At 53.9% G+C, this 53861-nt stretch carries 55 protein-coding genes, 2 tRNA genes, 1 rRNA gene and 2 pseudogenes; 27 read left to right on the forward strand and 33 right to left on the reverse strand.

From position 1 onward, the window contains the following. Positions 1–208: 208 nt before the first annotated feature. Positions 209–1264 carry a DNA polymerase IV gene (gene dinB / locus CMR03_RS05435; protein ID WP_063878548.1) on the reverse strand — a complete coding sequence of 352 codons (1056 nt, stop codon included), beginning with the start codon at positions 1262–1264 and terminating at the stop codon, positions 209–211. Between the two features lie 246 nt (positions 1265–1510). On the opposite strand from dinB, the gene dpaA reads away from it, so the two are divergent. Beyond that, positions 1511–2251: a peptidoglycan meso-diaminopimelic acid protein amidase gene (gene dpaA, locus CMR03_RS05440; protein ID WP_063878547.1), complete on the forward strand. Its 741-nt coding sequence runs from the start codon at positions 1511–1513 to the stop codon at positions 2249–2251. On the opposite strand, the gene CMR03_RS05445 is transcribed toward dpaA, so the two are convergent. Together CMR03_RS05445 and lpcA are read right to left on the reverse strand one after the other, a co-directional pair. Continuing rightward, the gene (locus tag CMR03_RS05445; protein ID WP_063878546.1) at positions 2222–2989 is read right to left on the reverse strand and encodes a class II glutamine amidotransferase; all 768 of its coding nucleotides are present in this window, start codon (positions 2987–2989) and stop codon (positions 2222–2224) included. The genes dpaA and CMR03_RS05445 overlap by 30 nt on opposite strands. A 54-nt stretch (positions 2990–3043) precedes the next feature. Then, positions 3044–3622 carry a D-sedoheptulose 7-phosphate isomerase gene (lpcA, locus tag CMR03_RS05450; protein ID WP_063878545.1) on the reverse strand — a complete coding sequence of 193 codons (579 nt, stop codon included), beginning with the start codon at positions 3620–3622 and terminating at the stop codon, positions 3044–3046. A 254-nt stretch (positions 3623–3876) separates the two neighbouring features. On the opposite strand from lpcA, the gene fadE reads away from it, so the two are divergent. Continuing rightward, positions 3877–6324 (forward strand): acyl-CoA dehydrogenase FadE, encoded by a 2448-nt coding sequence (gene fadE, locus CMR03_RS05455; protein ID WP_096011021.1) that lies wholly within the window; start codon positions 3877–3879, stop codon positions 6322–6324. Positions 6325–6355: 31 nt separating this feature from the next. Here the strand turns inward: fadE and mtnK are convergent, their stop codons facing one another. After that, the gene (mtnK, locus tag CMR03_RS05460; RefSeq protein ID WP_096011022.1) at positions 6356–7555 is read right to left on the reverse strand and encodes an S-methyl-5-thioribose kinase; all 1200 of its coding nucleotides are present in this window, start codon (positions 7553–7555) and stop codon (positions 6356–6358) included. A 137-nt stretch (positions 7556–7692) separates the two neighbouring features. On the opposite strand from mtnK, the gene mtnA reads away from it, so the two are divergent. After that, the gene (gene mtnA / locus CMR03_RS05465) at positions 7693–8715 is read left to right on the forward strand and encodes an S-methyl-5-thioribose-1-phosphate isomerase (RefSeq protein WP_063878542.1); all 1023 of its coding nucleotides are present in this window, start codon (positions 7693–7695) and stop codon (positions 8713–8715) included. A 53-nt stretch (positions 8716–8768) separates the two neighbouring features. Here the strand turns inward: mtnA and CMR03_RS05470 are convergent, their stop codons facing one another. The 3 genes from CMR03_RS05470 to CMR03_RS05480 are packed head-to-tail and all read right to left on the reverse strand — an operon-like array spanning position 8769 to position 10607. Next, positions 8769–9311 carry a 1,2-dihydroxy-3-keto-5-methylthiopentene dioxygenase gene (locus tag CMR03_RS05470; RefSeq protein ID WP_014606507.1) on the reverse strand — a complete coding sequence of 181 codons (543 nt, stop codon included), beginning with the start codon at positions 9309–9311 and terminating at the stop codon, positions 8769–8771. A gap of 1 nt (position 9312) precedes the next feature. Beyond that, positions 9313–9996, reverse strand: coding sequence for an acireductone synthase (gene mtnC / locus CMR03_RS05475; protein ID WP_063878541.1), 684 nt, complete (start codon positions 9994–9996; stop codon positions 9313–9315). After that, positions 9993–10607, reverse strand: a complete 615-nt coding sequence (locus tag CMR03_RS05480; protein WP_063878540.1) for a methylthioribulose 1-phosphate dehydratase — start codon at positions 10605–10607, stop codon at positions 9993–9995. Before CMR03_RS05480 ends, mtnC begins: the two co-directional genes overlap by 4 nt. 115 nt (positions 10608–10722) lie before the next feature. Here CMR03_RS05480 and CMR03_RS05485 point away from each other — a divergent pair, with 115 nt between their 5' ends. Further along, positions 10723–11883: a pyridoxal phosphate-dependent aminotransferase gene (locus tag CMR03_RS05485; protein WP_063878539.1), complete on the forward strand. Its 1161-nt coding sequence runs from the start codon at positions 10723–10725 to the stop codon at positions 11881–11883. Next, on the forward strand, positions 11871–12644 hold the full coding sequence (locus CMR03_RS05490; protein ID WP_096011023.1) for an amidohydrolase: 774 nt from the start codon (positions 11871–11873) through the stop codon (positions 12642–12644). Before CMR03_RS05485 ends, CMR03_RS05490 begins: the two co-directional genes overlap by 13 nt. A 34-nt stretch (positions 12645–12678) precedes the next feature. Here CMR03_RS05490 and katG read toward each other — a convergent pair whose 3' ends face one another. The 10 genes from katG to hpxU all read right to left on the reverse strand — a co-directional run bounded on the left by katG (position 12679) and on the right by hpxU (position 22208). Beyond that, complete coding sequence (gene katG / locus CMR03_RS05495) at positions 12679–14877, reverse strand: catalase/peroxidase HPI (protein ID WP_096011024.1); 2199 nt, start codon at positions 14875–14877, stop codon at positions 12679–12681. A gap of 136 nt (positions 14878–15013) precedes the next feature. Continuing rightward, positions 15014–15349, reverse strand: coding sequence for a hydroxyisourate hydrolase (gene uraH / locus CMR03_RS05500; protein WP_063878536.1), 336 nt, complete (start codon positions 15347–15349; stop codon positions 15014–15016). Beyond that, complete coding sequence (uraD, locus tag CMR03_RS05505; protein WP_063878535.1) at positions 15346–15840, reverse strand: 2-oxo-4-hydroxy-4-carboxy-5-ureidoimidazoline decarboxylase; 495 nt, start codon at positions 15838–15840, stop codon at positions 15346–15348. Before uraD ends, uraH begins: the two co-directional genes overlap by 4 nt. Next, positions 15841–17094 carry an allantoate amidohydrolase gene (hpxK, locus tag CMR03_RS05510; protein WP_096011025.1) on the reverse strand — a complete coding sequence of 418 codons (1254 nt, stop codon included), beginning with the start codon at positions 17092–17094 and terminating at the stop codon, positions 15841–15843. It lies immediately after the preceding gene. Beyond that, the gene (locus CMR03_RS05515; RefSeq protein WP_063878533.1) at positions 17091–18326 is read right to left on the reverse strand and encodes a pyridoxal-phosphate-dependent aminotransferase family protein; all 1236 of its coding nucleotides are present in this window, start codon (positions 18324–18326) and stop codon (positions 17091–17093) included. Before CMR03_RS05515 ends, hpxK begins: the two co-directional genes overlap by 4 nt. Before the next feature lie 21 nt (positions 18327–18347). Continuing rightward, complete coding sequence (locus CMR03_RS05520) at positions 18348–19079, reverse strand: amino acid ABC transporter ATP-binding protein (RefSeq protein WP_014592994.1); 732 nt, start codon at positions 19077–19079, stop codon at positions 18348–18350. Then, a complete protein-coding gene (locus CMR03_RS05525) occupies positions 19060–19716 on the reverse strand; it encodes an amino acid ABC transporter permease (protein ID WP_063881111.1) in 657 nt (218 codons plus the stop codon). Before CMR03_RS05525 ends, CMR03_RS05520 begins: the two co-directional genes overlap by 20 nt. Then, a complete protein-coding gene (locus tag CMR03_RS05530; protein ID WP_063878532.1) occupies positions 19716–20381 on the reverse strand; it encodes an amino acid ABC transporter permease in 666 nt (221 codons plus the stop codon). Before CMR03_RS05530 ends, CMR03_RS05525 begins: the two co-directional genes overlap by 1 nt. Before the next feature lie 10 nt (positions 20382–20391). Beyond that, positions 20392–21177 carry a transporter substrate-binding domain-containing protein gene (locus CMR03_RS05535; RefSeq protein ID WP_063878531.1) on the reverse strand — a complete coding sequence of 262 codons (786 nt, stop codon included), beginning with the start codon at positions 21175–21177 and terminating at the stop codon, positions 20392–20394. A 191-nt stretch (positions 21178–21368) separates the two neighbouring features. Continuing rightward, entirely contained in the window at positions 21369–22208 is an 840-nt protein-coding gene (gene hpxU / locus CMR03_RS05540) for a MurR/RpiR family transcriptional regulator HpxU (protein WP_096011027.1), read from the reverse strand. A gap of 156 nt (positions 22209–22364) precedes the next feature. On the opposite strand from hpxU, the gene CMR03_RS05545 reads away from it, so the two are divergent. Genes CMR03_RS05545 through hpxZ form a run of 4 tightly spaced genes read left to right on the forward strand, consistent with a single transcriptional unit; the run spans position 22365 to position 25923 of the window. Further along, on the forward strand, positions 22365–23951 hold the full coding sequence (locus tag CMR03_RS05545) for a gamma-glutamyltransferase family protein (RefSeq protein ID WP_096011028.1): 1587 nt from the start codon (positions 22365–22367) through the stop codon (positions 23949–23951). A 12-nt stretch (positions 23952–23963) separates the two neighbouring features. Beyond that, positions 23964–24146, forward strand: coding sequence for an oxalurate catabolism protein HpxX (gene hpxX / locus CMR03_RS05550; RefSeq protein ID WP_096011029.1), 183 nt, complete (start codon positions 23964–23966; stop codon positions 24144–24146). Next, positions 24143–25543 carry an AtzE family amidohydrolase gene (locus CMR03_RS05555; RefSeq protein WP_096011030.1) on the forward strand — a complete coding sequence of 467 codons (1401 nt, stop codon included), beginning with the start codon at positions 24143–24145 and terminating at the stop codon, positions 25541–25543. The genes hpxX and CMR03_RS05555 overlap by 4 nt, the downstream gene beginning before the upstream one ends. Next, the gene (gene hpxZ, locus CMR03_RS05560) at positions 25540–25923 is read left to right on the forward strand and encodes an oxalurate catabolism protein HpxZ (RefSeq protein ID WP_096011031.1); all 384 of its coding nucleotides are present in this window, start codon (positions 25540–25542) and stop codon (positions 25921–25923) included. The genes CMR03_RS05555 and hpxZ overlap by 4 nt, the downstream gene beginning before the upstream one ends. Before the next feature lie 124 nt (positions 25924–26047). Here the strand turns inward: hpxZ and CMR03_RS05565 are convergent, their stop codons facing one another. After that, entirely contained in the window at positions 26048–26953 is a 906-nt protein-coding gene (locus tag CMR03_RS05565; protein ID WP_096011032.1) for a LysR substrate-binding domain-containing protein, read from the reverse strand. Between the two features lie 98 nt (positions 26954–27051). Here CMR03_RS05565 and CMR03_RS05570 point away from each other — a divergent pair, with 98 nt between their 5' ends. After that, positions 27052–27825 carry a 2OG-Fe(II) oxygenase family protein gene (locus CMR03_RS05570; protein ID WP_096011033.1) on the forward strand — a complete coding sequence of 258 codons (774 nt, stop codon included), beginning with the start codon at positions 27052–27054 and terminating at the stop codon, positions 27823–27825. Positions 27826–27877: 52 nt separating this feature from the next. Here CMR03_RS05570 and CMR03_RS25845 read toward each other — a convergent pair. The 6 genes and pseudogenes from CMR03_RS25845 to CMR03_RS05600 all read right to left on the reverse strand — a co-directional run. Beyond that, positions 27878–28042 (reverse strand): annotated as a pseudogene (locus CMR03_RS25845) (acetylornithine deacetylase); the annotation flags it as partial. Positions 28043–28044: 2 nt separating this feature from the next. Then, positions 28045–28218, reverse strand: a pseudogene (locus tag CMR03_RS25850) (acetylornithine deacetylase); the annotation flags it as partial. Continuing rightward, positions 28196–28870 (reverse strand): DUF1028 domain-containing protein, encoded by a 675-nt coding sequence (locus tag CMR03_RS05585; protein WP_063878522.1) that lies wholly within the window; start codon positions 28868–28870, stop codon positions 28196–28198. The gene CMR03_RS05585 and the pseudogene CMR03_RS25850, both read right to left, overlap by 23 nt. Continuing rightward, entirely contained in the window at positions 28867–29301 is a 435-nt protein-coding gene (locus tag CMR03_RS05590) for a RidA family protein (protein ID WP_096011034.1), read from the reverse strand. The genes CMR03_RS05585 and CMR03_RS05590 overlap by 4 nt, the downstream gene beginning before the upstream one ends. A 17-nt stretch (positions 29302–29318) precedes the next feature. After that, entirely contained in the window at positions 29319–30584 is a 1266-nt protein-coding gene (locus CMR03_RS05595) for a flavin-containing monooxygenase (RefSeq protein WP_096011035.1), read from the reverse strand. A gap of 246 nt (positions 30585–30830) precedes the next feature. Beyond that, positions 30831–31742, reverse strand: coding sequence for a LysR substrate-binding domain-containing protein (locus CMR03_RS05600; protein ID WP_096011036.1), 912 nt, complete (start codon positions 31740–31742; stop codon positions 30831–30833). Between the two features lie 423 nt (positions 31743–32165). Between CMR03_RS05600 and CMR03_RS05610 the strand changes: the two genes are divergently transcribed. From CMR03_RS05610 to CMR03_RS05625, 4 genes are read left to right on the forward strand one after another with little or no spacing between them, the layout of a single operon-like run. Further along, complete coding sequence (locus CMR03_RS05610) at positions 32166–33689, forward strand: amino acid ABC transporter permease/ATP-binding protein (protein WP_096011049.1); 1524 nt, start codon at positions 32166–32168, stop codon at positions 33687–33689. A gap of 27 nt (positions 33690–33716) precedes the next feature. Beyond that, on the forward strand, positions 33717–34589 hold the full coding sequence (locus CMR03_RS05615) for a phytanoyl-CoA dioxygenase family protein (protein WP_096011038.1): 873 nt from the start codon (positions 33717–33719) through the stop codon (positions 34587–34589). Between the two features lie 28 nt (positions 34590–34617). Further along, complete coding sequence (locus tag CMR03_RS05620) at positions 34618–35430, forward strand: ABC transporter substrate-binding protein (protein WP_063878517.1); 813 nt, start codon at positions 34618–34620, stop codon at positions 35428–35430. A 43-nt stretch (positions 35431–35473) separates the two neighbouring features. Continuing rightward, entirely contained in the window at positions 35474–36205 is a 732-nt protein-coding gene (locus tag CMR03_RS05625; protein ID WP_096011039.1) for a class II aldolase and adducin N-terminal domain-containing protein, read from the forward strand. A 100-nt stretch (positions 36206–36305) separates the two neighbouring features. Here CMR03_RS05625 and puuE read toward each other — a convergent pair whose 3' ends face one another. The 3 genes from puuE to CMR03_RS05640 are packed head-to-tail and all read right to left on the reverse strand — an operon-like array spanning position 36306 to position 38750. Further along, positions 36306–37265, reverse strand: coding sequence for an allantoinase PuuE (gene puuE / locus CMR03_RS05630; RefSeq protein ID WP_063878515.1), 960 nt, complete (start codon positions 37263–37265; stop codon positions 36306–36308). A 34-nt stretch (positions 37266–37299) separates the two neighbouring features. Further along, complete coding sequence (gene hpxA / locus CMR03_RS05635; protein WP_096011040.1) at positions 37300–38031, reverse strand: allantoin racemase; 732 nt, start codon at positions 38029–38031, stop codon at positions 37300–37302. Continuing rightward, entirely contained in the window at positions 38028–38750 is a 723-nt protein-coding gene (locus tag CMR03_RS05640) for a GntR family transcriptional regulator (protein ID WP_096011041.1), read from the reverse strand. The genes hpxA and CMR03_RS05640 overlap by 4 nt, the downstream gene beginning before the upstream one ends. A 141-nt stretch (positions 38751–38891) precedes the next feature. Between CMR03_RS05640 and CMR03_RS05645 the strand changes: the two genes are divergently transcribed. From CMR03_RS05645 to CMR03_RS05685, 9 genes are all read left to right on the forward strand, one after another. Next, entirely contained in the window at positions 38892–40391 is a 1500-nt protein-coding gene (locus CMR03_RS05645) for an NCS1 family nucleobase:cation symporter-1 (protein WP_063878512.1), read from the forward strand. 507 nt (positions 40392–40898) lie between these two features. After that, a complete protein-coding gene (srlA, locus tag CMR03_RS05650) occupies positions 40899–41447 on the forward strand; it encodes a PTS glucitol/sorbitol transporter subunit IIC (RefSeq protein ID WP_013024730.1) in 549 nt (182 codons plus the stop codon). A 17-nt stretch (positions 41448–41464) separates the two neighbouring features. Then, entirely contained in the window at positions 41465–42481 is a 1017-nt protein-coding gene (gene srlE / locus CMR03_RS05655) for a PTS glucitol/sorbitol transporter subunit IIB (protein ID WP_063878511.1), read from the forward strand. A gap of 24 nt (positions 42482–42505) precedes the next feature. Further along, complete coding sequence (locus CMR03_RS05660; RefSeq protein WP_063878510.1) at positions 42506–42865, forward strand: PTS glucitol/sorbitol transporter subunit IIA; 360 nt, start codon at positions 42506–42508, stop codon at positions 42863–42865. A gap of 9 nt (positions 42866–42874) precedes the next feature. Further along, positions 42875–43654, forward strand: a complete 780-nt coding sequence (gene srlD / locus CMR03_RS05665) for a sorbitol-6-phosphate dehydrogenase (protein WP_096011042.1) — start codon at positions 42875–42877, stop codon at positions 43652–43654. Positions 43655–43696: 42 nt separating this feature from the next. Beyond that, positions 43697–44062, forward strand: a complete 366-nt coding sequence (locus CMR03_RS05670) for a transcriptional regulator GutM (protein WP_063878508.1) — start codon at positions 43697–43699, stop codon at positions 44060–44062. A gap of 81 nt (positions 44063–44143) precedes the next feature. Then, positions 44144–44917: a glucitol operon DNA-binding transcriptional repressor SrlR gene (gene srlR / locus CMR03_RS05675; RefSeq protein ID WP_063878507.1), complete on the forward strand. Its 774-nt coding sequence runs from the start codon at positions 44144–44146 to the stop codon at positions 44915–44917. Further along, positions 44910–45869 (forward strand): KpsF/GutQ family sugar-phosphate isomerase, encoded by a 960-nt coding sequence (locus CMR03_RS05680; RefSeq protein WP_096011043.1) that lies wholly within the window; start codon positions 44910–44912, stop codon positions 45867–45869. Before srlR ends, CMR03_RS05680 begins: the two co-directional genes overlap by 8 nt. Positions 45870–45915: 46 nt before the next feature. After that, the gene (locus CMR03_RS05685) at positions 45916–46584 is read left to right on the forward strand and encodes a transaldolase family protein (protein ID WP_096011044.1); all 669 of its coding nucleotides are present in this window, start codon (positions 45916–45918) and stop codon (positions 46582–46584) included. Positions 46585–46758: 174 nt separating this feature from the next. On the opposite strand, the gene CMR03_RS05690 is transcribed toward CMR03_RS05685, so the two are convergent. Then, positions 46759–46835, reverse strand: a tRNA-Asp gene (locus CMR03_RS05690). A 134-nt stretch (positions 46836–46969) separates the two neighbouring features. Then, complete coding sequence (dnaQ, locus tag CMR03_RS05695) at positions 46970–47701, reverse strand: DNA polymerase III subunit epsilon (RefSeq protein WP_096011045.1); 732 nt, start codon at positions 47699–47701, stop codon at positions 46970–46972. A gap of 53 nt (positions 47702–47754) precedes the next feature. On the opposite strand from dnaQ, the gene rnhA reads away from it, so the two are divergent. Next, positions 47755–48222, forward strand: coding sequence for a ribonuclease HI (rnhA, locus tag CMR03_RS05700; RefSeq protein WP_096011046.1), 468 nt, complete (start codon positions 47755–47757; stop codon positions 48220–48222). Here rnhA and CMR03_RS05705 read toward each other — a convergent pair. After that, positions 48207–48941 carry a class I SAM-dependent methyltransferase gene (locus CMR03_RS05705; protein WP_063878502.1) on the reverse strand — a complete coding sequence of 245 codons (735 nt, stop codon included), beginning with the start codon at positions 48939–48941 and terminating at the stop codon, positions 48207–48209. The two genes, rnhA and CMR03_RS05705, sit on opposite strands and share 16 nt — an antisense overlap. Positions 48942–48982: 41 nt before the next feature. Here CMR03_RS05705 and gloB point away from each other — a divergent pair, with 41 nt between their 5' ends. Then, positions 48983–49738 (forward strand): hydroxyacylglutathione hydrolase, encoded by a 756-nt coding sequence (gene gloB / locus CMR03_RS05710; protein WP_096011047.1) that lies wholly within the window; start codon positions 48983–48985, stop codon positions 49736–49738. A 75-nt stretch (positions 49739–49813) separates the two neighbouring features. After that, positions 49814–51190 carry a murein transglycosylase D gene (gene mltD / locus CMR03_RS05715; RefSeq protein WP_096011048.1) on the forward strand — a complete coding sequence of 459 codons (1377 nt, stop codon included), beginning with the start codon at positions 49814–49816 and terminating at the stop codon, positions 51188–51190. Positions 51191–51304: 114 nt separating this feature from the next. Here mltD and CMR03_RS05720 read toward each other — a convergent pair whose 3' ends face one another. Continuing rightward, positions 51305–52096 (reverse strand): endonuclease/exonuclease/phosphatase family protein, encoded by a 792-nt coding sequence (locus CMR03_RS05720; protein ID WP_063878499.1) that lies wholly within the window; start codon positions 52094–52096, stop codon positions 51305–51307. Between the two features lie 295 nt (positions 52097–52391). Here CMR03_RS05720 and yafC point away from each other — a divergent pair, with 295 nt between their 5' ends. Next, positions 52392–53330 (forward strand): DNA-binding transcriptional regulator YafC, encoded by a 939-nt coding sequence (gene yafC / locus CMR03_RS05725; RefSeq protein ID WP_063878498.1) that lies wholly within the window; start codon positions 52392–52394, stop codon positions 53328–53330. Between the two features lie 131 nt (positions 53331–53461). Here the strand turns inward: yafC and CMR03_RS05730 are convergent. Further along, positions 53462–53538: transfer RNA gene (locus tag CMR03_RS05730), tRNA-Asp, on the reverse strand. A 235-nt stretch (positions 53539–53773) separates the two neighbouring features. Beyond that, positions 53774–53861, reverse strand: a 5S ribosomal RNA gene (gene rrf, locus CMR03_RS05735); the annotation flags it as partial.

A 53861-nucleotide genomic window follows, 5' to 3' on the forward strand; every position in this document is an offset into this window, starting at 1 on the left:
CGGACGCCGGGATTGTTAAGGGGCTGGCGCGAGCCCCTTAACCCGACCGCCTGCCCGGACAGGCTGAAACTCCCCGACGCCTGGCGGGCGGAACATGCTCAGAACAAAACCGTAACGCCCGGCCGGGCAGAATATGCTCAGAGCAAAACCGCATCGCCCAGCCGGGCAGAACCAAAGCAAACCCCATCCCCGCCAACGGCGGCCCCCCCTATAATCCCAGCAGCAGTTGCCGCTCCAGTTGCGGGTCCACCAGCGTCACATGCAATCCCACCAGCCGCACACCGCGTCCAGCCCGGCGCTCATCCCAGGTTTTACGCGCCACGGCAATCATGTCGTCTTTATTCAGCACCGGCCAGACATGCTCCTGGGTCGTCTGCTGAAAGTCACTGAACTTCAGTTTCACGCCCTGACGCGCAATATGCTTATCGGGCCGTATCTGAGTTAAGCGCCGATCAAGCTCGGCATAGAGGTAATCAATAATCTCCAGGCAGCGTTCCCAACTGTCGATATCGTCAGCCAGGGTGCGCTCAACGCCCAGCGATTTACGTTCGCGTTCAACCACCACACCGCGTTCATCAATACCGTGACTGCGCTCCCATAAGATCCGACCAAATTTACCGAAGCGCTTAAGCAGTAACGCCAAATCGGCTTTTTGCACATCGCCGCAGGTATGTAATCCCAGCTCTTCCAGCTTTTTTGCCGACACTTTTCCCACACCGGGAATTTTCGCCAACGGCAACGCCAGTAAAAAATCAGACATCTGTGCAGGGGTAATGACAAACTGGCCATCAGGCTTGTTTAAGTCAGAAGCGATTTTGGCGAGAAATTTAATCGGTGCGATGCCCGCAGAGGCCGTGAGTTGGGTTTCCCGATAGATAGTGGCGCGGATTTCCTGGGCGATCAGCGTAGCTGATCCCTGACAGTGCGTGCTGTCGGTGACATCCAGATAGGCTTCATCCAGCGACAGTGGCTCGATGAGGGAGGTAAAACGTGAAAAGATGGCGCGAATCTGGCTGGATGCCTCTTTGTAAACTTCGTAGCGCCCGGGTAATAAACGCAGATGAGGACATAGCTTCAGCGCCATGCCCGTGGGCATCGCACTGCGCACGCCATATTTGCGTGCCGGATAGTTAGCGGTACTGATCACCCCGCGCCGATCGCGGCTGCCGCCAATCGCCATGGGAATATCGCGCAATGAAGGGTCATCACGCATTTCCACTGCGGCAAAAAAGCAGTCCATATCGACATGAATGATCTTACGCATCGCCCCTCCAGCACTGGATAAGTATACAGTCCAAAGAGGCTTGTGCAATATTTCTTGCAGTTGCTAACAAACTTTACAAATTTTCGGCGCTATTCCGTCAAAGAAATGGACATTTTGCTCTGCGCTGTATTGCTAAAAAAACACACAATGTTTAATGTTGCGCTGCGGTAGCGGAAAGTTCCGATAATGCAAACAGAGGCGCACTTATCGCGCCGTTGTTCTTCTTCACTTCAAGGTGTACACAGCATGGGCAAAATCGCACTTCTGTTTGCGATGATTTTACTGCCAGCCCTCAGCATGGCAATGACTCCTGAGCCGGTTCAGCCACTGGCACCGGTGAGCAAAGAATTAAAGAAACAGTTAATCGGTACGCCGGTTTATATTCAGATCTTCAAGGAAGAGCGTACCCTTGAGCTGTACGGCAAGATTGGCAACGAATATCGCTTGCTGGATACCTATCGCATCTGCAACTTTTCTGGCGGCCTGGGGCCAAAACGTCGTGAAGGCGATTTTAAAAGCCCGGAAGGTTTTTACAGCGTAAAAATGAATCAGCTAAAGCCGGACAGCCGTTTCTATCGCGCGATTAATATTGGCTTCCCCAATCAATACGATCGCGACCAGGGCTACAGCGGTAACTATTTAATGATTCATGGCGACTGTAAGTCTATCGGCTGCTATGCCATGACCAATGCCTATATGGATGAGATTTTCACCTATGTGAATGCGGCATTACGTAATGGTCAGCAGGAAGTGAATATTGCCATTTATCCGTTTCGCATGACCGACAGCAATATGCAGCGTCATCGCTATTCCACCTATGCGGATTTCTGGAAGCAACTTCAGCCCGGCTACACCTACTTTGCGCAGTATCATCAGCCGCCGACCGTGAATGTGACCAGCGGCAGATATGTGATGAACAGCAGCCCGGTGATCACCCAACCTGAAGCGGCATCCCAGTCATTCCTGGCGCTCTCCAAGGTAAAATAATGCCCATTCGCCTGGCACAATTCGGTGCCAGGTTTCATTTCCCGTCAGCGGTTGTGTGGCAATGACGGTCACTATATCGTTCGCGCTGGTGTGTTTCTGGAAATCAATCTCCACGTCCTGATCAAGCAGTTGCGCCCGCCCAAAAGGTGCACGGCGGGTAATCCAAAACAGATTGGTTGAGCAGAATGCCATTAAGTAGCGACCATCCGACAGCAGCATATTAAATACGCCTTTCTGCCGCAGCTCACCCGCCAGCTCCCCAATGTAGCGAAAGACTGCAGGCCAGTTCCCCGGCGTGCGTGGATAGCGCGTGGCCAGCTTATGCAGAATCCAGCAAAATGCCTTCTCGCTGTCGGTTTCCCCTACCGGACGAAACGTCCCGGTCTCCAGTTGCCTGTAGCCTTTAAGCTGCCCGTTGTGTGCATAAGTCCAGTGACGGCCCCATAATTCCCGGGTAAACGGATGCGTATTCTCCAGGGAGACCGGTCCACGATTCGCCTGGCGAATATGTGCCACGACCGAATGAGATTTAATTGGATATTCCTGCACCAGACGCGCAATGGGGGAATTAAAACTCGGTAAGGGATCTTTAAAGGTGCGGCAGCCTTTATCTTCATAAAACGTAATGCCCCAGCCGTCTTTATGCGGCCCTGTTCCGCCGCCACGCTGCACCAATCCGGTAAAACTGAAACAAATATCGGTGGGAACATTGGCGCTCATCCCGAGCAATTCGCACATAGCAACCGCCTTATGTCAAAACGCCTCCTGTCGACCAGGAGGCCAGTCGTGCTGTTACCTGACCATCTCTTTTTCAATCAGCAGCATCAGGATATGGATCACTTTGATATGGATCTCCTGAATGCGATCAGCATAACCAAAATGCGGTACACGAATTTCAATGTCCGCGCTGCCCGCCATCTTACCGCCATCTTTGCCGGTCAGGGTGATCACTTTCATGCCCTGCGCGCGCGCGGCTTCAACAGCCTTGATGATATTGGCAGAGTTACCCGAGGTAGAGATCCCCAGCAGCACATCGCCTGCGCGCCCTACCGCTTCAACATAACGGGAAAAAACGTGGTCATAGCCAAAATCGTTACTCACGCAGGAAAGATGGCTGACGTCTGAAATGGCAATAGCCGGGTATCCAGGACGATTTTCACGGTAGCGGCCGGTGAGTTCTTCCGCAAAATGCATCGCATCACAGTGAGAGCCACCGTTGCCGCAGGAAAGCACTTTGCCGCCCGCTTTAAAGCTGTCAGCCAACATCACCGCAGCCCGCTGGATGGTGTGAATGTTCGCGTCGTCACTCAAAAAGTTATTCAACGTCTCTGCAGCTTCGTTCAGCTCTGAACGAATAATGTCCTGATACATAGACTTGTCCTTTGTAGGGGAGGTTAATCGCAGCAAGTTTAACGGAATGGCTGACGCGCGCAAAGCACCACACAGCCAGATACCGCATGCCCAGCGTTTTTTCGCGCCCGCTGTTTTCATTCAACGCGCTGTTTGGCTGATTTTGTGAGTCAGGTTGTAATTGCGATGTAAAAAAATTGATAAATGCCAGCATCTGATTTACACCTCTACTCATAACAGGTCAGACCTCTTACTACTTAACGGAGCACTTCATTATGATGGTTGTCTCGATTCTTGCGACAGTGGTGCTAATTGGCGCGCTGTTTTATCACCGCCTCTCTCTGCCCCTCAGCAGCGCAATTCTCCTGCTGTGGACTGCAGCGATGGCGGCGGCCCACCTTTGGACGCCCTGGCTGCTGTTACCGCTGGCGATTATCCTGCTGCCGCTGAACCTGACCAGTATGCGCCGCAAACTGTTTTCCCAACCGATGCTGCAACGCTTTCAGAAAGTGATGCCGCCAATGTCACGCACAGAGAAAGAGGCGATTGACGCGGGCACCACCTGGTGGGAAGGCGATCTGTTCCAGGGCAAACCCGACTGGCAGAAACTGCATAACTATCCACAACCGCGCCTGACACCGGAAGAGCAGGCCTTTATCGATGGCCCAGTGGAAGAAGCCTGCCGCATGGCAAATGATTTCCAGATCACCCATGAGCTGGCTGATATGCCGCCAGAACTGTGGGCATATCTGAAAGAGCACCGCTTCTTCGCCATGATCATCAAAAAAGAGTACGGCGGGCTGGAATTCTCTGCCTATGCACAGGCGCGCGTGTTGCAAAAACTGTCGGGCGTATCGGGTATTCTGGCGATTACCGTGGGCGTACCTAACTCACTCGGCCCGGGCGAACTGCTGCAACATTACGGTACGGAAAAACAGAAAGACCACTATTTACCGCGTCTGGCCCGGGGAGATGAAATTCCCTGTTTCGCGCTGACCAGCCCGGAAGCCGGTTCAGATGCCGGTGCGATTCCCGATACGGGTGTGGTCTGCATGGGCGAGTGGCAGGGCCAGCAGGTGCTGGGCATGCGCCTGACCTGGAACAAGCGCTATATCACGTTAGCCCCTATCGCTACCGTGCTGGGTCTGGCTTTTAAACTCTCCGATCCAGAGCATTTGCTGGGCGAGAAAGAGGAACTGGGCATTACCTGTGCCCTGATCCCGACCAGCACGCCGGGTGTGGAAATCGGTCATCGCCACTTCCCCCTCAACGTGCCGTTCCAGAATGGCCCAACCCGTGGCAAAGACATTTTTGTTCCTATTGATTTCATCATTGGTGGCCCGGAAATGGCCGGTCAGGGCTGGCGGATGCTAGTGGAATGTCTGTCGGTCGGTCGTGGCATCACGCTGCCGTCAAACTCAACGGGCAGCCTGAAAAGTGTGGCGCTGGCGACCGGTGCCTATGCTCACATCCGTCGTCAGTTCAAGCTGTCTATCGGCAAAATGGAAGGCATCGAAGAGCCGCTGGCACGAATCGCAGGTAATGCCTATGTGATGGACGCAGCCGCAACGCTGATTACCACCGGGATTATGCAGGGTGAGAAACCCGCCGTGCTGTCAGCCATTGTGAAATACCATTGTACCCACCGCGCCCAGCAGTCGATCATTGATGCTATGGATATCGCGGGCGGTAAAGGCATCATGCTGGGAGACAGCAACTTCCTGGCGCGTGCCTATCAGGGCGCACCTATCGCTATCACGGTGGAAGGCGCGAATATCCTGACCCGCAGCATGATTATCTTTGGTCAGGGCGCGATTCGTTGCCATCCTTATGTCCTGCAGGAAATGGCTGCCGCTGCCAGCAACGATGTTGCGGCCTTTGATAAAGCGCTGTTCAGCCATATTGGTCACGTAGGCAGCAATGCGATGCGCAGCCTGTGGCTGGGCCTGCTTGGCGGGCGCACCAGCGCTGCGCCTACCCGCGATGCTACGCGTCGCTATTATCAGCACATGAACCGCATCAGTGCCAACCTGGCGTTGCTGTCAGATGTCTCTATGGCGGTGTTAGGCGGCAGTCTGAAGCGTCGCGAACGCATGTCCGCCCGTCTGGGTGATGTGCTGAGCCAGCTCTATCTGGCGTCTGCCACCCTGAAACGTTATGACGATGAAGGGCGTCACGAGGCGGATTTACCGCTGGTGCAGTGGGGCGTGCAGGATGCGCTGAATAAGGCAGAAAAAGCCATGGACGATCTGCTGAGCAACTTCCCGAATCGTCTGGTGGCTGGGGTGATCCGACTGGTGGTGTTCGCCGGTGGTCAGCACTGCCCTGCTCCATCCGATCGCCTGGACCATAAACTGGCAAAAATGCTGCAGGTGCCTTCCGCAACGCGCTCACGCCTGGGTCGCGGTCAGTATCTGGAACCGAGCCAGCATAACCCAGCAGGTCAGTTAGAGCAGGCACTGCAGGATGTGATGGCGGCAGAAGTGATTCACGACCGCCTGTGCAAACAGCATAAAAAACACTTCTCGTTCACCCGACTTGATGCACTGGCAAAACAGGCGCTGGAGAAGGGCTGGATTGACGACAAAGAAGCAGAGGTGTTGAAACGCGCCGAGCAGAGCCGTCTGCGTTCTATTAACGTGGATGAGTTTGAGGCTGATGCGCTGGCCGTGCCGGCAAAGCAGGATGCCTCTAAACCCGCCCGCCCCAGTGAGGCGGCATAAATAATCAGGCCGACATGATGTCGGCCTTTTTTTATCCTGCCTGACGAATGCGGGCAATCAATGCTTCGACATCCTCAACGTGCCCGGCGGCCAGAATCAGGGTGCGGCCCAACGTAATCGCATTACGAATGCAATCGGTGCGCATCTCATCATCCCGGATAAGCTTCATGTCCGCCACGTGCGACATGCCCACCGTCCGACGGATCAACTCAGTGCCACAGTAGCCAATGCTATCCGCCCAGACTTTACGCAGAAACGCCTGGGCATAGCCCGGATAAGCCATGGCCACATCCTGCGTCTTGCTTTCTGCCAGCGCCAGGAAACGTGCTGCGAACGTATTCCAGACATCACGCACATCGCTAAGGCGCTGCTCGCGGGCATCAACGGCTTCGCGCGGTGCCAGCAGGCCGGGCAAACCGCAGTAATTAATCAGCAGATTACCCAGCGCGGTGCCAACATCGAAGCCGATCGGCCCAAAATAGCCAAACTCAGCGTCGATCGCTTTAAGGCTCCCGTCAGCCACAAAGATGGAGCCGCTGTGGATATCCCCATGCAGTAAGGCTTCGGCATGGCTAAAGAAACGGTGTTTAAGCCCGGCAACGGCAATACGCAACGCGTCGTCTGTGCGCAGTGAGGCGACCAGCGGCTCCAGCGCTTCAGGATAGCTGTTGCGCTCATGGTCAGTGTAGGGATCGTTGAAGAACAGGTCCTCGGTGATTTCGCACAGTTCCGGGTTGATAAAGCGCGCCACTTCGGCTTTTTTATGGTGCGGGTGCAGAATAAAGTCCGAGGTATGGAACAGCGTCTGGGCCAGGTATTCACCCAGCTGACGAGGTGCTTCAGGATAGTACGCGCCTTTGACCAGCTCACTGCGCCAGATTTGGTGGCTGGAGAGATCTTCCATCACCATCACCGCCAGTTCCGCATCGTAATGCGTCACGTTGACCGTGTGCTGAGGGCAATATTTGTAGTGCTCAACCAGGGTTTGCGCCTCAATGCGGGCGCGATCGAGCGTTAACGGCCACGACTCACCGACACAACGCACGTAGGGTAGCGCCTGCTTGACCACGACGCGGCTTTTTCCCTGATTGTCGTAAATCTTGAAGACCAGATTCAGGTTACCATCGCCGATCTCTTCCGCGCTGCATAAAACAGAAGGATCATCCATGCCGCCAAACGTTTTGGCATATTCCACAGCGTCAGCTGCAGTGAATGTACGGTATTGCGACATTGACCTTTCCTCATCAACAAACGCCGGTGCAAGCCGGACCTGATTAATCTTTCGTAATAAGCCGTTCAGACGTCTATACATCCGTTAAGCATGTTGGCACAATATCCGCCATTAACGCAACATGGAATTCACCAAGAATGCAGACATTCCAAACCACCAGCTTACAGGTTCGCAACAACCAGCTCTGGATACTGGATCAGCAGGCCCTGCCACAGCAACAAAACTGGCTGCCTGCCCATTCGGTCGCGCAGTTGGTTGAACACATTCATGCGCTGCGGGTACGCGGCGCCCCTTTAATTGGCTTGTCTGCCTCGCTGCTGCTGGCGCTACTGGCGGAACAAGGTGAAACGCGCGAGCAGCTGGCGCAGTCACTGGCGATCCTGCGCGCCGCCCGCCCGACCGCGGTCAACCTGATGAATAACCTGGACAGGATGAAGCAGGCGCTGGAAAAACCTGAAAGGGTGGCGAGCCTGGTGGACGAAGCGCTGCGTCTGGTTAATGAAGACAAACAGCTCTGTGAGCGCATCGCTGAAGCCGGAAGCGTGCTGGTCAAACCCGGAAGCCAGCTGTTAACCCACTGCAATACCGGTGGCCTGGCTACCGCGGGCGTCGGCACAGCACTGGGTGTTATCGCGCGCGCGCATCAGCAGGGCAAGGTTCGTAACGTTTGGGTCGATGAAACGCGCCCTTTGTTGCAAGGCGGACGCTTAACGGCGTGGGAACTCGGCGAGCTCGGCGTGCCCTATCATCTGATTACCGACGCGATGGCCGCCAGCCTGATGGCGGCGGGCAACGTCGATGCCATCTGGGTCGGTGCCGATCGCATTGCTGCCAATGGCGACGTTGCCAATAAGATTGGCACCTACAGCCTGGCGGTGCTGGCGCACTATCACGGTATTCCCTTTTACGTTGCCGCCCCGCATACCACGCTGGATCGCCTGTGTCCGACGGGGTCAGCCATTCCTATCGAACAGCGTGCCGCCAGCGAAGTCACCGGCGTTGCTGGTAGCTTCGGTAGCGTGCAGTGGGCACCTGCCGATGCCCGGGTATACAATCCGGCCTTCGACGTCACGCCAGCGGCGCTTATCAGCGGTTGGGTACTGGATACGGGCGTGGTCACCCCACAGCAGGTTCAGGACGGCCTCTTTCAGCCACAGTGATGAGCGATGCTGCTTCCCCACAGGAAGCAGCGCGCTTAACGATACCGGCTTACTTACGCCAGTCGTGGATAGGCATCTGCAATCTTGTCGCCGGTGAAATTGGCAATCCAGCCTTCCTGGTTATCAAAAATGCGGATCGCAGTAAAATGCGGGGACGATCCCATATCAAACCAGTGCGGTGTGCCAGCAGGCACCGAGATCAGGTCGTTCTTTTCGCACAGGATCTGCAAAATTTCACCGTCGAGGTGCAGACAGAACAGCCCTGCGCCCTCGACAAAGAAGCGAACTTCATCTTCGCCGTGCGTGTGTTCCGACAGGAATTTCTGGCGCAGAACGTCCTTCTGCGGGTTATCGGCGCGCATGCTGATCACGTCCCAGCTCTGATAACCTTTCTCGGCCACCAGGCGATCAATGGCATGTTGATAAGCATTGATAACCGTTTCCGCATCCGGGTTTTCCCCCAGATCGCGGTCGGCCTGCCAGCGTTCAAAACGGACGTCTTTGGCATTCAGCCGCGCGCGAATCGCTTCGGCATCGGTGCTGTGCCATATCGGCTGGCTGGGATCGCTATCGCTAAAAATGGTCAGTGCACTCATCTCAAATCGACTCCGGGTTAATCTGGGAAAAATTAGTGACCTGACGATGATGGCTGTCATCATCTGCCGCGTCACGAATCAGCTGCAGCGTGTGCCAGCCGGCCTGCTCTGCTGCGTCCAGCTCCTGATGAATATCAGAAAGAAACAGCAGTTGATCAGCCGGCAAGCCTGTTTGCGCGGCGATGTTCTGATACGACGTCATCTCGCGCTTGGCACCTACGTGAGTATCAAAGTAGCCGCTGAACAAACCAGTAATATCACCTTCATCGCTGTAGCCAAATAACAATTTCTGCGCGGCAACCGAGCCAGAGGAATATATATATAATTTAATACCTTGCGCGTGCCAGGCCGTGAGCGCAGGCAGCACGTCAGGATAAAGATGTCCGGTGAAACTGCCGTTCAGGTAGCCTTCTCGCCAAATCATCCCCTGCAGCGCCTTTAAACCGGTCGATTTGCGATCCGCATCCATGTAAGAAAACAGAATATCAATAACGCCGTTTATATCGGCATCGGGTTGCCCCGCTTCGGCACGCACCGCGTTCAGCGCCTGTTGCACGTCAGTCTGCGCCTGATGCTGGCGAACATAGTCCGCCAGATGCGCACGGGCATAGGGAAACAGAACGTTGTGTACAAAGCGGATATCGCTGGTGGTGCCTTCAATATCGGTAACAATGGCCTTTATCATGCTTTCTCCAGCAGGCGACGTTGGCGCTCGCATTCAAATAAAAATTCCAGACCTTCCAGATGGCGACGGGCTTCAGCGACGTCTTTGCCCCAGCAGGTCAGGCCGTGTCCACGCAGCAGAAAGCCATAGCGCAACGGAAAGCGGGCAGCATAATCCTCGATCTCTGACGCCAGCGCCGCCACATCCTGGCTGTTGTCGAATACTGGAATCGCCACGGTAGTATCATGCGTCGTCTGGCCGCTCAGCGACTTTTGCATCTCATAACCGTACAACAACAAGGCCGCGCCCTGCTCAACCCGGGACAACACCGTGGCGTTTACCGTGTGCGTGTGCAACACCGCGCCCGCCTCCGGAAACAACCGGTAAATCAGCGTATGCAGCGCGGTCTCCGCCGAAGGTTTGCGACCCGAAGGCGCCTGACAGGTGGCAATCTCGACCTGGATAAAATCGTCGCGCGTCAGGCTGCCTTTATCTTTGCCCGACTCACTCAGCAGGCAAAAATGAGCATCCTGACGCACCGACATATTGCCGCCGGTGGCCGGTGCCCAGCCCTTCGCGCCTATCCAGTGACAGGCTTCCACCAGGTTTTCTACTGCAGATGAATCGGACATCACCGTTCCTTTTAGCCGTCTAAGCGTCTTGATTGCCAAATACTAGCATCCTGTTTATAGTGGCATCAACTAAGGGTTTCTCCGCTACCGTTTTTGCGCGTAAGGCTACCTAATCATGACGCAGTCCAACCTGACGCCCGAGAGCAAACTGCCTGCACTCGGCACAACGATATTCACGCAAATGAGCGCGCTGGCACAGCAGCATAATGCCATTAATCTTTCCCAGGGGTTTCCGGATTTTGACGGTCCGTCTTACCTGCAGGAGAGGCTGGCTTACCATGTCAGCCAGGGCGCGAATCAGTATGCTCCCATGACCGGCGCGCAACCGCTTCGCGAAGCTATTGCGGATAAAACCGCCGCGCTCTACGGCTATCGCCCCTGCGTTAATGACGATATCACCGTGACGGCAGGCGCGACAGAAGCGCTTTATGCCGCCATCACCGCCCTGGTGCGGCCCGGTGACGAAGTGATCTGTTTCGATCCCAGTTACGACAGCTATGCGCCTGCGGTGGAGCTGGCAGGCGGCATGCTGAAACGCATCACGTTGCAGCCGCCGTTGTTCGCGGTGGACTGGTCGGCGTTCTCCGCGCTGTTAAGTGACAAAACCCGCCTGGTCATTTTAAACACGCCACATAATCCTTCAGCCAGCGTCTGGCACCAGGCGGACTATGCCGCGTTGTGGCAGGCTATCTCTGACCGGGAAATCTATGTGCTGAGCGATGAAGTCTATGAGCACATCTGCTTTGCCGAGGCAGGCCATGCCAGCGTGCTGGCCCATCCCGCGTTGCGCCAGCGTGCAATTGCGGTGTCATCCTTTGGCAAAACCTTTCACATGACCGGCTGGAAAGTGGGCTATTGCGTTGCGCCTGCCGCTATTAGCGCCGAGATCCGCAAGATCCACCAATACCTGACGTTTTCCGTGAACACGCCGGCTCAACTGGCGATTGCCGATATGCTGCGCCAGCATCCAGAGCACTACCGCGAACTTCCCGATTTTTATCGCGCGCGCCGTGATCGGTTGATGCAGGCGCTGAGCAGCAGTCGGTTCCGCCTGTTGCCGTGCGAAGGCACCTATTTTCTGCTGATGGACTACAGCGCGATTTCCGATCTGAACGACGTGGAGTTTTGCCAGTGGCTGACGCGTGAAGTGGGCGTCGCGGCGATTCCCCTGTCGGTGTTTTGTGCCGGACCTTTCCCCCACAAACTCATCCGGCTGTGCTTTGCGAAACAGGAAGCCACACTCGATGCAGCAGCGGAGCGGTTATGTCGACTTTAGCGATAACGCTGCTACAGGAGCCCCTGACGTGGATGGATGGCGAGGCCAACCTGCGCCATTTCGATCGGATCTTAGCCAACCTCACGCAACGGGATGTGATTATTCTGCCGGAAATGTTTACCACCGGCTTTGCGATGGAAGCCGCCCAGTCGGCGCTACCGCAGGCGCAGGTGGTCGAGTGGTTGGGACAACATGCGCGACGCTGTGATGCGCTGGTGGGCGGCAGCGCCGCCATTCATACCGCGGAGGGCGCCGTAAACCGTTTTCTGCTGGTTGAGCCGGATGGCACGTTGCATCAGTATGATAAACGTCACCTGTTCCGCATGGCCGACGAGCAGCATCACTATATTGCCGGTAAGGCACGCACGGTGATTCAGTGGCGCGGCTGGCGTATTTTGCCGCAAATCTGTTATGACCTGCGTTTTCCGGTGTTCTCGCGTAACCGGGATGATTACGATCTGGCGCTGTATGTCGCTAACTGGCCGGCACCGCGCACCCTGCACTGGCAGGCGTTGCTGTTGGCACGGGCGATTGAGAATCAGGCATTTGTTGCAGGCTGCAATCGCGTGGGCAGCGATGGCAATCAGCACGAGTACAGTGGGGACAGTCGGATTATTTCGCCACAGGGCGAGATTCTGGCGGCAGGTAAATCCTGCCAAGCAGGCTGCGTTGATGCCGCGTTATCGCTGTCAGACCTGCGGGCATACCGCGAACGGTTCCCGGCCTGGCGCGATGCTGATAGCTTTACGCTAACGGAATGACGTCACCCCCGGACAGGCCGGGGGTGATTCAGGATTACTGCAGGTCGAAACGATCCAGATTCATCACTTTCGTCCAGGCCGCCACGAAGTCAGTAACAAACTTCTGTTTTGCGTCGCTGCTGGCATAAACTTCTGCCAGAGCACGCAGAATGGCGTTGGAACCGAACACCAGATCGGCACGCGTCGCGCTGAATTTCACCGCTCCGTTCTGACGATCGCGGCCTTCGAAGATCTCTTCACTGCCGTCAGTCGCACGCCATGCGGTGCGCATATCCAGCAAATTCACAAAGAAATCGTTACTCAGGACGCCCACTCGGTCGGTAAACACGCCGTGATGGCTGCCGTCAAAGTTGGTGCCCAGTACACGTAAGCCACCCACCAGCGCGGTCAGCTCTGGAGCACTCAGCGTCAGCTGCTGCGCTTTGTCCAGCAACAGGGTTTCTGTCGATGAACCACCCTGTACGCGACGGTAGTTACGGAAACCATCGGCCAGCGGTTGCAGCACGTTAAAGGATTCCACATCGGTTTGATCCTGACGCGCATCCACACGGCCTGGGATAAACGGCACCTGTGCAGCAACGCCTGCTGCGGCTGCGGCCATTTCAATACCGACGCTGCCCGCCAGTACGATCACGTCAGCCAGCGAAGCCTTACCGGATTCCTGCTGAATCTGCTGCAGTTTAGGTAATACGTCGTTAACCACGCTGGCGTTTACCGCCCAGCTATTCTGTGGTGCCAGCGCCAGGCGGGCACCGTTAGCGCCACCACGTTTGTCACCGCCCCGGAAGGTCGATGCAGACGCCCAGGCAACAGACACCAGCTGGCTGACCGTCAGGCCCGACGCAGCGATTTTCGCTTTCAGTTCGCTGATATCGCCTGGCGTCGGCTGATGCGTAGGCTGCGGTAACGGGTCCTGCCACAGTAAATCTTCCTTTGGCACTTCAGGACCGATGTAGCGCGCTTTTGGCCCCATATCACGGTGGGTCAATTTGAACCAGGCGCGGGCAAAGGCTTCGTTAAAGGACTGCGGATCGTTCAGGAAACGGCGAGAAATCTTCTCGAACTCTGGGTCGAAACGTAACGTCAGATCCGTCACCAGCATGGTCGGCTTGCGCTTTTTCGCCGGATCGAACGGGTCCGGAATAATGTCGTCGGCATTGACTGCTTCATACTGAATAGCACCGGCCGGGCTGTGCGTTTTTACCCATTCGTATTTGAACAGGTTCTCGAAGAAGTAGTTGCTCCACTGCGTTGGTGTCTGCGTCCAGACCACTTCAAGGCCCGAGGTAATCGCATCTGCACCCACGCCGCTACCATGGTTATTGCTCCAGCCAAAGCCCTGCGCTTCGATAGGTGAGGCTTCAGGATCGACGCCCACGTGGCTCGCAGCGGCGGCACCGTGGGTTTTACCCAGGGTGTGACCACCCGCAATCAGCGCGACGATCTCTTCATCGTTCATGCCCATGTTGCCGAAGGTGGCGCGAATAGCAGGCGCGGCAGAGGCCGGATCGCCACTGGCGTTGGGGCCTTCCGGGTTGACATAAATCAGGCCCATTTCTGTGGCGCCCAGTGGCGCATTCGCCAGGCTTTCTGGATGGCGATGTGCCAGCCACTCGGTTTCATGACCCCAGTCCACGTCCATATCCGGTTCCCAGACGTCTTCGCGACCGGCACCAAAACCGAAGGTACGGAAACCTGAGTTTTCCAGCGAGACGTTGCCGGCGAGGATATAGAGGTCGGCCCAGGAGATTTTCTGGCCGTATTTCTGTTTCACCGGCCACAACAGGCGACGGGCTTTATCAAGGCTGACGTTATCTGGCCAGGAATTCAGCGGGGCAAAGCGCTGTTGACCACGACCTGAACCCCCACGACCGTCGATGGTGCGGTAAGTACCGGCACTGTGCCAGGCCATACGGATAAACAAGCCAATGTAGGTGCCCCAGTCGGCAGGCCACCAGGATTGGGAGTCAGTGAGCAAAGCCCGGATGTCGGCTTTCAGCGCAGCATAGTCCAGCTTGCTGAATTCTTCGCGATAGTTAAAGTCTTCGCCGAGGGGATTTGAACGATTGGAATGCTGGTTCAGCAGGTCCACGCGCAGCATATTTGGCCACCAGTCGCGATTGCTGGTGCCACTACCGGCTCCGCGAGCCAGAACGCTTTCTTCTTCCGATTTACCGTGATGAAAGGGACATTTTCCTGAAGCGGCTACATCATTATCTTTTGGCGTGCTCATTATCGGCTCCGTTGCCTTCACATTGTCATCCTTAAGATAACCCTGGTGTTAGCAAGAATATATTCGGATGGGCCGAAGGTTTTGATAGCCGGTAGCTCTCAAGCGCAGCGGAAAAGTGCCGCGCCTGATAACCCCGTCAGCTGCCGCGATAGGTAGACCAGCTCCACGGCGAGATTAAAAATGGCAGATGGTAATGGCTGCCGCTTGCAGCAATCACGAAATCGATTTGCGCACTGACGTACAGCGCATCCCGTCCGGTCACGCGAAAGTAGTCGCCAATCGCCGCCGTCAGGCGGTAATGGCCTGGTGCGATCGGCTCTGGCGTCAAATCCTTGAGGCGACCATCGCCGTCGGTGACGCCGCTGGCATAAGTTGACCAGCCTTGTGCCGTGCTCTGTTCCAGCAAGATTGCCACGTCAGCCGCGGGTTTCCCCAACGCGGTATCCAGAATATGGGTGCTGATTGTGCTCATGAAAAACTCTCCTTAAGCCGTAGCAGGGTGATCTCACGCAGCTGTTCCAGCGCTTCTTGCTGCTCGGTTTCGTGGTCGTTGTCCAGCCGTCGTGTGAGTTCGTCCAGCAGGTTTTGCGCGCTGCGCCCTTTTGCCCGGATCAGAAATACCCGATTAAAACGCGCCTCATAAGCCTGATTTCCCCGCAGCATTGCCTGCTGCAGCCCGTCGTCCGCCTGGTGCATGGCGGCTTGTTCACTGCGCGATAAACATTTCTCTATACCGTTGCCCTGCACCTTGTCACCGATTCGCGGATGCGCCGACAGGGCAAAATTGAGGTCTTCTGTCTGCCAGTCAGCTGTCAGCCGTTGTGCTTCGGCAATCAATGCCTCAAGGCTGTGAAAGGGGCGAGCCGCCACCATCGCCTGCTGCCAGCGTGGGATCGCGACGCAGTGCGACAGCGCAAGCTGAGCGGCGGCGTCGGGTAACTGATTAAAGGTGACGAGATCCATTTAGTGCTGCTCCGCAAGGTGGCAAACGGCCTGCAAATAAGCCTGAACGGCTGGGCCGACATCTGCTTCCTTAACCGATTCCGCCGGATGATGGCTAATGCCGCGATGGTTGCGCACAAACAGCATCCCTACCGGCCAGCGTTCCGCAATCGCGATAGCATCATGGCCTGCGCCGCTGGGCAGTGCCAGACTGCGCCCCTGTACGGTTTCAATCGCGTGGCTCAGCGCCTGCTGTAACCTCGCATCGCAGGCCGTCGCCGCAATGCGGTAATATTCATGAGACGTAAAGGTCAAACCCCGACGCAGCGCAATGGCTTCCGCCTGGGTCAGTAACGTGGACAGCAGCGACTCAAGCGGCGCGTCCTCCGGCCCACGCACATCGAGCGACAGGTTCACCTCGCCCGGAATAACGTTGACCGCGCCCGGTGCACAGCTAAGCGTGCCTACCGTTGCCACTAACTGCCCCGGTTGTTCGCGCGTCGTGTGTTCAATAAATACCATCCATTCTGCCGCCGCCGCCAGGGCATCTTTACGGTGGTTCATCGGCACCGTACCGGCATGTCCGGCTTCGCCCGTAAAGCTGCAGTTCAGGCGGCGGGCACCGTTGATCGCCGTGACAACGCCCAGCGCGAGATCGTCCTGCTCCAGGCAAGGTCCCTGCTCGATGTGTAACTCCAGATAGGCCACGATATCGCTGACGGCACGCGCAGCACGCGGGATCTGGGTAGCATCCAGCCCCACATCGCGCATCGCCTGAGAAACGGTAATGCCGTTGCCATCCGGATGCGTTGGCCAGCTGTCGGGCCAGGTGCCGGTGATACCACGACTGCCGAGTAAGGTAATGCCAAAACGCGTGCCCTCTTCATCACCAAAGCCGATGACTTCAATCGCCAGCGGCAGGCGACGCTGATGGTCGCTCAGCCACTGCACGGTTTCGATGGCGCTCAGTACGCCCAGCATCCCGTCGTAGCGGCCCGCATTGCGGACCGTGTCCAGGTGCGAACCCAATAACAGCGCCGGGGCACCGGGCTGGGCGGCCTCATAACGACCGCAAATATTGCCGACGGCATCCTGCCAGACCGCCATGCCGGCGGCCTGCATCCATTCGCCGACGCGCGCATTGGCTCGCAGGTGCTCTGGTGACAGGTAAACCCGTGTCAGCCCCTGATCGCTTTCGCTGATCTCAGCCAGCGCGTCACAGCGCGCCATGATACGCCGGGCGGCAATCTGAGCCTCGCTGGCATTCATCATCATGCATGGCTCCCGTAGTGATCCCAGGCGGCCTGCGAACCGGCACCCTGTGGCGCACGGTAGCCCACGTGCGCCAGCACCATTTCCAGCGCCGCCAGGGTTTGCATTACGCAGTCTTTACGGGCGTTGTAACCCATGGTGCCAATGCGCCAGACTTTGCCGTGCAGTGGGCCAAAAGAGGTACCGATTTCAATGCCGAAATCTTCCAGCATCAGTTTACGGACCTGATCGCCATTGACGCCCTGTGGAATCACCACGCCTAAAACGTTACTCATCTTGTTACTGAGATCGCCAAAGGTTTCCAGCCCCATTCCCTGAATGCCTTTCAGCATGGCGTCGCCGTGCAGTTTGTGGCGCGCAATACCGTTATCCAGGCCTTCCTGCAGGATCAGACGCGCACATTCGCGCGCGCCAAACAGCGCGCTGGTGGCTTCAGTATGGTGATTGAGTCGTTCCGGGCCCCAGTAATCCATGATCATGCCGAGATCGAAATAGTTGGAGTAGATCATCTCGTCGTCGCCATCCTGATGCGCGTCGGTGCGAATCCCCTGCTCCACGCATTTACGCTTGCGGATCACCGCCGCCATTTCATCGCTCAGGGTGACGGGCGAGGTACCCGACGGACCGCCCAGGCACTTCTGCATACCTGCGGACACGGCATCCAGTCCCCATGCATCGGTTTCCAGCGCATTTCCCGCCAGCGACGCGGTGGCATCGGTGTAAAACAGCACGCCATATTTTTTGCAGATTGCGCCCAGCTCAGCCAGCGGCTGCAGCATGGTGGTGGAGGTGTCGCCCTGCACGGTCAGCAACAGGCGCGGTTTGACTTTTTTGATGGCGTCTTCGACCTGATCTGGCGTGAAGACCTCGCCCCATGGAACGTCAATCGTGTGCACCTCGGCACGGCAGCGGCGGGCAATTTCGCACAGCAGATGGCCGAAACGCCCAAACACCGGCACCAGCACTTTATCGCCGGGGCGAATTGTCGACAGCAGAATCGCCTCAATACCGGCGCGGGAAGTGCCGTCGATCAGCAGCGTCCAGCGGTTTTCCGTGCGAAACACGCCGCGATACAGCGCCATCACTTCATTCATATAGTGCGTCATCGCCGGATCGTATTGTCCGAGCAGTTGGCTCGACATCGCACGCAGCACGCGCGGATCGGCATTGATGGGGCCAGGCCCCATTAACAGACGCTGAGGGGGATTAATTTGTGGAAATTGAGAGATATCCATAGTGAATTCCTTGTTAAGCACTCAAAGACGCACAGAGGAAATAAACTGCTTTAGCTCCGCCGTCTGCGGAGAGGCGAACAACGTTTTACTGTCGCCCTGCTCCCAGACGCGCCCCTGATGCATAAAGACCACACGATCGCCCACGTCGCGGGCGAAGTTCATTTCATGGGTGACGAGAATCAAGGTCATGCCTTCTGCGGCAAGCTGCTCCAGCACTTTCAGCACTTCGCCGACCAGTTCAGGGTCCAGCGCAGAAGTAATCTCATCACACAGTAATACGCGGGGTTCCATGGCCAGCGCGCGGGCAATGGCAACGCGCTGCTGCTGACCGCCAGACAAACTGGAAGGGTAATAATCCAGTCGCTCGCCCAGCCCCACTTTTTCCAGCATACGGGCCGCCAGTTCCCGGCACTCCGCCTGGCTTTTTTTCAGTACCCGACGCGGTGCCAGCATGACGTTTTCCAGCGCCGTCATATGCGGGAACAGGTTGAAGTTCTGAAACACCATGCCCACTGAACGGCTGATTTCCCGCGCCTGAGAATCACGGTCGGTAATCGTCATGCCGCCCAGTTTAATGCTGCCATCCTGATAGCCTTCCAGCCCGTTCATGCAGCGCAACAACGTACTTTTACCTGAACCGCTGCGGCCGATAATGGAGATCACTTCTCCCATATCGATATCCAGATCCACGCCTTTAAGAACATGGTTGGTGCCGTAATACTTCTGGACCTGATTAATGGTGATGAGCGGCATTAAATTTTTTCTCCAGATACTGGCTGTAACGCGACAGCGGATAACACAGCAGGAAGTAGCCCAGTGCGACCAGCCCAAAGACTTTAAAAGGCTGATAGGTCACGTTATTCAGAATGGTGCCGGCCTTGGTCAGTTCGACAAACCCGATGATCGACGCCAGGGCCGTGCCTTTAATCACCTGCACCGCAAATCCCACCGTCGGGGCGATAGCAATGCGAATCGCCTGCGGCGCGATCACCCGCGTCAGCGTCTGGCCAAAACCAAGCCCGAGGCAGCGTGATGCTTCCCACTGTCCTTTGGGCAGGGCCTGAATACTGCCGTGCCAGATATCCAGCAGAAATGCGCTGGTATAGAAGGTCAGCGCCAGTGATGCGGCGGTCCAGGGTGCCACGTCAATGCCGAACAGCCCCACGCCAAAAAAAGCCAAAAACAGCTGCATCAGCAGCGGCGTGCCCTGAAACAGTTCGGTATAGGCACGAATCACCCGCGTCAGCCATTTACGCTTTAACAGGCGTAAAAACAGCAGAGGTAACGTGACGAGCGTGCCGCCTAAAAAGGCCACCAGCGACAGGGCGATCGTCCAGCGTGCGGCCAGCAGCAGATTGCGCAGGATGTCCCAGTCAGTAAAGGTTGTCATCATGCCTGCACTCCCAGCCATTTGCGGCCAATCGCCAGCAACAGCTGACGCATCACAATCGACAACGCCAGGTAGATCAACGTAGTCACCGAATAGACTTCAAAACTCAAAAAGGTGCGCGACTGAATCAGGTTGGCGGCGAACGTCAGCTCCTCGTAAGAGACCTGCGAGACGACCGACGATCCCAGCATCACAATGATGCACTGGCTCACCAGCGCCGGATAAATTCGCTGCAGCGACGGTGGCAACACCACGCGCAGAAACGTCTGGCTGCGCGTCAGGCCCAGCACCCGTCCGGCTTCCCACTGCCCTTTTGGCGTGACCTGAATACCGGCACGGATGATTTCTGTACTGTAGGCACCAAGGTTGACCAACATGGCCAGCAAGGCCGCTTCACCGGCTGTCAGCTTCAGCCCCAGATTGGGCAAGCCGAACACAATAAAAAACAGCTGCACCACAAACGGCGTGTTGCGTATCAGTTCAACATAAAGGCCCCACAGGCGACTTGGCCAACTGGGTTTACCACTGCGAAGCGCCGCGCCGATGATACCGATGCTGACGCCGCCGACCGTGGCCAGCACGGTTAACTGGATCGTCACCCACAGGCCGGAGAGCAACTCCGGCCAGTACGGCCACAATGCAGGGAAATTAAGTTGCCCGGTCATTGCTCCGTCCTTATGCGCCCAGGTTGGCTGGCAGCGGCGCTTTCAGCCACTCTTGGGATAATTTATTCAGCGTGCCGTCTTTGATCGCCTGGTCAATCAGCGTATTCACTTTGTCTTTCAGCGCGGGTTCGTCTTTCTTCAGCCCGATATAGCACGGTGAGTCTTTCAGCATGAACTGCGCAACAGGGGCTTTAGCCGGGTTCTGACGCGTAATGGCGGCGACCACCAGGTTACCCGTTGCCACATACTGCACCTGACCAGAGAGATAGGCAGATAAGGTGGTGTTGTTATCTTCGTAACGCTTCACCTGCGCATCCTTAGGGGCCACCTCGCTCAGTACCATATCTTCTACTGCGCCACGGGTGACGCCGACAGATTTACCGCTCAGCGCCGCCGCATCTTTCAGATGTTCGCCTTTGGGACCAAAAACGCCCAGGAAGAACGGCGCATAAGCCCGGCTAAAATCAATCACTTTTTCGCGTTCGGGATTTTTCCCCATGCTGGAGATGACTAAATCGACTTTATCTGTTTGCAGGTAAGGCACGCGGTTCGCGCTGCTGACCGGCACCAGCTGCAACTTAAGTTTCATCTGTTTGGCCAGATACTTTGCCATGTCGATGTCATAGCCCTGAGGTTGCAGATCGGTCCCTACTGAGCCAAACGGTGGGAAATCCTGGGGAATCGCCACCCGCAGTACGCCGCGTTTCTGGATATCCTGCAGTTGATCGGCCAGCACGTTGCCCGCCTGCACCATCAGTACTGCCGCTGCTGCGACCGCCATCAAAACTTTTTTCATTATGCACCCCGGTGAGATTATGTGAAACAAAAGATTCTTATAGCTGGCATTCTGCAACTAATGTGCCAACGCGGTTGCACGATTAAAAAAGCGGATGAAGGGCGAAGAGAAGGCATTAGTGGTGATGGGGCAGATCCCGAGCGGCCTCGGGAGACGGTCCAAAAAGGGGCAAAGCACCAAAATGGTGCCTGTTAACGGTGCTCCAGCTCGTCAAGCTGGTGATAAAGATCGGCGATATGATGGATGCGCTGGCGTCCGTCTGACAGCAATTCATGCAGCAAGGCATTGGCAAGCAGGTTCACCAGGCTCATGGCCGATGCGTAGCTGTCAAAGGCTGAAACGCTGTCCAGCGGGGCGCAAAACTGCCAGCGCGCCAGGGAAATCACGCTCTGCGCCTGGGGCTCACACAGCGCCAGCACAGGGATTCCCGCGCTTTGCAGCTGCTGCATCAGCGGTTGGATAATGCGGGTGCGCCGTCGAAAAGCGATGACCACCACCATATCCTCGGGCGTAATATCCACCAGATCTTCGGCCAGCGTCTGTCCCGGCTGGGGCAGAATATGCACCTGCGAACGCGTCTGTATCAGCTGCTGGCGCAGGTGCAACGCCACCGGATAGGCGTTACGCATACCAACGATATAGATACGTTTAGCCTGTGCCAGCTGGGCAATGACTTCAGTAAACTGCTGGGCATCGATGCTGTTCACCCACTGTGTAAGATTGGCCATCTCTTGCTTGTAATGGCGCGACAGTAAGGTATTGCCCTGCACCGCATCCCGGTTATCCGTCAGCGGCATACCGCTCTGGCGCAGGGTGCGCAACTCATCACGCATATCTTTGTATTTGTCATAACCGAGCCGCCTGAACAGCCGACTGACCGTGGCTTTTGACACGCCGCTCAGGCGCGCCAGCTCGGCACTGTTATAGCTAATCAGATCGTCGAAATGGTCAAAGATAAAATCGGCAATGCGCTGCTCTTGCGGCGAAAGCTGGGGATAATGCGTTTTGAGCCTTTCATCAAGCTGTTTCATTCAGGTCCTGTAACTTTTGTTTCAACCGCGGGGTTTGACAGAAGCTAGCATAATTTGGGCCAGGTAAACCTGTCCAGAGACGTTGCGGTGATAAAAACTGGAACGGCTCTTGCTTAGTTATTTGCTCTGTACCCTGAATAACACAATGAGAAGAGCATGATTCAGAGCAATATGGCCCCGCTGGGCATGGCGGTAACGCCTCATCATCTGGCCAGTGAAACTGCGCTGGCAGTGCTACGCGACGGCGGCAATGCGATTGAGGCAATGGTTGCCGCCGCCGCCACGATCGCTGTCGTGTATCCGCACATGAACGGCTTGGGTGGCGATGGCTTCTGGCTTATTATGCCGGGCAAAGGCGACCCGATCGCTATCGACGCCAGCGGCAGAGCCGGTTCTCTCGCAACCATCGACTTCTATCAGGGTGAAACACAGATTCCACACCGCGGGCCCAAAGCGGCATTGACCGTGGCAGGCACGGTGAGCGGCTGGCACGAGGCGTTAACGCTGTCAGCCGAGCTCGGCGGCACATCCCTGTCTCTGCCACGATTACTGCGTGACGCCGTGCGTTATGCGGCAGATGGCATTCCGGTTACGGCCTCACAGGCGGCGGCGACTCGCAGCAAGCGTGAAGAGTTACAGCATCAACCCGGCTTTTCCGCCCTGTTTTTGCCCGATGGCAATGTCCCGGCGGAAGGCAGTCGTTTTACCCAACCCGATCTGGCCCGCACGCTGAGTCTGCTGAGTGAAGAAGGGCTGGAAAGCTTTTATCGCGGCACGCTGGCGCATCATCTGGCAGGCGAAATGGTTAACCTGGGCATTCCTGTCACCCTGGCCGATTTACAGGAGCAACGTGCCCGCCGGGTCACGCCGCTGCATGTCAGCCATAGCGAAGGGGATATCTGGAATATCACGCCGCCGACACAGGGGCTGGTTTCTCTGGCGATCCTGGGCATTACCGATCATCTGGATATGGCCAATGCCGATGAAGCGCAAACCATTCATCGCATCGTTGAAGCTACAAAAAAAGCCTTTGCTCTGCGCGATCGGCACATCACCGATCCCCGTCATGTGGTTGAAGATCTGCAGGCCCTGCTCGACAGCGATCAGCTCGCCACGATTGCCAGCCAGATTGACGATCACCGCGCTGCGCCGTGGGGAACCGGTCGTGGGCCTGGTGATACCGTCTGGATGGGCGTGATGGACAGTAGCGGGCTTTCTGTCTCCTTTATCCAAAGTATTTATCATGAATTTGGCAGTGGCGTGGTTCTGCCCGGCACCGGGATCGTCTGGCAAAACCGTGGGGCGGCTTTCAGTCTCGATCCCGATCATCTGCTGGCGCTGGCACCCGGCAAACAACCTTTCCACACGCTCAATCCTGCCGCTGCGCGCCTGAAAGACGGTCGCACAATGGTCTATGGCTCGATGGGCGGCGACGGACAGCCTCAAACCCAGGCAGCGATTTTTACCCGGCATGTGATACAGGGAATGCCGCTTCAGCAGGCAGTGAGTGCACCCCGTTGGCTGCTGGGCCGTACGTGGGGACAGACCTCTGACTCCCTGAAGCTGGAGAGCCGTTTTGCGCCTGAGACGCTGGAGCAGTTACGCCAGCTAGGCCATGAGGTGGAGTCGCTTCCGGCATTCAGTGAGGCCGTCGGCCATGCGGGGGCCATTGTTCGTCACAACAACGGTATGTTCGAAGGCGCAAGCGATCCACGCAGCAACGGCAGCGCCGCCGGTTTCTGACAGGAGTAAATGATGAATGATATGGAGTGGGCGGCTTATATCGCCCAGATGGAGCAGATCCTGAATCTGGAGCTGGATGAGGCACGCCGTGCAGCACTGCTGATCCAGATGACGCGTATTGCCGCTATGGCGGCACCGCTAATGGCTTATCCGCTGGACGATCGGCTGGAAGTGGCGGGAGTGTACCACGCATGAAACTGGACGAGGTTTCCATTCAGGCACTTCAACAGGCGATTCAGCGCGGGGATATCAGCGCCCGTGAAGTGGCAGAGCAGACGCTGACAGCAATAGAGAAACAGAATCCGCAGCTTAATGCCTGGACGGATATCACTGCAACGCGGATGAGGCAGGAAGCGGACGCGGTCGACCAACAGCGACTGCGCGGTGAGAAATTACCGCCGCTGGCGGGCATTCCCTATGCGGTAAAAAACCTGTTTGATGTGCAGGGCTATTCGACGCTGGCAGGGGCCGCATTATTCAGCCAGCGCCCCGCCGCGCAGCAGGATGCCTTTGCCGTGACGCGACTTCAGCAGGCGGGCGCACTGCTTTCCGGCATGGTCAATATGGATGCCTATGCTTACGGCTTTACGACAGAAAACAGCCACTATGGCGCGACGCGCAATCCGCACGATCTGGCGCGCATCGCCGGTGGCTCATCCGGCGGTTCGGCGGCAGCCGTGGCGGCCGGGCTGGTGCATTTTTCGCTGGGCACGGATACCAATGGCTCGATCCGCGTGCCGGCTTCGCTGTGCGGGATCGTTGGGCTGAAGCCGACCTTTGGTCGTCTGTCCCGCAGCGGCAGCCATCCGTTTGTCGCCAGTCTGGATCATATCGGCCCCTTTGCGCGTCGGGTGGACGATCTGGCGCTGATCTACGATCTGTTGCAGGGTAAGGACAGTGCGGATGCCTTCCAGGCAGATCAGCCGCAGGCTGCATCCTTGCCTTTGCTGAAACAGGGGGCGCAGGATTTACGCTGTGCCGTGCTGGGTGGTTTCTTTTCAACGTGGTGTAATGATGATGCGCGCACCGCCCAGATGCAGACCGCCAAAGCGTTACAGGCTGACGAAGAGGTGATCATGGCGGAAGCGGAACTGGCTCGCTCAGCCGCCTTTATCATGACCGCTTCGGAAGGCGGCAACCACTATCTGCCCGCGCTACGTCAGCACCCCGAACAGTTTGAACCGCATTCCCGTGAACGCCTGCTGGCGGGCGCGATGTTGCCCGGTGCCTGGTATGTGCAGGCACAACGCTTCCGCCGTCATGTCCAACAGCAAATACTGCCGTTGTTTGATCGGTTTGATGTGCTGATTGCCCCTGCCACACCCTGCAGTGCCCCGCTGATTGGTCAGGAGACGATTGCCATTAACGGACAAAACTTGCCGACCAAGGCCAGCATGGGCATGTTAACCCAGCCGATCTCTTTTCTCGGCCTGCCCGTCTGTACTGTTCCGCTGGCAACGGCAAGCGGCTTGCCGATTGGCATACAGTTAATCGGCGCGCCGTTTAACGAACAGGCGGTCTTGCGGGCGGCTTTTGCCCTTGAACAGCAAGGTCTGACATTTTCTCCCACCAACGTGGCTGGAGCCTCATGAACACCGAAGAGATTAATCGCACTGACGTGCTGGACGCCGTAACCGCCGCATTCTACCGCTATGAACAGGCGCTAACGGGCAACGATATTGCCGTTCTGGATGAGCTGTTCTGGCACGATGCACGGACGGTGCGTCTGGGTGCCGGAGAGAATTTATACGGCATTGATGAGATTCGCGCTTTCCGCGCCGCCAGGCCTTCGACGGGACTGGATCGCACATTGCAGAATACCGTGATCACGACCTTTGGCGATGCTTTTGCGGTATGCAGTACCGAATTCACCCGCGCAGGCACTGAAAAAATTGGTCGTCAGCAACAAACCTGGGTGAAATTCCCCGCAGGCTGGCGCATCGTCGCGGCCCAGGTCAGCCTGATGAGTTAACCAAGTCGCGTTAAACTCCCCGTAGCGCCAGAGGCAAGGATGCCTCACTTTATCTAAGATCGCCCAGGCTGTGACTGCCCGCGCACAGCGCTGCAACCTCTGCTCACCGCCAGCCGAATGCGCTTTATTCCCCTGCAGCGCGTTCGCGCAACCAGGCGATCATCTCCTCGCTTCCTTCCTGGTTGCCAGTGCGATTAGGCCAGGCAAGGTAATAGGGCTTACTGAGCGGTAAACATAACTCATCAATGACCACCAGCGCGCCCCGCGCCAGTTCCTGGGCAATCATCTGGCGTTGTCCCAACAGCAGTCCCGCTCCGGCGACCGCCGCATCAATCGCCAGTGAGGTCAGGTTAAACGTCAAACCCGGCTGAGCCCTGGGTTCGGCCATGCCTTTTGCCTCAAACCAGGCTGGCCAGTCAGGCAAAAAACGCCCTTCTTTTCCCCAGTCGAGATGAATCAGTGGCGCTTCGTTGAGGATATGTGCTGCAGAAAACGTGTTGACCAGCGCGGGGCTGGCGACCGGGAATACCTCATCGTGAAACAGATACTGTTTGTTCAGTTTGGGACAGGCGTCTTCACCAAAACAGATGACAAAATCCGCCGGGGTTTTACTGAAGTCCACTTCGGCGTGCGTGCCATGTAGAGAGAGACCGACATGTGGGCAGCGCTCGCGCCAGTGGTGAAGATGCGGTAATAACCATTTTGACGCCAGCGCGGGAAGCGCATACAGCGTAAGCTGAGCGGCGGTGTCCTTGCGCCCGATGTTTCGTTGCCCCAGTTGCAGAATATCGAAAGCCTCTGACACATAGCGAAGATATTGCTTGCCGATATCCGTCAGCATCACGCCGTGCTGGGTGCGTAAAAACAGCGCACATCCAAGATGCTCTTCAAGCTGACGAATTTGCTGACTGACTGCGGCTGGCGTTAACGCCAACTGCGCTGCCGCCTTCGTCAGGCTGCCGGTTTCCGCAGCCACCTTAAATGACTGAATAACGTTGATTTTAGGCAGGCGCGACGACGGCGTGGGCATTAAGGCTTCCTTATCAGGGTCTTAAATATTTATTGGTATTCAGTATGATCGGACCCCGTTAAAGTGATATCTCACTCTTGAAACGCGGGAAGCAAACGATGCCTGAAGCTCTGGTACGTACTGACTTACATCCTCTGTCCAGTCATGACTGGCGTCAACACTGTCGGACGCAACTTAACCAGCAAGGTGCACTGGTGCTGCCTGATTTTTTGCAGCCCGCCGCCCTACAAGCCATCGTCGCAGAAGGTGATGCGCAACGCCATCGTGCTTACCATACCCAAAGTAAGCATAACGTCTATCTGATGAAAGCGGACCCAGACTTCAGCGATATGCATCCTCGCAACCGCGAAGTCAGTAGCACCAAAGGGTGCATCACTGACGATGTGATCGCGCCGGATTCTCCTTTGCGTCAGCTTTACGACGATGCACTTTTTCAGTCTTTTTTGTGTGAAGTGCTTGAAGAAGAAGCGTTGTATCCGTACGCCGATCCCTTGTCTTCCATTAACCTTCACTACGCGCCGCACGGCAAAGAACTGGGTTGGCATTTTGATAACTCTTCGTTTGCCATCACGTTGCTGGTGCAGAAACCTGTGGGTGGTGGACGGTTTCAGTATGTGAAAGACCTGCGGAATGCCGATGCGGGCGAGATGAATTATGCGGGCGTAGCCGCGGTGCTGGATGAACAGCAGCCGGTCGATGAGCTGGCGATTGAAGCCGGGGATTTAGTGCTGTTTCGCGGGCGTAATTCCCTGCATCGCGTCACGCCCACCGAAGGCGACGTGACACGTATGCTGGCGGTGCTGGCCTATAACACCGCGCCCGGCATTGCGTTATCAGAGACCGCGCGCATGACTTTTTATGGCCGGCTGTAAAAACGGGTTGAGCCGATAATCTGGCTATGCGGTGCGATCCGCCCCGCATGGCTTACCCGGTTGAGTTCGTGGGCGTTAACGCCATCCACTGACGCAGGTTGTTCAACATCGTCATACAACGTTCCAGCCGTTCGATACTGACAAACTCATCCGCTTTATGTCCCTGATCCATGCTTCCCGGCCCACAAACCAGGGTCGCCTCGCCAATGTCGTCAAATGATTGGCTTTTTTACCGCTGTCGTCATGCAGCCACTGCGTCTTAACGCCTCTGACCGTCAGGTAGTCGTCAATAAACTGAATCAGTGCCAGGTTTGACGCCCGGCTGGTTGTGTCAAAGGCCAGCAGTGAGGCCAGAAGCACACGTAAACCCTCATTCATCGCCGGGAACGCCATAGGCTGGCGCTTCACGCGGGTCCAGTGCGCGCGTGACATAGGCTTCCATCTGCGGTTCATAGGCAAGCCACAGTTGCGTCAGTTGCCCGACAGGATCATGCTCAGTCCAGTCAATGCGCAGATCCACCAGCGGCCAGGTATAGTCGTCCACCAGTTTGAGCGCGGCAGAATGTAACGGCCCGGCCTCCCCGCCCGCCGCCACGCCGGCCTGAAGGGCGGCAAGAAGCCGACTGGCCAGTTCACCGGAGGCCGCGTCATAAGCCGCACACATTGCAGCCGTCACGCCTTTATCCGCCAGCATATTGCCTGCGGCGATACAGTTTTTGCCTTCAGTCACGCTCCCGATGCCCAGCGTCTTGCTGCCACTGAAAAACGCCGTATTGCCCTGAATATCGATCGCGGCGACCTGACGGTAATCACTGAATCTGTCGTCAGCCAGCGCCAGCTTGAGCGCCACGTTCAGATCCCTGCCCTGATCCAGATGCACCAGAATCTGCTGCCCCAGAGAAGGCAGCGTAATGTTCTGGCTCGCTACCGCGCCCACGCCCGCCTGCAGCCAGGGACAGCGCGCCCCCACGGCTATGCTGGATGAACTGATGGCAATACCGAGTTGACCGGTTTCTTCACAACGTGCCGTTACCGATAAGGTCATTGCATCGCTCCCTGTTTCCAGTCATCCGGAATCACCGCAATGACATCAATTTCCACCAGCCACTGCGGCTGTGCGAGCGCCGAAATCACCAGGCCCGTAGAGACAGGGAAGACGCCTTTAAGCCACTTTCCCACTTCCCGGTAAACCGGCTCGCGATAACGCGGATCGGTAATATAGGTGGTGGTTTTGACGATATGCGACAGATCGCTTCCTGCCTCTTCCAGCAGTTGCTGCACATTTTTCATCGCCTGCGCCGCCTGGGCAGCCGGATCGCCCAGGCCCACCAGATTACCGTCGAAGTCGGTGCCAACCTGACCGCGCAGATACACGGTGTTACCTGCACGTACGGCCTGGCAGAGATCGTTGTCCAGCGTTTGATTGGGATAGGTTTCTTTGGTGTTAAACATCCGAATACGAGTATGAGTCGGCATAACGACAATCTCCTGGTTCAATTTTCTGAAGCGGCACGGTAATCCTGATACTGACGTTGGATAGCGATGTGGTCGGCGACATATTTTGCGTCATGCCACACGCCCCAGATAAACGAGGAGCCCCGACGTGACTGCCAGGGTAGCCCGAGAAAATAGAGCCCGGACTCGGTGGAGACGCCGCGTTGATGGACCGGTCTGTTCTTCTCGTCAAAGGCATTAACCTTCAGCCAGGCGTAGTCGGTGGCGTAGCCCGTCGCCCAGATGAGGGTGGTGATCCCTGCGCGGACGAGATTGAGTGACTGCACAGGGTGCGAGACACTTTCCGGATCGGGCAGAAACACGCGCGCGCCAGGATCTTCGGGCAAATCCAGCCCATGGCGCTCAACCCAGGCATCTGCCGCGTCAAGCAGGGATAAATAGTTTTCATCACCTGAGGCAATGTTTTGCGCCAGATCGGGCTTGAAAGTCACCTCATCGCCTGAAAAGCGTTCCGTCAACCCGACCAGGTTGATGCCCTGTTGCGCCAGCCTGCGAAAGTCGACTGTATGACCGCCGCGCGCGCCGCTGACGGCAATGGTGACGTGTTCTTTACCGGGTTGACCGGCTGCCGCATCCCACAGACCTAGCACACCTAACCACCAGCAAAAGTCCCGGTTGCGATAGCGTCGAGGTGGCCGATCGTGCGGCCCAACCGAGAGCCAGACGTCTTTTCCTGCACGCTGAAGCTCATCGGCAATCTGCACTCCTGATGAGCCCGCGCCGATAACCAGCACGCCGCCTTCAGGCAGTTGTTGTGGATTACGATAGTCCGCTGAATGCAACTGGGTGAATCGCGCATCAGTGGGCGCAATGGCGGGAATGATGGGCTTCTGGAAGGGACCGGTGGCAACGACCACGCGCTGTGCAACAATCGGGCCTTCAGAGGTAGAGACGTCGAAACCGCTGCGCCCGACACGAGGCACTACGCTGAGGACCTCGACGCCCGTTTTGACAGGCGCGTCAATGTGCCGTGCATACGCGTCAAAATAGTCAGCAATCTGTTCTTTAGAGACAAAGCTGTCCGGGTTCTGGCCCGGAAACGTCATGCCGGGAAACCGGTCGTGCCAGGCGGGACCGTTGGCGACCAGAGAATCCCAGCGGCGCGTCCGCCACGCCTCAGCAATACGATGTTTTTCCAGGACACAATGCGGAATGCCGAGCCGCCCCAGATGCTCGCTCATGGCGATGCCAGCCTGTCCTGCCCCAATCACCAGGGTGTCTGTTTCTTGCTCTGTTATTGTCATTCCATCATCCTCAAGCCCGCCGTTTCAATGACGTGTTCCTGACACGCGCTAGCGCCAAGACTATTTGAGGCAGATGAATGGGTAAAATATTATAAAGCTAATATCTGAATAAGAAATTAATAAGCAGAGGATGCACACCTGATTATTAAAGCCACTCAACGAATAAACCGTAAAATTTATCGACGACTTCCGCCATAAATACATTTCATTTTCTTACCGAATAGCAGGCGATATGCGCGGCCTTTTTCAGGTCGTTGGTCCCAGGGCACTATTCTGGCAATAGTCCATAAAAAGTTTTGTCGGACGCGTGGGTTCATTATGACTTAACCAGGCCATGATTAACGTAGAGGCTTCCATATCATCCTCAATATCAATCTGCGCAAGTTTTTTACCGTCATACGTCATATCCGTGTAAGGTCGGGTGACCAGTACTGAAAAGCCTAACCCCTGCCCCACCATGCAACGTACCATTTCAATTGAGGGCGAACTGTAGGCAACCTGCGGATGATAACCTTTGCTTTTGAAAATATTGATGAAGTAATTCCTGCTGGGGACAGCATCCAGCAAAATCATCGGTTCCTGACTCAGCTCACGCAACGTGACGAGGGATCGTTGTGCCAGCGGATGGTTTACCGGTAAGAGCGCATAGGGTTTATGCGGGGCGTTCAGCGCCGCTTTTTGTATCGTGTTGTCCAGTTCAAGATCGTACAGGAAAGCCAGGTCAAAACGTCCACGATGGAGTCCGTGCATCAGTTCATGCTGCTCGCCATCGTAAAGTTCAATGGTGATATCCGGATACTGTTTTTTAAATCCGGCAATCAGTTTTGGCATGTACAGAGGCGCGGCAGATTCAAAGCAACCCACCGTAATCGTTCCCGAAATCAGTGTGTTATCTGCCCGTGAATTTTGCTCAAACTCGTGAGTCAGGCGTAACAGTTCTTGGGCTTTTTCATAAAAACGACGGCCTCCGGGCGTCAGGGAAACCCCCTGGGCATGATGGCGAATCAACAGTTGCTGATCGAAGGCGTCCTCCAGATTTTTAATCGAGACAGAGATGGAGGGCTGGGCGATATGCAACTGACGCGAGGCTTCAGCAATGCTTTCCGTCTCTACCACGGCGACGAAATATCGGAGCTGTTTAAGTGTAAAGCGACTCATGGCGTTACCTCTTTTTTTTATGGTCAGCGAGAAGCACTGCTTCGTTTTGGACTAAGCACTGGTGCAAATGCTGTGCCACAACATGCTCAGTCGACCTGAGCGCCTTTTTTTCAAAAATATCGACAGCCTGTTTTTTTATCTTCGACAGATCGCGAACGTCAAAAAAAGAAATTGCACCAATAACTCTCACGTTGCGTCCTAATGATCAGCGCGCTGCCCTAAATAAGCGCAAAAATGAAAGCAATACGCTAATTATTACTCTGTGACATTCAAAATACGCCGTTTAAAAGTGAGAGTAGAGTTGGATAGTTTTTTTAAAATCAGAACCAAAGAAATTACTAATTGCTATCGTTCCCATCATGCCGCCATAGTGAATTACAGAATGAAATGATTAACCCTTTTCTGTTTAATGCGAGCAAGCCCATGACATTTAACTGGAACTATATGTTCAGTCTGTTTAGCGACGCTAATTTCTGGCTGGCGACATGGACCGTCATCAAACTGAGCCTGCTGACCTGGGGAATGAGCATTATCGCGGGATTTATCCTGGCGCTGGCCAAGCAGTCGCGTCATCCCTTATTGACGCTACCCGCCCGCTTTTATATCTGGCTCTTTCGCAGCCTGCCGTTACTGGTGCTGCTGATCTTTGTTTATAACCTTCCTCAGGCACTGCCCGCCACGTCGACGGTATTGAGCGATCCCTTCTGGGCCGGGTTTATTGCGCTGACCATTTGTGAGAGTGCCTACATCGCGGAGATCCACCGTGGTGGGCTGCTGTCGATTCCTAAGGGCCAGAGCGAGGCCGCCCGGGCATTGGGATTGCGCTATGCCGGTATTCAGTGGCGCATTATTATCCCGCAGGCCTTGCGTGTGGCGTTACCGGCGCTGGCAAATGAATACATCGCAATCGTGAAGCTGACGTCGCTGGTCTCTGTTATCTCACTCACCGAAATTTTGATGGTCGGCCAACGGCTTTATTCGCAAAACTTTCTGGTCATGGAAACCATGGCTGCCGTGGCCTTCTATTACGTGCTGATCGTGACCGTCTTTGACTTCCTGTTAAAACAGCTGGAACGCTATCTGGACGTGACGCAGCGTCAACCGTCCGGCAAACCCGATGCGCACCTGTTTGAACTTGCACAATGCGCTGCGGTGAATCCTGTACGCCAGGCGCTGCACACCGGCGGGCCAGCGTTGCAGGCAATGCGTCTTCATAAGGCTTACAACAATGTTGAAGTGCTGGGTGCCGTTAACCTGCAGATTCATCCTGGTGAGGTGGTTTCCGTGATCGGGCCTTCAGGCTCAGGAAAAACGACGCTGATTCGCCTGCTTAATGGTCTGGAGCAGATCGATAACGGCGAAATCCGTATTAACGGAAAACCCTTTATTCATCTCAGTCAGCAAGGAGAACAACGAAAGCCACGCTTCATTGAGCATAAGGAACACCGCCTCAATATTGGGATGGTCTTTCAGAGCTTTAATTTGTTCAGCCACCTCAACGTCATGGATAACCTGCTGCTGGCACCACGCTATCACAAGCTTGCGCCCACACAGACCTTAAAGCAGCAGGCGGCTGCACTGCTTTTCAAGGTCGGGATGCTGGAACATGCGTGGAAATACCCTCATCAGCTCTCCGGGGGGCAGCAGCAACGCGTCGCTATTGCACGCGCCTTGATGATGCGCCCCCAAATCATGTTGTTCGACGAACCGACGTCAGCGCTCGACCCTGAAAAAGTGAATGAAGTGCTTCAGGTCATTGAAGCCCTGGCAAGCGAAGGCATCACCATGGTGATCGTGACCCATGAGATGAACTTCGCCTTCAAAGTCTCTGATCGAATTGTCTTTATGGAAAAAGGACGCGTCGTGTGTGACGACGCGCCACAAGCGCTACGCGATGGCCAGCATCCGCGCGTGGAAGCTTTTCTGAAGGATGTCTCGCTGGCGTAACGATGTATTAATCACGAGGGCACGACCATGATTGAACAATGGCAGATAGATCAGTATCACCAGCAAGGATTTCTGGTAGTTGAACATGTCCTGACAAGCGATGAAATCGCAGCGCTGCAACACGATTTTGATCAGTGGGTTGAGGAAAGCCGCAGCCAGAGTACGCCCTGGGGCGATACGCAGGACGGCCGTCCGCGTTTCGACATTGAGAGCGATCACAGTGCCGATCACCCTTCATTACGCCGTGTGAGCTCACCGAACGACATCTCTGCCGCCTACCGCCATGCGGCCCTGCAGTCACGTATGGCGCATATTGCCGGGCAATTAATTGGTGGCAGCGGCACACGCTATCATCACAGTAAGATCAACTCGAAGCTGCCCCATACCGCAACCAAAGTGGAGTGGCACCAGGATTTTCTGTTCACCCCGCACAGTAACGACGATATTGTGACCGCGCTGCTGATGGTCAGTGAGGTCACGCCGGAAAATGGCCCGTTAAACGTGGTGCCGGGCAGCCATCAGGGGCCACTTTATTCACACTGGCAGGACGGACGCTTTACCGGTGCTGTCGATTCTGCGGTGGTGAAAGAAGAATGTCAGCAGCCTACTGCCTGCTTTGGGCCTTCCGGTTCCGTGTGTTTTATGCATACACGGCTGCTGCACGCCTCCAGCCCCAATGAAACCGCCTGGCCGCGCACACTGTTTATCGCCGTGTACGCGGCGGAAGATGCGCTGCCATTCGGTGAAAACCCGTTACCCAGTCCGGATGCCGGAACGCTGGTCTATGGTCACGAGAGCGGCCTGGTCCGCAGCACCGCAAATGAACTTCGCCTGCCGCAGAAACCGCGTGGCGCCTCGTTCTTTGTTCAGCAGGCCGGTCAAGATCTTGCCAACGTCTGATAGCGCCTAACATAGAGAGATAATAACGATGAAAACATGTGTATTAAGTCTGCTTGCTGCAGGCGCTGTACTGGCGTCATTTAACGCCTCAGCTTTTTTACAACCAGGTAAAATCATCGCCGGATCGGATATGACCTTCTTTCCATATGAATATATGAAGGATAACAAGCCCGCCGGCTTCGACATTGAGTTTCTTGATGGCCTGGCAAAAGTGATGGGCCGTCAGGCCGTGAATATTGATACCCGCTTTCCTAACCTGATTACCGGCTTGCAGAGTAACCGGTTCGATATCACTAACTCGTCAATGTATATCACCGCCGACCGCATGAAGGTGATCGATATGATTCCCTATCTGAAGAGCGGTGAAGCTATTCTGTCGCTGAAGGGCAGTGATTATCAGCCCAAAACGCCCGAAGCATTCTGCGGTCATAAAATTGGCTCGATGGGCGCCACCTCCTGGTTACAGCAGTTACATAAACTGTCTGACGATTACTGTGTGAAAAACGGTAAGCCGCCTATCGCGATCAGCGAATATGCTACCGATCCGCAGACGACGCAGGCGATGCTCTCCCATGCAGTCGAAGCGCAGATCACCGATGCCGCGGTCGCGCGTGGCGTCGTTCAAAAGCTGGGCAACCGCATTCAGATTTCCTCCACAACGCTCATCTACCCGGTGTTAAACGGGTTCGGCGTGAAGAAGGACAATACAGAAGTGAAACAGGCCCTGGTCGCCGCGCTGGAAACCTACCGTAAAACGCCAGAGTATGCCGCGCTGCTGAAAAAATACCATTTTGAAGCGCCGACAGCAGACGATCTCAAAACCTTGATGCCACAGCCTTAATCTCAAACGCGTGCCGGGCACGCGTTCATTTTCAGGAGGTAATATGGCACTTTCTTTCGAAGAACAAACGCGTATCGATTTGGCTGCGGCCTTCCGCATTATTGCCCATCTCGGCATGCATGAGGCGGTAGCGAATCATTTCAGTGCCGCTGTCTCGCCGGATGGTAAGCAGTTTCTGATGAACCCAAAGTGGAAACACTTTTCACGCCTTCGTGCCAGCGATCTGCTGCTGCTCAATGCAGAGGACCCATCCTGTGCAGACCAGGAGGATGTTGATGCCACCGCCTGGTCTATCCATGGGCAAATTCATCAGCGACTGCCAGAAACGCGCGTCGTGATGCATCTGCATCCGGTTTACACCACCAGCGTCGCCTGTCTGGCACAGCCACACATTCCGCCGGTTGATCAAAACAGTGCACGCTACTTTAACCGTCTCGCGGTGGATACGTTATACGGCGGCATGGCTGATACCAAAGAGGAAGGCGCACGACTGGCCAGCCTGTTGACCGATAAACGCCGTCTGTTAATGGGGAATCACGGTGTCATGGTGACCGCCCAGACGATTGGCGAGGCCTTTGATGACATCTGGACGCTGGAGCGCGCCTGCCAGATTTTGGTCACCGCCTGGTCTACCGGGCAACCTTTAAAAGTGTTGAGTGATGAAGTCGCGGAAAAAACCGCCCGCGACTGGGAAAGCATTCCCGACTTCTCTCTCCGTCATTTCGAAGAGATGAAGCAACTGATGATTGAGGCCGATCCCGCCCTGTGTGACTGAGTGGTTGCGTGCGCAGTTGTCTCGCGGGCAACAACGCCAGAAACAGCGGCAGCGCGTGCCGGCGCTCTTTTGCCGTCACGCGCTTACCGCCCGGAGGAGGTTACGCCTCTGGCGCGGGGTGCGTTTTCTTCCAGTGATCGGCAATCTGCTGCCGGGTACAGATCCACACCTCTTTATGCTGTTGGATATGATCAAGAAAATTTTGCAACGCGCGAAATTTGCCCGGACGGCCCAACAGGCGACAGTGCATCCCAACCGACATCATTTTGGGTGAGGTTTCGCCCTCTTCATACAGCACGTCAAACGTGTCACGCAAATAGGTAAAGAACTGCTCCGCGGTGTTGAATCCCTGTGGCGAGGCAAATCGCATATCGTTGCATTCCAGAGTGTAAGGAATGATCAGATGCGGTTTCACCGTGCCGTCCTGGCAGGTCACCTGGGTCCAGAACGGCAGATCGTCACCGTAGTAGTCACTGTCGTAGCTAAATCCACCCTGCTCAACCACTAAACGGCGCGTATTGGGGCTGTCACGGCCGGTGTACCAGCCCGTCGGTGCTTTGCCAAACAGATCGGACAAGACATCTACCGCCTGCTGCATATGCTGGCGTTCGGTTTTGGCATCCATGCCCTGGTAATGAATCCAGCGCCAGCCATGACTGACCACGTCGTAATTGGCCTGTTTTATCGCGTCAACGATTTCCGGATGACGCGCCAGCGCCATCGCCACACCAAAAACGGTGAGGGGCAAACCCCGTTTCTGAAATTCGTTATGAATGCGCCAAAAACCGGCACGGGAACCGTACTCGTACAGCGATTCCATCGACATATGCCGATCGGGATAGCTGGCGGCACCGATAATGTCAGACAGGAACTGCTCTGAACCTGTGTCGCCATGTAATACGCTGTTCTCGGCCCCTTCCTCGTAGTTAAGTACAAACTGCACCGCGACACGGGCCTTCTTCGGCCAGGCCGCATGAGGAGGATTAGCGCCATAACCGATCAAATCGCGCGGGTAATTTTTATTGAAGCTGTAGGTTTTCTTATCCTGGCTTTCAGTCATAACGTGCATCCTGTCGGTGAACGGGAACATCTGCTTAGTTTAGGTGCTGAAAGGCACCAGAGAGTGGTTTATGTAAAGGATAAGCCAAATCGCCCTGTTTGCTGGTGCCAAACCCTAGCGCCACCAGCGATTCCACCATTTTTACTGCTGCACTGACGCCATCGATCACCGGCATCCCCAACTCCTGGGTGAGCGACGCCGCCAGCGTTGCCATACCGCCGCAGCCTAAAACAATCGCACCACTGCCGTCTTCCTGCTTCGCCTGGAGGCAACGCTGACGCACTTTCTCCTGTGCCAGCCCGCTTCCATCTTCTAATGCCAGCACCGGCAAATCGATGGCATGTAAGCCTGCACAATGATGAGTAAAGCCATACTGCTGGAGCAAATGACGGGCGATCACCAACGTTCGGGGCAAAGTGGTGACAATGGAGAAGCGCGTCGCCAGTAAGGTTGCGGTGTGCATGGCCGCTTCCGCAATACCAATCACCGGCCCGCTGGCCAGTTCGCGTGCCGCAAGCAACCCCGGATCGCCGAAGCAGGCAATGACGTGGCCACTGACGCCCTGCGCTTTGCCGAGCTTAATCTGTTCCAGCACGCCAATCGCCGCGATCGCTTCGTCGAAATGCCCTTCAATGGAAGGCACGCCCTGTGTAGGACAGACGGCCAGAATTTCCGTGCCGGGCGCTGCCACCGCGCGCGCCGCCTGACCGATGGTTTCCGTCATCGCCTGGCTGGTATTGGGATTAATTACCTGAATCAGGCTCATGATAAAGCTCCTTTATGACCCGAAAATAACCGGGTGAAATCCGGCAACGTTTCGCCTCCGCGTTCAAAGTGCAGGCTGGAAACAATATGTTCAAAGTGGTGCTGCATCGAGGTGGTTAGCGGCACTAACGCCTTATCTCGTAAACGTTTTAACAGTTGCTCATGATCATCACAGCGGCAACCGCGCTGCCAGGGAGCGCCCCAGGCGGCAATGACCAGGGAAGATCGTTGGGTCAGTCGCGTAACGAGATCGGTTAACACCTGATTGCCGGAAATAGCCTGCAGCTGGATATGAAACGCCGCCGACAGACGAATTGCCGCAGGGCCATCATGCTGTTCGATGGCCGCCTTTTCCTGCTCAACCAGCGCAGCCAACGCGGCAAGGTGAGGTGCCTGCATATGTTCCAGTACGGCAGGAAGGTTGGCGCATTCGAGTAGACTGCGGGTTCGGAAAATGTCACGCGCTTCCTCCACTCCGGGCGTCGCGACATGTGCACCACGTTTGGGCGTAAGCGTCACCATTTGCACCGCAGCAAGGCGCTGCAACACTTTCCGAATGCCTGTGCGGCTGACACCGAATACGTCTGAAAGCGCCTCTTCCGGTAATTTACTTCCGGGTGGCAACTGATGTTCGACAATGGCGTTCATCAACGCCTGATAGATAGGCTCATCTTTATCATGCAGATCGGCCGCCGTTCTCTGGCCTGTTTCACTCTTCATTACCCGCTCCGGTAAACATCTTTGCGTAACTTATCGTATACGTTAAAAATAAATATTGTATACAAAAATCAAATTTGGCCTGGATCCTGCAACGTTTACACATAGGGTCATTTATTCATGTCTTTGAGAGGAGCAGGTTTCATGCCAAATCATTCAACGGTGGGTAACACATCGGCCTCTGAAGCCGAAGCAGCGTACAGTCCAAGGCTATGTAATGCAGACCTGGCGCCCACCCGCAATCAAAACTGGTCGTGGTACAACATCTTTTCGTTTTGGATGTCGGACGTACACAGCATGGGTGGATATGTGGTAGCGGCAAGCTTCTTTACGCTCGGGCTGGCCAGTTGGCAGGTGCTGCTGTGCCTGCTGGCAGGGATCTGTATCGTGCAGCTTTGCGCCAACCTGGTGGCTAAGCCGAGTCAAATGGCGGGCGTGCCTTATGCGGTTATTTGCCGTCAGGCATTTGGTGTCTTTGGTGCCAATATTCCGGCGGTGATTCGCGGATTGATTGCTTTCGCCTGGTACGGCATTCAGACCTGGCTGGCGGCCAATGCGCTGATGCTGGTGCTGTTAAAGTTTTATCCTGCGCTCGAAAGTCTGACACACAGCCACTGGCTTGGCCTGTCTCAGTTAGGATGGTGCTGCTTTGGGGTGATGTGGATTCTCCAGGCCATGGTGTTCTGGCACGGCATGAGCGCGATCAAACGCTTTATTGATGTTGCCGGTCCTGCAGTTTACGTGGTGATGCTGGCGTTGGCCGGCTGGATTGTATACAAAACAGGTTTCGACGGTATTTCGTTTACGCTTGCCAGCAAACAACTGACGGCAGGTGAACAGACCTGGCAAATGATTACCGCCACGGCGCTGGTTGTCTCTTACTTCTCAGGTCCGCTGCTGAATTTTGGCGATTTCTCGCGTTACAGCAAAAGCATGGGCGACATTCGTCGGGGTAATCGCTGGGGGCTGCCGTTCAACTTTCTGCTGTTCTCCATCGTTACCGTGGTGATTGTCTCCGGCACACAGTCGCTGTTTGGTAAAATGATCACCGATCCAATCGAAACCGTCAGCATGGTGGGGAGTGATTTAGCCGTGGCAATTGGCCTGTTGACGATGATTACCGCCACGATTGGTATCAACATTGTTGCGAACTTTGTGTCACCCGCTTTCGATTTTTCAAACTGCTCACCGCAGAAAATTAGCTTCCGTACAGGTGGGATGATTGCGGCAGTAGGTTCGGTGCTGTTAACGCCCTGGAATCTTTTCCAGTCGCCGGAACTGATTCACTACACGCTGGATGTATTGGGCTCTTTTATCGGCCCACTGTTTGGCATTTTATTAGCGGATTTTTATCTGATTAAAGGCGGCCGCGTTTATGTTGATGACCTGTTCGATGACACGCCAAAAGGACGCTACTGGTATCGCGGTGGATTTAATCCAAAAGCCATTGGTGCATTATTGCCTGCGGTCGCAATCTGCCTGGTGATCAGTTTTATCCCTGCCCTGCATCAGGTGGCCAACTTTAGCTGGTTTATTGGTGTGGCGCTGGCTGCCGGTGGCTACTGGATGGTGGCACGCGAAAAGCAGACCGTTGAGAAAGATCGCTCAATGGCTTCTGGTGCAGCGGTGATGCAGAAGGAATAGCGGCCTGTCCACAAGCCCTGTGGCTGTACAGTAACCCCATAAAACGACTCTACGTAGAGTCGTTTTTCGTTGGGCCGCAGACCACCGGACTGCATTGATGAGGAATGATTTTGACTGGTTTTTCTATTCAGCATTGAGTGCCCTGCCCTGCATCCGCGTATCAACACGCTATCTTGATGCATATCAGCCCTCCCTCTTTCGTAGAAACGCTCCGCGTTCGCATTGATCCTGTCTTTGCCAGCTGAAACTCAGTAGGTATAAAAAACTTAAAAATCATAAGCATAAACCTTTACAGAGTCAGCTAACCCTGTCGCAACGGCAAACAAAGAATGCGATGCCCCCACCAGACAAAAAATTCATTTCAAAACAAAAAATAGTTCAAATTGAAAGTTAAATAATTTATTTGTGATCTATATAAAATATTTATCCATTCAAAACGATTATATTTTTTTGCGAGTTAAGGCGTAGCAAGCGCGAAAATCCAGGCAACCTTAAAGGAGTGGCAACATGATTGATGCAATCACCTTTGGTGCGGAATGGTTTATTGGACTGTTCCAGAAAGGAGGTGAAGTTTTTGTCGGCATGGTGACAGGAATTTTACCTTTGTTAATTAGTTTATTAGTCGTAATGAACGCGTTGATCAGATTCGTAGGGCAGCATCGAATTGAGCGACTGGCACAAAAATGTGCGGGCAACCCTGTTTCACGCTATCTGCTTTTACCGCTTATCGGCACCTTCGTTTTTTGTAACCCTATGACACTCAGCCTGGGGCGATTTATGCCCGAAAAATACAAGCCAGGATACTACGCGGCCTCTTCGTACAGTTGCCATTCCATGAATGGATTATTTCCTCATGTTAATCCAGGCGAACTTTTTGTTTATTTAGGCGTTGCCAGTGGCCTGACAACCTTAGGTTTGCCCTTAGGCCCCCTTGCTGTTAGCTATTTTCTGGTTGGACTTTTTACTAATTTTTTTCGGGGCTGGATTACCGATCTCACCACCAGCCTGTTTGAAAAAAAGATGGGCATTAAGCTCGACAAAAACGTTCAGCTTTAATAAAGGCGGAAAATAAAATGACGACACAAATCCGTATCGAGAAAGGAAGCAGTGGCTGGGGCGGCCCTTTACAACTTGATATAACACCTGGGAAAAAAATTGTTTACATCACAGCAGGCACCCGACCGTCAATTGTGGACAGGCTCAGCGAAATCACCGGTTGGGAAGCCGTAGATGGTTTTAAACAAGGTGAACCACCCGCTGATGAGATTGGCCTGGCAATCATCGATTGTGGTGGCACGCTACGTTGTGGTCTTTATCCCAAACGCGGTATTCCCACTGTGAATATCCATGCCACGGGGAAATCCGGACCGCTGGCGCAATATATTCTGGAGAACATTTATGTCTCTGGTGTTAAGCCTGAGAATATAAGCATCGTCAATGAAGAGCAGCATGACAGTAAAGAGCGGGTAAACGAGCATGACGCAAAGCTTGCTGCCCTGGCACCGTGTGATTCAACTACGGGTAAAGATTACGATCCGAGTAAAAAAATCACCGAGCAAAGCGACGGTTTACTGGCAAAAATCGGCACGGGAATGGGGACCATCGTCGCCGAATTTTTCCAGGCCGGCCGCGATACAATCGATACCGTACTCAAGACTATTCTCCCTTTTATGGCATTCGTTGCTGCCATCATTGGAATCATCATGGCCTCAGGTTTGGGGGATATGATTGCCCACGGGCTGACCCCACTAGCCACCAATCCGCTTGGATTAATCACGTTGGCGTTAATTTGTTCGTTCCCGCTACTGTCGCCGTTCTTAGGACCGGGGGCGGTGATTGCCCAGGTTATCGGTGTACTTATTGGCGTTCAGATCGGACTGGGTAATATTCCGCCCCATCTTGCCCTGCCTGCCCTGTTTGCCATCAATGCACAAGCTGCTGCGGATTTTATTCCTGTCGGTTTATCGCTGGCGGAGGCGAAACAGGACACCGTGCGCGTGGGGGTTCCTTCTGTACTGGTAGGCCGTTTTCTGACCGGTGCACCGACTGTGCTGATTGCCTGGGCAGTCTCTGCTTTTATTTATCACTGAACGTTAACCTTCTGGAGAAAAGTCATGACGCACTTTGAAACTGAAATAATCAAAGTTGGCATAAATGCCCACGATGCGCTGCTTGAAAACATGATGATTTTATTTCGGGAAGGCGCACCAGCCGATATTCAGGATTATTGCTTTATTCATCAGCATGGCATGCTGATGGGACATCCTGTAACGGGTTCAACCCTACAGCTGGGAGAAAGGTGTTATCCAGTGACCGCTATCGGTGAGGTCGCGATTGAGAACCTACGCGAGCTGGGACATATCACCGTCGTTTTCGATGGGCAGTCAATAGCGCAATTACCCGGATCAATCCATGTCAGTGGAAAAGCGCCCGAAAGGATCACCCCTGAAACATCCGTCAAACTCTTTGCTTAGGAGCCTGTTATGTCTGAAGTTGCTGTTGTAATCGGTGGAGGGCAAACGCTGGGTGCGTTTCTGGCGAAAGGATTGGCCGAAGCGGGCTACCGCGTTGCCGTAGCAGATTTGAAGGGTGAAAACGCCAGAAAAGTTGCCTCAGAAATTAACGCCGAATATGGCGCTGATCTGGCCGTGGGGTTTGAGGTTGATGCAACAGATGAGAAAAGTGTTATTGAGCTTGCTGGCAATATCGATACGATCTTTAAACAGGTCAATGTGATGATTTATAGTGCCGGCATGGCAAAAGCCTCCTTCGTCACTGATTTTGCGTTAAAAGATTTTGAAGTATCTTTGCAGGTCAATCTCGTAGGTTATTTTCTTTGCGCGCGTGAATTTGCCAGGCTGATGATTCGCGATAATATTCCAGGCCGCATTATTCAGATTAATTCAAAGTCGGGTAAAACAGGCAGTAAACATAATTCGGGCTATAGTGCTGCTAAATTTGGCGGGGTAGGATTAACACAGTCCCTGGCACTTGATTTAGCGGATTATGGCATCACGGTACATTCACTGATGCTGGGTAATTTGCTCAAGTCGCCGATGTTTCAATCTCTGCTCCCCCAGTATGCAAAAAAATTGGGCATCTCGCCCGACGAAGTTGAAGCCAGTTATATTGCGAAAGTGCCACTCAAACGCGGATGCGAGTATCAGGATGTCCTGAATGTCTTGTTGTTTTATGCCAGTGATAAATCCTCGTATTGCACTGGACAGTCTATCAACATCACGGGCGGTCAGGTGATGTTCTGATCGACCCGATCATGATTAGCAGGCATCGCTCAGGAGAAGACGATGAGTAGCGGGATAATTGCTGTAGCACTTTTAGCATGGCTGGCACATACGCTGTTTGGCTGGTATCAGCTACGAAGCTTTAACCGCATGTTAGATGGCTTATTTCAGCAAGGCAGAGTCGGAATTGGGCGTTCAGCATCTACCCGCTTCAATGTTGAACCACGCGTTATTATCGCACTCGCTGTAGATACAAAAGGACGAATCATATCGGCTGTCATTATGAAAGGTTTCACCGTTTTTGCCCGTCCACGCGCGCTACCTTTGTTAAATGGCTGTTATCTTAATGATATAGATGCGAAAAAAATTTTTCCTGAGCGTGAAACGTGTCAAAAAGCCTTACTTTCCGCCATATCAATGAAAGAGTAATGTGTTAAATTGAAAGCAGGATGAAAATTACAGCACTGCTTTAATTTTGATAAAAAACACCTTTCAGATAAGGCTTTACCAATGAAACCGCGACAAAGACAGGAAGCCATCCTTGCCTATCTACAAAAAAATGGCAAAACCACAATTAGCGATCTGATCGAACATTTTAAAGCAACAGGCACCACTATTCGTAAAGATTTGACCGAGATGGAGAAGCGCAGTGAGGTTATTCGTATTCACGGTGGCGTCATTCTGAGCCATGAAGAAGGCGATCAACCTATCGACCATAAAACACATATTAACAGTGACAGGAAAAGGCGCATTGCTGAATCGGCCGTACAACTGGTTAACGATGGTGATTCGCTGATCCTTGATACCGGCAGCACAGTGCTCCAAATGGTCAGGCATCTGAAGCCGTTCAATAACATTACTGTTATGACAAACAGCCTACACATTGTGAATGCGCTGATGGAATTAGATGGCGATCAGACCATTTTAATGCCTGGCGGAACGTTAAGAAAAAAGTCAGCTTCATTTCATGGAGGGCTTGCCGAGTCAGCATTCCGCTCTTTTAACTTTGATAAGTTATTTATTGGCGCCGATGGCATTGATTTGGATATGGGGATCACCACCTTTAATGAAGTTCATGCCGTCAGCACATCGATGTGCGCGGCTGCTGACAAGATTATTGTGTTAGCTGACTCATCCAAGTTTGGTCGCAAAAGTCCGAATGTTGTTTGCAGCCTGGATAAGGTTGATACCATTATCACGGATGCCGGTATTACTGCTCATTACCTTCAACAATTAGCGGATAAAAAAATCAACGTCATTGTCGCAGGAGGTGATGATGAATAATCCAGAAGTGCTGCTGGACTATGCCAGAGAGGCGCTTTCGCTTGAAATTACCGAAGCTCAGAATCTGTTTAATAGTTTAAATGGTGAGTTTATACAAGCCTGCAAGCTGATTTTACAGTGTCAGGGGAAAACCATTGTTTCAGGAATCGGTAAATCCGGTCATATTGGTAAAAAAATAGCCGCCTCGCTGGCCAGCACAGGTACACCGGCTTTTTTTGTGCATCCCGCCGAGGCCTTGCATGGCGACCTTGGTATGATTACGTCTCATGACGTATTTATCTTTATCTCTAATTCGGGCAGGGCCGCTGAACTGCAGATAATTATTCCTGCACTGCGGGCACTCCAGGTACCCATTATTGCGATAACCAACGTTACCAGTTCCTTTCTGGCACAACAGGCCGACTGCGTTTTACACCTTGCTGTCAATCGTGAAGCCTGCCCGATGGGGCTTGCTCCCACGTCAAGCGCCGTGAATACACTGTTAATCGGCGATGCCCTGGCGATGGCACTGATGCGTTCACGCGATTTCAACGAAGAGCAATTTGCCCGTTCCCACCCCGGCGGCAGCTTAGGTGCAGGCTTACTTAATTCGGTTACGCAGCTCATGCGAAAAGGTAGCCGCATTCCTCGCGTCAATAAAAACGCCTCCGTTTTAGATGCGATGGAAGAACTTACCCGCACCGGTATGGGAATTGTTATTGCCTGCGATGATAACAATGATATTGAGGGTATTTTTACTGATGGCGACCTGCGTCGTGCCTTATTGGCAGGTAAAAAGCTGGACGATCAACTTGAGCCACTCCTGACACGTCCCGGTTATAAACTGGCCGAGCACCTCAGCGTTGCGGCGGCTACGCAGAAATTATATGACCGACGCATTAGCGCGGCACCGGTGGTTAACCAACAAGGTAAGTTAGTCGGGGCCATCAATATCTATGATTTGCATAAATGACATTCATGAGCGAGTGACTGAAACACCAGAATACCTGAGAGGGAATATGGAATTATATATCGATAGTGCAGATACGTTTGCTATTCGCGAGATGGTAAAAATTTTACCCGTCAATGGCGTTACCACCAACCCTTCGCTGGTTGCTAAATCTGGCGTCGAACTGACGCACTTAATCAGTGACATCCGGACTATTTTGGGTGAGGAGAAACTTATCTTTGCTCAGGTTTTAGCAAGCGATACACCAAATATTATTCGCGAAGCGCAGTATCTGCATGAAATGTGCGCCAATATGGTCGTAAAAATACCCGTCAATCGTGCAGGGCTGGCCGCAATGACTCAGTTGAAACAGCGTAACATTCCAACGTTAGGTACTGCGGTTTATTCCACGTCACAGGCGATGTTAGCGGCCTTCGCAGGCGCTGATTATATTGCGCCCTATTTTAATCGCATGGAAAATAACAATATTAATGCAAAGCAGGCCATTTCAGATATTCAGCAGTTTATTCAACTGCACAAGATGGATTGCAAAATACTCGCTGCCAGCTTTAAAAACACCACTCAGGTGGCAGACTGTCTGCTGGCGGGAGCGGCGGCTGTTACATTGCCTGTCGATGTTATGTGTGAAATGTTTAACTCCCCTCTGGCAAAGCACGCCATTGATGATTTCAGCCATGACTGGAATCAGGCATTTAACCGTCAGCAGTTGATTATTTAGTTCTGCGAACGCGTTAATAGTGCATAAGCGAGAGCAAGGTTTTGCTGCGGGCACAGCATCTTCTGTTTGGCAGCATTAACGCTTTGGACGAGTGAGTAAAGGGGGGAATGCTTCGTGCTTTCAGTCGCTAAAAAGCAAAAACGCCATGCTGATAACCAGCATGGCGTCAAAATTTGGCGGAACGGACGGGGCTCGAACCCGCGACCCCCTGCGTGACAGGCAGGTATTCTAACCAACTGAACTACCGCTCCGCGCTTTGTTCCCCGTCGGGAACGAGGCGCATATTAATCACAACGTCTTTACGCGTCAACGCTTTTCCCCGCGTAACATTCCGTTTGCTGCTATTTTCGCCCCAATGTTGATTTTACACACAAAACGTTGGCTTTCAGACGCGCCACAGGCAGTTGCCGCCCTTCTTCATAATCAAATCTAAGCGTGACTCGTGTTCGTTAACTTCATCCGCGCTGGCGGTGACGACACGCAAGCCTGAACTGGGACGAACGATACGCTGAATGCCCTCGCTCTGCTGCTGGCGCGCTCGCTCCTCTTCCGACGAGAACGACAACGACGTCTGCCCACCGGTCATCGTTAAGAAGACTTCAGCCAGAATCTCGGCATCAAGCAGTGCGCCGTGCAGCGTACGCTTGCTGTTATCTATTTCATAGCGCGAACACAGCGCATCAAGGCTGTTACGCTTGCCAGGAAACATGCGGCGCGCCATCGCCAGGCTGTCGGTTATCTTGCAGAAGGTTTCGGTTTTTTCAATGCCGCGCTGAAGCTTGCCAAACTCGTAATCCATAAAGCCGATATCAAACGACGCGTTATGAATAACGAGTTCCGCCCCGCGGATGTAGTCGAGAAACTCATCGGCAATATCGCTGAACGATGGTTTATCCAGCAGAAATTCATCGGCGATACCGTGAACGCCAAACGCTTCAGGATCGACCAGCCGGTCAGGCTTCAGATACATATGGAAGTTGTTCCCCGTCAGACGACGGTTAACCACTTCAACCGCACCTATCTCAATGATGCGGTGACCTTCATAATGTACCCCGATCATATTCATACCGGTGGTTTCAGTATCGAGAACAATTTGACGGTTATTTGCAGTGCTCATAGGGCTCGTTTTATGTCAGACTTGGCGTTTTGTCAGAAGGAAGTCTACCAGAGATGCGTAAACAGGTAGAGATTTTCACCGATGGATCTTGTCTCGGCAACCCAGGTCCGGGTGGTTATGGCGCAATTTTGCGTTACGGAGAGCATGAAAAAACCTTCAGTGCGGGTTATCGCCTGACGACCAACAATCGTATGGAGTTGATGGCGGCCATTGTTTCACTGGAAGCCCTGAAACAGCCCTGTGATGTGGTGTTGAGTACCGACAGTCAGTATGTGCGCCAGGGCATTACGCAATGGATACATAACTGGAAGAAGCGTGGCTGGAAAACCGCCGAAAAGAAGCCCGTTAAAAACGTCGATTTATGGCAACGGCTTGATACTGCGCTCAGCACTCATACGATTCAGTGGGAATGGGTTAAAGGCCATGCGGGCCATCCCGAAAATGAACGCTGTGATGAACTGGCGCGCAGTGCGGCTAACAATCCGGCCTTTGATGATATTGGCTATCAGCCCGAATCCTGATCGTTAGCCTGCCGAAACTGGCGCGTCGCATTGACGGTCTGGGGTAATTGCCTTTTGCTCAGACTCATCCGCGCCTTCGTGGGCGTGAGCGGAAAACTTCGTTTACGCGCCACGACAATGTTCAGGCAACCTAACGCGGGTAAATGAGCGCTGATCATTTTCCCCCCCTGTCGATGCCAGGGCAACACCTGGAAACGCGTGCGGAAAACCACTTCGTAATTCAGCAAGCCCAGCCAGTCCAGTAAACGCATCTGACTAAACATGCGGCTGCTCCAGGGCGCTTTACGATGAATGCCCGGCACCATCTTACTGATCCCCAGCAAACTGAACGGATTGAAGCCGCTGATGATCATCCAGCCATCATCGATTAGCACACGATCGACTTCCCGTAATATCCGATGGGGGTCCTGACTCCATGACAACGTATGTGCCAGTAAGCAGGCATCAACCGATTTTGACTCAAACGGCAGTTGTGCGGGATTGGCTAGTACCTGTAACTGTTCTCCCTCAGTGCCAACACTGACCTGATGTGAGATAGCGCAATTTTCCGTGTTGATTTCTGCGCTGAGGTTGCCAAGCTTAAGCATATGAAAGCCGTACAGCTTTCCAAGGTAAGGCTGAAGTTGCTGTGTCAGTGCATCGCGGAAGTAGACTCCCCATGGCATGTCGCGCCATGAGAGTGGCGCGTTCAGGATTTGGCGTGTTTTAGCGGACTTCATGCTTTACCATTTTCCTTTTTTACGGCCAGCGAGAGGGTTTTATGAATCTTACCAGTATTCCTGCATTACAAGATAACTACATCTGGACGTTAACAGATGACAAGGGAAAATGCCTGATTGTTGATCCTGGTGAAGCCCAGCCGGTGCTGGAGAAGATTCACGCGAACGGCTGGCAGCCCGAAGCCATTCTGTTAACCCATCACCATAATGACCACGTCGGCGGCGTTAAAACCTTGTGTGAACACTTCCCCGACATTGTGGTTTACGGTCCACAGGAAACGGCGGACAAAGGCGCAAAAAACCTTGTTAGTGAAGGGGATGAGTTTGACATTTTGGGTCTGTCATTCGAGGTCATCGCTACCCCGGGGCACACTTTAGGACATATCTCATATTACAGTTCGCCTTATCTTTTTTGTGGGGACACGATGTTTTCAGGCGGCTGCGGAAGGTTATTCGAAGGTACGCCAGAACAAATGTATGAATCTTTTCAAAAGCTTAATAAGCTTCCAGGAGAGACTCTGGTGTGCTGCGCACATGAGTATACTTTATCCAATCTGAAGTTTTCTGCTGCAATTTTACCCCACGACCCGCAAATAACGGCTGAATACCACAAAATTAAGGACTTACGGGCCGAAAACCGTATTACTTTACCTACAAAACTGGCCCACGAGCGCGTAATAAATTTATTTCTCAGAACGCAAGATCCTGATTTACAACGTGCTTTAGACCTTGATTCAGAGGTTGGGCCGGTATGGCAGACATTTGCCGTTCTACGCGAGAAGAAAGACCGTTTTTGATTTTTCAGGTTGTGTTGTGAAGCACCGTCACGTATAGTTGCTCGTCTTTTAAGCGAACGAACTATTGACACACATATGAAGGCTAAAGCGATATTACTCGCCTCGGTCTTGCTGGTAGGATGTCAGGCATCACGGAATGACGCCAATATCCCCGAACAGCATGCACAGAGTCTGTCTTCAGCTGGTCAAAGTGAAAATGGAAAATACGGTGATCGACTTTTATCGCCGCGATGGCAGGAAGATGGAACTGGCCTCGCAGAAGATAGTGATCTCTGGAGTTTCATTAGTGACGAGTTGAAGATGGGGATTCCGGAAAACCCGCGAATCCGCGAACAAAAATTAAAATTTTTAAAAAATAAGAGCTATCTCCACGATGTAACATTACGGGCAGAGCCGTACATGTACTGGATAGTCGAGCAGATTAAGAAACGTAAGATGCCGATGGAACTGGTACTGCTACCCATAGTGGAGAGCGCTTTTGATCCTCATGCAACCTCGTCTGCAAATGCCGCTGGCATCTGGCAGATTGTGGGAAGTACGGGTCGAAACTATGGTTTAAAACAGAACCGTTATTACGATGGTCGTCGCGACGTTGTCGCCTCAACCAAGGTTGCGCTGGATATGATGCAGCGTCTCAACACCATGTTCGGCGGTGACTGGCTTCTGACAGTTGCTGCTTATAACAGTGGTGAAGGACGTGTGCTAAAAGCGATTAAACAGAACAAGGCGCGCGGCAAGCCCACCGACTTCTGGCATCTTTCGCTTCCACGTGAAACCACGGTTTATGTCCCGAAAATGTTGGCCTTGAGCGAACTTCTCAAGAACAACAAGCGTTACGGAATTAAACTGCCGACGCCTAATGAAAACCGCGCATTAGCACGTGTTGAAGTAGGCCAGCAGATTAAACTGACGCAGGCCGCAGAAATGGCTGGTATGCCGCTCAATAAGTTAAAGAGCTTTAATACCGGATACAAAGGCGGCGCGACAGCACCAAATGGGCCACATTACATTATGGTGCCGAAGTCTAATGTCGCACAATTGCGTGATTCACTGGCTTCCGGTGATATCTCAGCAGTACAGCCGACCCAACTGGCGAAAGCCAGTGGCGATGGCGGTTACAAAGTGCGAAATGGCGATACCCTGTCGGGAATCGCGAATAAGTTAGGCGTCAGTGTTGCAACACTGAAGCAGCAAAACAATCTGCGCAGTGCCAGTATTCGTCCAGGTCAGGTACTGACTGTCGGATCGAATGGCACCAGCCTGGCGGATAATGGCAACAGCATCACCTATCGCGTTCGTAAAGGTGATTCTCTTGACAGTATCGCCCGTCGTCACGGCGTAAACATTAAAGACGTGATGCGCTGGAACAGGGTTGTGAGTAACGCGAAAGATATTCAGCCTGGCGATGAGTTAACGTTGTTCGTGAAGAATAACGCAACGCCAGATACCTGATACATTGAAAAGGCTGACATTTGTCAGCCTTTTTTCTTATTCGATTCTGCCGCAATCTGCCTGACCTCGCGCTTTTCCGCCCTCCCCCTGACAGTAAGACTCCCGCCATCATCCTTACCTTTTGGCGTTAAACTCGACCAGTAAAGGATTATGATCGGATGCGCGCGTGACCAGCACAGAGGCTTCGCTGACGCGCATGTCGCGATAGAACACGAAATCTAACGGTCGGCCAAAAGCTTTGCGTCGGTGATCGGCAGTAAACATCACTTCTTCCAGTTGCATCTGGTGAGCAAAACGGTAAAGGGCATTGATTCGCTGGCGACTCCAGGCGTTGAAATCGCCGGCCATGATCACCGGCCCACGATGATGGATGATCTGTTCCCCAATGGGGCCCAGTTGTTTGCTGTAAACGTCCACGCCCAGACTAAAGTTTACGGCGTGAATATTTACCACCATTAGCGTTTCGCCGGTAGGTAACGGATAGGCGGTGACAAGTGCCGATTTAGAGAGCCTTAGCAGCGGCTCTCGTTCGCGCAAAGGACAACAGTAGACTGGGTGAGCGGAAGCCAGCGTCATCACGCCTGAGGGATGCTGAGGCAACACGAAAGCAGGAACCTGATCGGCCGCCAGATAATTACTGGTGGCAAAGCGGATAAGCTCAGGCGTCGTCTGCGCTTCCTGTAGTAAAACGAGATGTGCATCTTTGCCGAATCCTTCCAGTACAGACATCCAGTCGGCACGCTGCTGTTTGAAGATATTCCATACCAGCACTTTAAGATTGGGATCGGCAGGGAGCGGTGCGCCAGGAGGCAACGCCTGACCGAGATGAAACATTGCACCCGGGGGAAAGATCCTTTCCGCTGGCTGTCCGGCTACATATCTCATCGCATAGGTTTTTTTGCGCACTTTCCCGCCTGGCTAATCGTTCAAAAATTCGTGTGACTTATCTGTTATAGGGATTTTAGTACGCAGTTTCAATGGATGCTGCCGATTGTTCTCACCCTACCCCGTTTTATTTCAGTGATATCCGGCACCTGATGGCCGCGTCAACGTCTTCTCCGTTCTCTCATCCGCTGTAAAATGGCAGACTGGTGATGCCTCGATATAATGAAAAAGCCTTCTACGCCAAGGGCTCCGGTAGAGGCTGTGCTTTAATAACAGTCATGTTGGTCTTACAGGCTATTTCACGTGAAGAGAAACCATGAAGGCATCGTCTGAAGAACTGAAAGTATTTGTGAGCGTCGTTGAAAGTGGAAGCTTTAGTCGGGCCGCTGAGACGTTACAGATGGCCAATTCAGCCGTGAGTCGTACGATAAAAAAGCTGGAAAACAAATTAGGCCTGGCTTTGCTTACACGTACCACCCGGAATCTGGCGTTAACTCAGGAAGGGGAACGCTATTTTCATCAGGTTCAAAATTTCCTTCAGGTCATGACCGCTGCGGAAAATGAGTTAATAGAAAGCCGTGAGATGCCGAAGGGGTTATTGCGTATAGATGCGGCAACGCCGGTCATACTGCATCTGCTTCTGCCGATGATAAAGTCCTTTCGGGAACGCTATCCGGAAATAGACCTTTCGCTTATTTCTTCTGAAAACTTTATTAACCTTATCGAGCGTAAAGTTGATGTGGCGATCCGCGCAGGAAGCTTAACGGATTCAGGCCTTAGAGCACGGTTGCTCTTTATCAGCTATCGCCGTCTCATTGCGTCACCTGACTATCTGGAAAAATACGGCATCCCTCAACGCGCGGCCGATCTGGATAACCATCAGTGTCTTGGTTTTATTGATGCGCCTCGTCTTAACCGTTGGCCCGTAGCCTGTGAAGGTGGTGAGCTCTATGGCATTCGTTCAGAGCTTGATTCTAACAGCGGGGAAACGATCAAGCAGTTGTGCCTTGACGGCAATGGCATCGCCTGTCTTTCTGATTACATGGTGCATAAAGAAATAGAAGAAGGAAGTCTGGTGGAAATCATGTCCGAGCAGCGGCTGCCGGTAGAGATGCCGTTTAACGCCGTATATTACAGCGATCTTGGCGTCACCCAGCGTGTTCGCGCTTTCATTGATTTTCTAAGTGAGTGGGTGGTGAAGCAGCCCTGGCATGTGCAGACACAGTTGCTGCATCAGCTCTCTTTAAAGTCCTGACAGAGCTACGTCGGCCTGAGTGTTTTAAGTGCCTGCTGACGTAGAGCCTGCAACTGCGTAGAACACTACTGAAAATTTCCGCGCAGAAATGGAAAAAGCCCTGACCGTTAAGTCAGGGCTTTCCAATTAAGTGGCGGAACGGACGGGGCTCGAACCCGCGACCCCCTGCGTGACAGGCAGGTATTCTAACCAACTGAACTACCGCTCCACCGATTCTGTACTGACGTCAGAAAAACGTTCTGATATCAGATGTTTCGCCCTTCCGCGTCACCGGTAAGGTCACGACCAGCGTACTGGTCTTAATTTGATGCCTGGCAGTTGATGAATCACGCTGTGATTCACCCTTCGGGCCGCTGCTCTGCAGCGTTCAAAAGCATTCGCTTTTGTCCTACTCTCTTTGAGTAGAGAACTGCCCGAAGTAACGTGCAGGTTTTCAATTTGATGCCTGGCAGTTCCCTACTCTCGCATGGGGAGACCCCACACTACCATCGGCGCTACGGCGTTTCACTTCTGAGTTCGGCATGGGGTCAG

It is taken from the genome of Pantoea allii, from assembly GCF_002307475.1.
GTDB classification, from domain to species: Bacteria; Pseudomonadota; Gammaproteobacteria; order Enterobacterales; family Enterobacteriaceae; genus Pantoea; species Pantoea allii.

Coding starts and splice junctions, on each gene's coding strand:
- dinB (WP_063878548.1), bottom strand. CDS start 1,264: ATGCGTAAGATCATTCATGTCGATATGGACTGCTTTTTTGCCGCAGTG.
- dpaA (WP_063878547.1), top strand. CDS start 1,511: ATGGGCAAAATCGCACTTCTGTTTGCGATGATTTTACTGCCAGCCCTC.
- CMR03_RS05445 (WP_063878546.1), bottom strand. CDS start 2,989: ATGTGCGAATTGCTCGGGATGAGCGCCAATGTTCCCACCGATATTTGT.
- lpcA (WP_063878545.1), bottom strand. CDS start 3,622: ATGTATCAGGACATTATTCGTTCAGAGCTGAACGAAGCTGCAGAGACG.
- fadE (WP_096011021.1), top strand. CDS start 3,877: ATGATGGTTGTCTCGATTCTTGCGACAGTGGTGCTAATTGGCGCGCTG.
- mtnK (WP_096011022.1), bottom strand. CDS start 7,555: ATGTCGCAATACCGTACATTCACTGCAGCTGACGCTGTGGAATATGCC.
- mtnA (WP_063878542.1), top strand. CDS start 7,693: ATGCAGACATTCCAAACCACCAGCTTACAGGTTCGCAACAACCAGCTC.
- CMR03_RS05470 (WP_014606507.1), bottom strand. CDS start 9,311: ATGAGTGCACTGACCATTTTTAGCGATAGCGATCCCAGCCAGCCGATA.
- mtnC (WP_063878541.1), bottom strand. CDS start 9,996: ATGATAAAGGCCATTGTTACCGATATTGAAGGCACCACCAGCGATATC.
- CMR03_RS05480 (WP_063878540.1), bottom strand. CDS start 10,607: ATGTCCGATTCATCTGCAGTAGAAAACCTGGTGGAAGCCTGTCACTGG.
- CMR03_RS05485 (WP_063878539.1), top strand. CDS start 10,723: ATGACGCAGTCCAACCTGACGCCCGAGAGCAAACTGCCTGCACTCGGC.
- CMR03_RS05490 (WP_096011023.1), top strand. CDS start 11,871: ATGTCGACTTTAGCGATAACGCTGCTACAGGAGCCCCTGACGTGGATG.
- katG (WP_096011024.1), bottom strand. CDS start 14,877: ATGAGCACGCCAAAAGATAATGATGTAGCCGCTTCAGGAAAATGTCCC.
- uraH (WP_063878536.1), bottom strand. CDS start 15,349: ATGAGCACAATCAGCACCCATATTCTGGATACCGCGTTGGGGAAACCC.
- uraD (WP_063878535.1), bottom strand. CDS start 15,840: ATGGATCTCGTCACCTTTAATCAGTTACCCGACGCCGCCGCTCAGCTT.
- hpxK (WP_096011025.1), bottom strand. CDS start 17,094: ATGATGATGAATGCCAGCGAGGCTCAGATTGCCGCCCGGCGTATCATG.
- CMR03_RS05515 (WP_063878533.1), bottom strand. CDS start 18,326: ATGGATATCTCTCAATTTCCACAAATTAATCCCCCTCAGCGTCTGTTA.
- CMR03_RS05520 (WP_014592994.1), bottom strand. CDS start 19,079: ATGCCGCTCATCACCATTAATCAGGTCCAGAAGTATTACGGCACCAAC.
- CMR03_RS05525 (WP_063881111.1), bottom strand. CDS start 19,716: ATGACAACCTTTACTGACTGGGACATCCTGCGCAATCTGCTGCTGGCC.
- CMR03_RS05530 (WP_063878532.1), bottom strand. CDS start 20,381: ATGACCGGGCAACTTAATTTCCCTGCATTGTGGCCGTACTGGCCGGAG.
- CMR03_RS05535 (WP_063878531.1), bottom strand. CDS start 21,177: ATGAAAAAAGTTTTGATGGCGGTCGCAGCAGCGGCAGTACTGATGGTG.
- hpxU (WP_096011027.1), bottom strand. CDS start 22,208: ATGAAACAGCTTGATGAAAGGCTCAAAACGCATTATCCCCAGCTTTCG.
- CMR03_RS05545 (WP_096011028.1), top strand. CDS start 22,365: ATGATTCAGAGCAATATGGCCCCGCTGGGCATGGCGGTAACGCCTCAT.
- hpxX (WP_096011029.1), top strand. CDS start 23,964: ATGAATGATATGGAGTGGGCGGCTTATATCGCCCAGATGGAGCAGATC.
- CMR03_RS05555 (WP_096011030.1), top strand. CDS start 24,143: ATGAAACTGGACGAGGTTTCCATTCAGGCACTTCAACAGGCGATTCAG.
- hpxZ (WP_096011031.1), top strand. CDS start 25,540: ATGAACACCGAAGAGATTAATCGCACTGACGTGCTGGACGCCGTAACC.
- CMR03_RS05565 (WP_096011032.1), bottom strand. CDS start 26,953: ATGCCCACGCCGTCGTCGCGCCTGCCTAAAATCAACGTTATTCAGTCA.
- CMR03_RS05570 (WP_096011033.1), top strand. CDS start 27,052: ATGCCTGAAGCTCTGGTACGTACTGACTTACATCCTCTGTCCAGTCAT.
- CMR03_RS05585 (WP_063878522.1), bottom strand. CDS start 28,870: ATGACCTTATCGGTAACGGCACGTTGTGAAGAAACCGGTCAACTCGGT.
- CMR03_RS05590 (WP_096011034.1), bottom strand. CDS start 29,301: ATGCCGACTCATACTCGTATTCGGATGTTTAACACCAAAGAAACCTAT.
- CMR03_RS05595 (WP_096011035.1), bottom strand. CDS start 30,584: ATGACAATAACAGAGCAAGAAACAGACACCCTGGTGATTGGGGCAGGA.
- CMR03_RS05600 (WP_096011036.1), bottom strand. CDS start 31,742: ATGAGTCGCTTTACACTTAAACAGCTCCGATATTTCGTCGCCGTGGTA.
- CMR03_RS05610 (WP_096011049.1), top strand. CDS start 32,166: ATGACATTTAACTGGAACTATATGTTCAGTCTGTTTAGCGACGCTAAT.
- CMR03_RS05615 (WP_096011038.1), top strand. CDS start 33,717: ATGATTGAACAATGGCAGATAGATCAGTATCACCAGCAAGGATTTCTG.
- CMR03_RS05620 (WP_063878517.1), top strand. CDS start 34,618: ATGAAAACATGTGTATTAAGTCTGCTTGCTGCAGGCGCTGTACTGGCG.
- CMR03_RS05625 (WP_096011039.1), top strand. CDS start 35,474: ATGGCACTTTCTTTCGAAGAACAAACGCGTATCGATTTGGCTGCGGCC.
- puuE (WP_063878515.1), bottom strand. CDS start 37,265: ATGACTGAAAGCCAGGATAAGAAAACCTACAGCTTCAATAAAAATTAC.
- hpxA (WP_096011040.1), bottom strand. CDS start 38,031: ATGAGCCTGATTCAGGTAATTAATCCCAATACCAGCCAGGCGATGACG.
- CMR03_RS05640 (WP_096011041.1), bottom strand. CDS start 38,750: ATGAAGAGTGAAACAGGCCAGAGAACGGCGGCCGATCTGCATGATAAA.
- CMR03_RS05645 (WP_063878512.1), top strand. CDS start 38,892: ATGCCAAATCATTCAACGGTGGGTAACACATCGGCCTCTGAAGCCGAA.
- srlA (WP_013024730.1), top strand. CDS start 40,899: ATGATTGATGCAATCACCTTTGGTGCGGAATGGTTTATTGGACTGTTC.
- srlE (WP_063878511.1), top strand. CDS start 41,465: ATGACGACACAAATCCGTATCGAGAAAGGAAGCAGTGGCTGGGGCGGC.
- CMR03_RS05660 (WP_063878510.1), top strand. CDS start 42,506: ATGACGCACTTTGAAACTGAAATAATCAAAGTTGGCATAAATGCCCAC.
- srlD (WP_096011042.1), top strand. CDS start 42,875: ATGTCTGAAGTTGCTGTTGTAATCGGTGGAGGGCAAACGCTGGGTGCG.
- CMR03_RS05670 (WP_063878508.1), top strand. CDS start 43,697: ATGAGTAGCGGGATAATTGCTGTAGCACTTTTAGCATGGCTGGCACAT.
- srlR (WP_063878507.1), top strand. CDS start 44,144: ATGAAACCGCGACAAAGACAGGAAGCCATCCTTGCCTATCTACAAAAA.
- CMR03_RS05680 (WP_096011043.1), top strand. CDS start 44,910: ATGAATAATCCAGAAGTGCTGCTGGACTATGCCAGAGAGGCGCTTTCG.
- CMR03_RS05685 (WP_096011044.1), top strand. CDS start 45,916: ATGGAATTATATATCGATAGTGCAGATACGTTTGCTATTCGCGAGATG.
- dnaQ (WP_096011045.1), bottom strand. CDS start 47,701: ATGAGCACTGCAAATAACCGTCAAATTGTTCTCGATACTGAAACCACC.
- rnhA (WP_096011046.1), top strand. CDS start 47,755: ATGCGTAAACAGGTAGAGATTTTCACCGATGGATCTTGTCTCGGCAAC.
- CMR03_RS05705 (WP_063878502.1), bottom strand. CDS start 48,941: ATGAAGTCCGCTAAAACACGCCAAATCCTGAACGCGCCACTCTCATGG.
- gloB (WP_096011047.1), top strand. CDS start 48,983: ATGAATCTTACCAGTATTCCTGCATTACAAGATAACTACATCTGGACG.
- mltD (WP_096011048.1), top strand. CDS start 49,814: ATGAAGGCTAAAGCGATATTACTCGCCTCGGTCTTGCTGGTAGGATGT.
- yafC (WP_063878498.1), top strand. CDS start 52,392: ATGAAGGCATCGTCTGAAGAACTGAAAGTATTTGTGAGCGTCGTTGAA.